The sequence below is a fragment of the Streptomyces kronopolitis genome (genome assembly GCF_014646275.1).
Taxonomy (GTDB): domain Bacteria; phylum Actinomycetota; class Actinomycetes; order Streptomycetales; family Streptomycetaceae; genus Streptomyces; species Streptomyces kronopolitis.
This window is the reverse complement of sequence record NZ_BMND01000025.1, coordinates 57672-106848: the sequence shown is the minus strand read 5'-3', so window position 1 is coordinate 106848 and position 49177 is coordinate 57672. Positions and strand designations below refer to the sequence as shown.

Below are 49177 nucleotides of genomic sequence, written 5' to 3'. Positions count from 1 at the left end.
CCCCGGCCCGGGCGCCGGGCCGCACCGGCGGGGTCCGCCGCCACGCCGCCCCGCGGGGCCGTCACGACCGGCAGGACCGGACCGGCCGGCGCCCGCGGGCGCCGGCCCGCAGCGTTGCCTCCGCCGTATCCGTCTCGTCCCGGGTTGCCAGTACGGGGCGGATGTGGGGGAGGATGGCAGGGACCATACGAAGGGAATTCCACGGTGAGCATCGACCCGTCCTCGATTCCGAATTTCGGGGGCCAGCCCGAACCGCAGCCGTCGGGGCCTGATGGTCCCGTCGTGCCCGACCAGGACCTGGTCAAGCAGCTCCTCGATCAGATGGAGCTGAAGTACGTCGTCGACGAGGAGGGTGACCTCGCCGCCCCGTGGGAGCAGTTCCGCACGTACTTCATGTTCCGGGGCGAGGAGGAGCAGCAGATCTTCTCCGTCCGTACGTTCTACGACCGTGCCCACGGCATCGACGACAAGTCGAAGCTGCTGGAGGCGATCGACGACTGGAACCGCCGGACGCTGTGGCCCAAGGCCTACACCCACACCCATGACGACGGCACGGTCCGTCTGATCGGTGAGGCATCGATGCTGATCGGCACCGGTGTCTCGCTCGAACACTTCGTGTCGAGCACGGTCAGCTGGGTGCGCGCCTCGATCGAATTCGACAAGTGGATCGTCGAGCAGCTCGGCCTGGAGGCCGAGATCGAAGGCGACTCCGACGACAAGCCGGGCGACGACGAGGCCTGAGCCCCGTCCGCAGTGCGGCTGCGCGGGCCCCGGAGCTTTCCGCTCCGGGGCCCGCGTCGTCATGTGCGGCGCTCGCGCTCAGAGCTTCTGCAGCCGGTCGGCCGCCTCGCGCAGGACGTCCACGCCCTTGCAGAACGCGAAGCGCACATAGGGCGCGCCCTCGTCCTTGTGGTCGTAGAACACGGCGTTGGGGATGGCGACGACACCGGCGCGCTCGGGCAGGGCGCGGCAGAAGGCGAAGCCGTCGTCGTGGCCGAGGGGGCGGATGTCGGTGGTGATGAAGTAGGTGCCGGAGGGGGCGTAGACGCGGAAGCCGGCGTCGGACAGCCCGCGTGCCAGGACGTCGCGCTTGGTGCGCAGGTCCTCGCGCAGTCCGCTGTAGTAGCTGTCCGGCAGGGCGAGCGCCTCGGCGACGGCGTACTGGAAGGGCCCGGCGGAGACGTAGGTGAGGAACTGCTTGGCCGCGCGCACGGCGGTGACCAGCTCGGCGGGCGCGGTGACCCAGCCGACCTTCCAGCCGGTGAAGGAGAACGTCTTGCCGGCCGAGCTGATGGTGACGGTGCGTTCGCGCATGCCGGGGAACGACGCGAGGGGGAGGTGCTCGCCCTCGAACACCAGGTGCTCGTAGACCTCGTCGGTGACGACGAGGAGATCGCGCTCGACGGCGAGGCGGGCGATCTCGGCGAGTTCCCCGGCGGACAGGACCGTGCCGGTGGGGTTGTGCGGGGTGTTCAGGAGGAGCAGGCGGGTGCGGTCGGTGACGGCGTCGCGCAGCTCGTCGAGGTCGAGGCGGTAGCTGCCGGCCTCCGGGTCCGGGCGCAGGGTCACCGGGACGCGCCGGGCGCCCGCCATCGCGATGCACGCGGCGTAGGAGTCGTAGTACGGCTCCAGCGCGATGACCTCGTCGTCCGGCTCCAGCAGCGCCAGCAGGGTGGCCGCGATGGCCTCGGTGGCGCCCGCGGTGACCAGCACCTCGGTGTCGGGGTCGTAGGACAGGCCGCGGTGCCCGTAGAAGCGCTCCTGGTGGGCGGCGACGGCGGTGCGCAGCTCCGGGATGCCGGGGCCGGGCGGGTACTGGTTGCCGCGGCCGTCGCGCAGGGCGCGCACCGCGGCCTCCCTGACCTCCTCCGGTCCGTCGGCGTCGGGAAAGCCCTGGCCGAGGTTGATGGAGCCGGTCCGTACGGCGAGTGCCGACATTTCGGCAAAGATCGTGGTGCCGAATTCGGCGAGGCGGCGGTTGAGCAGCGGTCGGTCCATGCCGGCCATCCTGCGCCGAACCTCTGGAGTTCCTCAACTGTGCTTTGAGACCGCGTGGCTCGGGCATCAGCCCCGGACGAAGGACAGTGACGGCCGTCGACGAGGACGGCCGCCGGCACGGGACGGTGCCGGGGCGGCGCACGGGGCGCCGGACGGAGCGGATGCGCCCCCAGTGCCCGCAGGGCGTGGGGGTGCCCCACGCTTCGGGGGAGCGAAAGGAGTGTGAGGCACATGGGAATCGTGATGTTTCTCGTGATCTGCGCGGTGGTCATCGGGCTGGTGGCCCTGGCCTCGCGGGGCGGCGCCGGGCGCGGGCGGGGTTCCGGCAGGGCCGCCGGCTCCGCCTCGGGCGGCTGGTGGCTCGCCGGCGACGGCTCGGGCAGCGGGCATCACGGGCACCACGGCGGCGGCCACCACGGCGGCGGGCACCACGGGTGCGGCGGCGGCCATTCCTGCGGGGGCGGTGGCTGTGGTGGCGGCGGTGGCTGCGGTGGCGGGGGCGGCAGTTCCTGATTCACGGGTACCGTTTTTTCACGGCATTATGCGGGTGGCTCATTGCTCATCGCATATGCACACGGCGGGTGCGGGGGGAAATCCCAACACCCGCCGTACGTATGCGTGTTGAACAACTGAACTGGAAGGCCCCCGCGCGGATGTAAAGCCGGGTGGAGATGGGTAAAAGCGCTGTGGGCGACCGGGCTTTCATGATTCCCTCTTCATCAGAGAATCCCCCACGTTCTCCGATCCCACGTGGGCACGAGCCGGCAGGCAGTCGTACATTCCTGATCCTTCTCGGGCGGGCCGGCCCACCATTCCACTGCGTGCTTGCGGAGCCGACCCATGCTCACCACTTTGACAGCGGCGTACACCGATACCCGTGCCTCCGACCTGGCCTGGGCGCTGGGCAGGGAACCCCTGCCGGCGCTGGCCGTACTCGATCTTCAACTCCATGGCGCACAGCTCCAGTTGCGGCTGCTCGGCGCTTCCCATCAGGTGCTTCTGGAGCAGGAGCGCGGCAGGTGCTCCGAAACGGTCGCCTGTATGCCGGGCAGCAGCACCCCGCTGCCGCTCGGTGTGGCGAAACGGCTGGGGGACTGGGAGTACGAATTCGCCGCCCATGTGGAGACCCTTTCGCGCGGCTCGTTCGCCGGGCGGGCGCAGGAATTGCTCGCGCTGGTGGCCGAGCATCCGCACGGTCTGGCCGGGACGTTCCCCGGTTCGCCGCACGCCTTCACCGCGATGCTGGCGCAGTGCCAGCAGGGGCAGGTGCGCTGGCGGACCTGGCACGCGTATCCGCAGGAGGGGCGCCTGGTGGCCACCCGTACCCGCGTGGGCGTGCGGACGGCGGGCGCGGCGGTCCCGCGGGAGCCGGCGGAAAGTGACCGGTCCGGTCGGCGGGAGCGGGCGGCGGCGTGGGCGGGGCGAGGGGCGCGCGGGTGAGGGGCCGGGGGTGCGGAGTTTCGGCGGGGCGCGAAGGGCGGGGTGTGCGCGGCCTGCACGGCGAGAACGCCCCCGCGGTGCCCTGTGCGCCACCGCGGTCCCCACTGCCGTGCGGTGTCCGCGGACTGCACCCGTGTGGGTGACGGAGGGGCACCGAATCGTCACGTAACGTTCACGCATGATCGACCCGTCAGAGCCCGCTCCCACCGGAGTCGTCGGGCCGCCGGAGGACCTGGAGCCGGCCCGGTTGCCCGTGCGGGCCGGGCTCGGCCGACTGCTCGTCCTCGGCGTCGTCTTCGTCTGCGCCGCCTGCGGTCTGGTCTACGAACTCGAACTCGTCGCGCTGGCCACGTACTTGGTGGGCGACTCCGTCACCCAGGCCTCGGTCGTGCTGTCGGTCATGGTGTTCGCGATGGGGGTGGGCGCGCTGCTCGCCAAGCGGCTGCGCTGCCGGGCGGCGGTCGGCTTCGGCGCGGTCGAGGCGGGCCTCGCACTGGTCGGCGGCGCTTCCGCGATGGCGCTCTACGCCTGCTTCGCGTGGTTCGGCCAGACCCGCTCCGCGCTCGTCGGCTTCTCCCTGGCCATCGGCATCCTGATCGGTGCCGAGGTGCCGCTGCTGATGACGCTGATCCAGCGGGTGCGGCGGCAGGACGCGGGCGGTGCGGTCGCCGACCTCTTCGCCGCGGACTACGTCGGTGCGCTCGTCGGCGGCCTGGCCTTCCCCTTCCTTCTGCTGCCGAGCTTCGGGCAGTTGACCGGCGCGCTGCTGACCGGTGTCGTCAACGCGGTGGCCGGGGCGGTGCTGGTGCTGTGGCTCTTCCGCCGCGATCTGACCGCCCGTGCCCGCTGGGCGCTGCTCGGCGTCAACGCCCTGGTCCTCGCGCTGCTGGCGGCGGGCATGGTGCTGGCCACGCCGTTCGAACGGGCCGCCCGGCAGGCGGTGTACGGCTCCTCGGCGCGGGTCGCGGTGCAGACCGGCATCCAGGAGGTGGTGATGACCGGCGGCACGGGCGAGGGAGCCGGTGCCGGGCGGGGGAGGAAAGGTTTTGGCGGGCCGCTGGCGCTGTATCTGGACGGCCGGCTGCGGGTCAGCTCGGAGACCGAGTTCCGCTACCACGAAGCGCTGGTGCATCCGGCGATGGCGGGCGGTCCGCACCGCCGGGTGCTGGTCCTCGGCGGCGGCGACGGGCTCGCGGTGCGCGAGATCCTGCGCTACCGCGCGGTCCGTTCGGTGACCGTCGTCGAACTCGACCCGGGCGTGCTGCGGTTGGCGCGGACCGACCCGGGCCTCTCCCGGCTCAACCGGCACTCGCTCGCCGATCCCCGGGTGCGGGTGGTGACCGAGGACGCCTTCGAATGGCTGCGGCAGCAGGGGACGAGCGCCCGGCGGCCGGCCCCGTACGACGTCATCGTCTCCGACCTTCCCGACCCAGGGATCGCCGCCAGCACCAAGCTCTACTCCCAGGAGTTCTACGGTCTCGCCGCGCGGGTGCTGGCCGGTGACGGGCGCCTCGTGGTGCACGCCGGGCCGCCGGTCGAACGGGCGCGGCTGTATTGGACGGTGGACGCGACCCTCCGTTCCGTGGGGCTGGCGACCGTGCCGTACCGCGTGCCCGGCCGGCCCGCGTCCTTCTACGGGGGTCCGGACCGCGCGTCGCGCCCCCTCCCGCTGGTGGACGCGGAGGTGCCCGCCGCCGCGCCCTCGGCCGGGCGGGGCCGGTACTGGGGCTTCCTCCTGGCCGCGCGGCACCGCCCGCGGTTCGGTCTGGCGCCCGACGCGCCCCCGCTGGCGGGCCTTGGCCTTGAGGAACTGGAGGCCGGCCGGCGCGGGGCGGCCCGCGACCGCATCCCGGGGCTGCCGGCGTCGACGCTGATACATCCGCGCTATCGCGGCTGAGCGGGGCGGCGCCGGGTGCCGAACGGGTCGGCGCCGGGTCCGGCGGTCGGCGGTCGGCGTCGGCGGTCGTGCGGGGAGTGTGCGGGTGCGGGCCGGTGCGGTGCGAGGGGCGCCGGTGCGGGCCGGTGCGCGGAAAACCGTGCGTGGGCGGGCACGGGTCCGGGCGTGCTGGGTAGGCTCCCATGTCATGGAGCATGAGGTGTACGTTCCGTTTCCCGTCGGGACCGTGCGGCAGGCGCTCAGCGGCCCCGAGCGGGTGGCGCGCTGTGTCCCAGGAGTCCAGCTCGATGCCGACGCGGCCCCCGGGCGCGCGGAGGGACGGCTGCGGCTGCGGATCGGAAGCTCCACCATCACCTATCGCGGCTCGCTGACGGTCGCCGCCGCGGACGACGCCCCCGGTGACGACGGGGCGGCCGCCGTGGTGACCGTCGAGGCGAAGGGCGCCGAGTCGCGCGGCGACGGGGCGGCGGTGCTGTCGCTGACCCTGCGGCTGTTCCCGGCCACCGAGCCCGGGCCCGGCACGCGGCTGGTCTGCTCCGGCACGGTGCACAGCGACGGCCGGCTGGCCGAGGCCACCGGCCACTCCGCGGAGGCGGCCGGCCGCCGGCTGCTGGACCGCTTCGCGGCGAACCTCACGGAGGACCTGCGGCAGCGGCCGGCGGGGCAGTCCAGGGCGTCCGGCAGCGAGGTGCCGCCGCCGTCCCGGGACCCGCTCGGCGCGGAGGACACCCTCGGGACGGCGGACACCGGCGGCCTGCCCGGTGCCGAGGACGCCGACGACGAGGATCTCGACGCGGACGAGGCGGACGAGGCCTTCCACGCCGTGCACGAGGAGCGGCCCGAGCACGCGTACGGCCATGACGAGGACGGGCTCGCCCCCGCCGAGGCCGCGCACGCCCGCCGGACGATGATCGGGCGCAGCGCGGAGGAGGTCGACCACGCCCCGCCGCGCGGCCGCTACGCACCGGTGCCCGCGCCCGAACCGCATGCCACCTCCATGACCCTGCGCTGGGCGGCGCCCGCCGCCGCGGTCGTGCTGGCCTCCGCCGTGGTCGTCGGCCGGGTGCTGCGCCGGCGTCGCTGACTTGGGGTTCGTCGTTCGGATTCGGATCGCGCCGAGCGGCGGCCGGTCGCCGGGTGGGGGCGGCGTCCCGCCCCAGGTAGCCGGGCAGCGCTAGGGTCGCCTGCGTGAGTACCGAGAACACCACGCAGGGCGCAGCGCGGACCGGGACGCCGGAGGGCGTACGGCTGGCCGCCGGAGACGCCGAAGTGACCGTCCGGCCGGACAACGGATGCCGGATCGCCGGCCTCCGCGTCGGCGGCACGGAGCTGCTGCGGCAGGGCGACCACTACGGCTGCTTCCCGATGGTTCCGTGGTGCGGCAGGCTCGACCACGGGCAGTTCCGCAGCGGCGTCGCCGCGGGCAAGGGGGCGCGGGGCGGCGGCGAACTGCACCAGATGCCGCTCAACGCCGCGCCGCACGCCATCCACGGCACCGGCCGCAACCTCCGCTGGCGGACGGCGCGTTCGAGCGCCACCGAGGCGGTCTTCACCTATGAACTCACCGACCCGGCGGCCCCCTGGCCGTATCCGGGCCGGGTCACCCAGCTCGTCGAACTGGCCGAGGACGGCAGCTCGCTGACCGTCACCCTGGGCATCGAGACGATCGACGACTCCTTCCCCGCCCAGGCCGGCTGGCACCCCTGGTTCCTGCGGAACCTGGGGGAGGGTGAGGACGTCCGCCTCGATTTCGCGCCCGAGTGGCAGGAGGAGCGGGGCGCTGACCACCTGCCCACCGGCCGGCGGATCCCGCCGGTGCCGGGCCCCTGGGACGACTGCTTCGGCATGCCGCAGGGTGTGCGGGCCACGCTCACCTGGCCGGGACGGTTGGAGCTGACGGTCGCCAGCCGTGCGGAGTGGGTGGTGGTCTACGACGAGCAGGAGGCGGCGGTCTGCGTCGAGCCGCAGTCCGGCCCGCCGAACGGCCTCAACACCATGCCGCGCCTGGTCACCCCCATCGATCCGCTGGAGGTCTCCATGACCTGGAGCTGGCGGAGCCTGTCCGGGGACAGCGCCTAAGCTCATGCGTATGAGTGACGACGTGCGCGGCGCGCTGCTGCAGCAGATCAAGGACAAGGCCGTGGTGCACGGCAAGGTGACGCTTTCCTCCGGCAAGGAGGCCGACTACTACATCGACCTGCGCCGGATCACCCTGGACGGCGAGGCCGCGCCGCTGGTCGGGCAGCTGATGCTGGACCTGACCGCCGAGCTGGACTACGACGCGGTGGGCGGGCTCACGCTCGGCGCCGACCCGGTCGCGACGTCGATGCTGCACGCCTCGGCCGCGCGCGGCCGGCGGCTGGACTCCTTCGTCGTCCGCAAGGCGCAGAAGGCGCACGGCATGCAGCGCCGCATCGAGGGCCCGGACATCACCGGCCGCCGGGTCCTGGTCGTCGAGGACACCTCCACCACCGGCGGCTCGCCGCTGACCGCCGTCGAGGCGGCGCGGGAGGCGGGCGCCGAGGTCGTCGCGGTGGCGACGATCGTGGACCGGGGAGCCGCGTCGGCGATCGCCGAGGCCGGCCTGCCCTACCTCACTGGCTACCAGCTCGGTGATCTCGGCCTGGGCTGAGGTCCGGCGGGGCCCGGGCTGAGGTCCGGCCGGGCCCGCTCCGCCGCGGGCACGACTCTGAGCTGCGGCTTTGCCGAGGGGCGGCTGGTTTCACGTGAAACCGGCCGCCCACTGTGCGAGACGGCCGGGCGGGCAATGCGGCCCGATCGGCCTTGTCTGGGAAGATGTGCTTCGGCGAAGTCCTCGCCCCCTGGTCAGGGCCAAGAACGCACACCCCGCACACACAAGGAGCGGACAGATGCCCATCGCAACCCCCGAGGTCTACAACGAGATGCTGGACCGGGCGAAGGCAGGAAAGTTCGCCTACCCGGCCATCAACGTCACGTCGACGCAGACGCTGCACGCCGCGCTGCGTGGCTTCGCCGAGGCCGAGAGCGACGGCATCATCCAGATCTCCACCGGTGGTGCGGAGTTCCTGGGCGGCCAGTACAAGAAGGACATGGTGACCGGCGCGGTCGCACTCGCCGAGTTCGCGCACGTCGTGGCCGAGAAGTACGACGTCACCGTCGCGCTGCACACCGACCACTGCCCCAAGGACAAGCTCGACGGCTACGTCCGCCCGCTGCTGGACATCTCCGCGGAGCGCGTGGCCAAGGGGCAGAACCCGCTCTTCCAGTCCCACATGTGGGACGGCTCGGCCGAGAACCTGGCCGACAACCTGGCCATCGGCCAGGAGCTGCTCGCCAAGGCCGCCGCCGCCAAGATCATCCTTGAGGTCGAGATCACCCCGACCGGCGGCGAGGAGGACGGCGTCACCCACGAGATCAACGACGAGCTCTACACCACGGTCGACGACGCGCTGCGCACCGCCGAGGCGCTGGGCCTGGGCGAGAAGGGCCGCTACCTGCTCGCCGCCTCCTTCGGCAACGTCCACGGCGTGTACAAGCCGGGCAACGTCGTGCTCCGCCCCGAGCTGCTGAAGGACCTCCAGGAGGGCGTGGGCGCCAAGTACGGCACGTCCGCCCCGTTCGACTTCGTCTTCCACGGCGGCTCCGGCTCCACCAAGCAGGAGATCGCCACCGCGCTGGAGAACGGCGTGGTCAAGATGAACCTCGACACCGACACCCAGTACGCCTTTACCCGCCCGGTCGCGGACCACATGTTCCGCAACTACGACGGCGTGCTGAAGGTCGACGGCGAGGTCGGCAACAAGAAGACCTACGACCCGCGCAGCTGGGGCAAGCTGGCCGAGGCCGGCATGGCCAAGCGCGTCACCGAGGCCTGCACCCATCTGCGCTCGGCCGGCACCAAGATCAAGTAGTCCGGGTGGTCCGACCCTTACGGGTTCGAGGGCCCCGCATCTCCTGGTGAGATGCGGGGCCTTCGCCGTGCAGACCGCCGGATCGGCGGGCAAGCTCGCGGTATGAGTGAACGGCAGGAGTCCGCGGCCCCCGGTGGCGTCCGGCTGACCTCGGCTCAGGGCCGGTGGGTGCTGGCGACCGCCGTGCTGGGATCCGGGATGGCGATGCTCGACAGCACCGTCGTCAATGTCGCCCTGCCCAGGATCGGCGAGGACCTCAACGCCGATCTGGCCGTGCTCCAGTGGACGATCACCGCCTACATGCTCACCCTCTCCTCGCTGATCCTGCTGGGCGGCGCGCTCGGCGACCGGTTCGGCCGGCGCCGGGTGTTCGTGATCGGTGTGGTGTGGTTCGCCGCGGCCTCGCTGCTGTGCGGGCTCGCGCCGAACGCCGGGGTGCTGATCACGGCCCGGGCGCTGCAGGGCGTCGGCGGTGCGCTGCTCACCCCCGGTTCGCTGGCGCTGATCCAGGCTGTCTACCACCCGGACGACCGGGCGCGGGCGGTCGGCGCCTGGTCCGGGCTCGGCGGGGTGGCCGCGGCCGTCGGCCCGTTCATCGGCGGCTGGCTGGTGGACGGCGCGGGCTGGCGCTGGGTGTTCTTCCTGAACGTGCCGCTGGCCGCGGTGTGTGTGCCGGTGGCGCTGCGGCACGTGCCCGAGACCCGGGAGCGGGACGCCCGCGAGCGCCGCGGGTTCGACGTGCCGGGGGCGGTGCTCGGGGCGCTGGCGCTGGCCGGGGTGACCTATGCGCTGATCGCCGCGCCGGCCGGGGGCGCGTCGGTGGGCGTGATCCTGCCCGCGGTCCTCGGCGTGCTGCTCGGGGTGGTCTTCGTCCGGGTCGAACGGCGGCGCCCGGACCCGATGCTGCCGCCGGCCATCTTCACCATCCGGCAGTTCTCCGCCGTCAACGTGGTGACCCTGTGCGTCTACGCCGCGTTCGGCGGCTTCTTCTTCCTGTCCGTGCTCCAGCTCCAGGTCGTGGTGGGCTATTCGGCGCTGCAGGCCGGCACCGCGCTGCTGCCCACCACCGTGCTGATGCTGCTGCTGTCCGCCCGCTCGGGGGCGCTGGCGCAGCGCATCGGGCCGCGGATCCCGCTGACCGTCGGGCCGCTGCTGTGCGCCGCGGGGATGCTGCTGATGACGCGGGCGGACCGGGGCTCCTCGTACCTCACGGATGTGCTGCCCGCGCTGGTGGTGCTGGGCGCGGGCATGGTGACGCTGGTCGCGCCGCTCACCTCGACGGTGCTGGCGTCGGTGGACGTGGACCGGGCGGGCCTGGCCAGCGGCATCAACAACGCGGCGGCCCGGGCGGCGAGCCTGGTGGCGGTCGCGGCGCTGCCGCTGCTGGCGGGCATCGGCCCGGAGGCCTACCGCTCGGCGGACCAGTTCGGGGCGGCCTTCCGGCGGGCGATGCCGCTGTGCGCGGGGATCCTGGTGGTGGGTGCGCTGATCGCCTGGCTGACGGTGCGTACCCCGGTGGCGCAGGCCGCCGAGCCGGCCCTGGCGGAGCGGTGCCACCCGGAGTGCACCTTCCACTGCGGGGTGGGCGCCCCGCCGCTCGATCCGGGCGGGATACGGGTGCGGGAGGCGCAGCCGCCGCGGGGCGGCGGGGCGGCGCCGGAGGGCGGATGAGCGGGCCGATGGCCGCCGCGAGGCCCCCGGTCCGGTCCCGGCCGGTCCCACCCGGCCCCCGCGACCAGGCAGACTGGGACGCATGGCCATTCACGAGAACCTCCTCGGGGGACCGCCCCCGACCCATCTGCCCGACGACCCCGAGCCCCGCGAGCTGCTCGCCGCGGGCACGGCGCCGTCCGACGTCGCCGCGAAGTACCCGGCCTCTTCCCTGGCCTGGGCGCAGCTGGCGGACGACGCGTTCGAGGGCGGCCGGGTCGTCGAGTCGTACGCCTACGCCCGCACCGGCTACCACCGCGGCCTGGACGCGCTGCGCCGGGCCGGCTGGAAGGGCCACGGCCCGGTGCCGTTCGAGCACGAGCCCAACCGCGGCTTCCTGCGGGCGCTGCACGCCCTCGCCCGGGCCGCCGGGTCGATCGGCGAGCAGGAGGAGTACGCGCGCTGCTCGACCTTCCTGCGGGAGTCGTCGCCGACCGCGGCCGACACCCTCACCTGACGGCCGGCGCCCCTTTGAGGGGCGGCCCGCCGACGGGAGACAGGGCACGAGCGAGGGCCGGCCGCATGATCGCGGCCGGCCCTTGCGCGGTCGCTGTCCAGCACCGATGATTTCAGTGGGCCGGGCCATCCCGAGCCCGAGGGGACCGGGGCTCCCGAGCCGACGAGGAAGGGGCGGACCGCTACCCGGTAGTTCGCACCTGAGGAGTCCCTCATGTCGCAGCCGTCTCCCACAGATCCCGCGGACCGCGTGGTGACCGTCCCCGGCGGACCCGACGGTCCCGGTGTTCCTGCCGGCGCCGTACCGGCCGACGCCGAGCCCGAGCCGCCGTTCGCCCCCGATCTCAGCATCGGCTCCCGCGGCACCACCCCGTACGAGGACTATGTCCAGGCGGACGTCCTCACCCACCTCCAGCACCCGCTCTCCGACGACCCCGGCGAGATGGTCTTCCTGGTCACCACCCAGGTCATGGAGCTGTGGTTCACGGTCATCGTCCATGAGTGGCGCACCGCGGCCGAGGCGCTGCGCCGCGACGACCTGACGGTGGTACGGGACGCGCTGCGCCGCTCCGCCTATGAGCTGGAGGCGCTGAACGCCGCCTGGAAGCCGCTGGCCCGGCTGACCCCGGCGCAGTTCAACGCCTACCGCAGCGCGCTCGGCGAGGGGTCCGGGTTCCAGTCGGCGATGTACCGGCGGCTGGAGTTCCTGCTCGGCGAGAAGTCCGCCTCCATGCTGGTGCCGCACCGCGGCGCGCCCCGGGAGCGTGCCGAGCTGGAGAAGGCCCTCCAGGAGCCGAGCCTGTGGGACGAGGTGCTGCGGCTGCTGGCCCGCCGCGGCCATGCGATACCGGAGGCCGTGCTGCGGCGGGACCCGGCGCTGCGCTACGAACCGGATCCGGCCGTCGAGGCCGTCTGGGCCGAGATCTACGCCGGTCCACAGGAGTCGGACCTCGTCCTGCTGGGTGAGGCGCTGACCGATGTCGCCGAGCTGGTCTGGCGATGGCGCAACGACCATCTGGTCGCGACCCGGCGGGCCATGGGCGCCAAGATGGGCACCGGCGGCTCCGCGGGGGTGGCCTGGCTGGAGAAGCGAGCCCGCAAGAATGTCTTCCCCGAGCTGTGGACGGCGCGCAGTCATGTCTGAGACCCCAGGATTCCCCGCCGGCGCGGCCGGGCCCGGGCCCCCCGCGGAGGGTGAACTCACCGCCCGCGCACGGGAGTTGGACAAGGCCGACCCGCTGGCCGCGGTCCGCGGCCGCTTCGTCCTGGACGCCCCGCCGGACGAAACGTCCGGCGGCGCCGCCGTCTACCTCGACGGCAACTCCCTCGGCGCGCTGCCCCGCGCGGTGCCCGACCGCCTCGCCGATGTCATCGCCCGCGAGTGGGGTGAGCTGCGCATCCGCTCGTGGAGCGAGTCGGGCTGGTGGACCGCGCCGGAGCGGATCGGCGACAAGATCGCGCCGCTGATCGGGGCCGGACCGGGCCGGGTGGTGGTCGGCGACTCCACCAGCGTCAACATCTTCAAGGCCGTGGTCGGCGGCGTCCGGATGGCCGGGAAGGGCTGCACGGAGATCCTCGTCGACGCCACGACCTTCCCCACCGACGGCTACATCGCCCGGTCCGCGGCCCGGATGACCGGTCTCGCGGTGCGTCCGGTCGAGCCCGCGCGGATCGCCGACGAGGTCACCGAGCGCACCGCGCTGGCGCTGGTCAACCACGTCGACTACCGCACCGGCCGGCTCAACGACCTGCCGGGCATCACCCACGCGCTGCACTCCGCGGGCGCGCTCGCCGTCTGGGACCTGTGCCACAGCGCCGGCGCGCTGCCGGTCGGCCTCGACGCGCACCACGTCGATCTCGCCGTCGGCTGCACGTACAAGTACCTCAACGGCGGGCCGGGTTCGCCCGCCTACCTCTACATCCGCGAGAGCCTCCAGGACCGGTTCGAATCGCCGCTGCCGGGCTGGAACTCCCACGCCGACCCGTTCGCGATGGACCCGGACCACACCCCCGCCGACGGCATCGCGCGCGGCCGGGTCGGCACCCCCGACATCCTCTCGCTGCTCGCGCTGGAGGCGGCGCTGGAGGCCTGGGACGGGGTGTCCATCGAGGCGGTGCGCACCAAGAGCCTGGCGCTGACCGACTTCTTCCTGGAGTGCGTGCAGGCCTGTGTGCCGCCGGGCCGGGTCCGCTCCCTGACGCCGTCGGCGCACGAGCGGCGCGGCAGCCAGGTGTCGCTGGCCTGCGCGCCCGCGCTCGGCTCGTCGTTCGGGCAGGGCGAGATACCCGTCGCCGGCCAGGTGATGGACGAGCTGATCCGGCGCGGGGTGGTCGGCGACTTCCGCCCGCCGGACGTGCTGCGCTTCGGCTTCACCCCGCTCTACACCTCCTTCGCGGACGCCGAGCGGGCGGCCCGGGTGCTGGGCGAGGTGCTGCGGGCGCTGCCCGAGGTGTCGTCGGGGGACGGCGGGTGACGGTCGCGGACGAGGAGGCGGCGCTGCTGGGGCTGGCCCCGGTGGCGCCGGACCGGACGGTGGCCTACGGGCCGCATCCGGACCAGCTCGTCGATCTGTATCTGCCGCGGCCGGGCGAGGGAGCGCCCGCGACGGCCCGCGGTCCGGTGGTCGTCCTGCTGCACGGCGGATTCTGGCGCGCGGCCTACGACCGCCGCCATCTGTCGCCGCTCGCCGCGGAGCTGGCCGGGCGGGGGCTGCCGGTCGCGCTCGCGGAGTACCGCAGGGTCGGGGCGGGCGGCGGGGCGCCGCAGACGTTCGAGGACGTCGCGGCGGGCATCGACGCGGCCTGCGCGGCCCTGGCGCCGGAGTCGCCCGACCCGTCGCCCGTGCTGGTCGGCCACTCCGCGGGCGGCCATCTCGCGCTGCTCGCCGCCGCCCGCCCGGACACCCCCGTGGCCCGGGTGCTGGCCGTCTCCCCGGTCGCCGACCTCGCCCGCGCGCACGCGCTGGGGCTGAGCTGTGGGGCGGTCGCCGAACTCCTCGGCGACGGGCCCGGCTTCCCGGCCCGCCTCGCCGCGGCCGACCCGGCGCACCGGCCGCCCGCCGGCGTCCCGGTCACCCTCCTGCACGGCACCGACGACCCGGACGTCCCGCTGGAGCTCTCCCGCCGCTACGCCGCCCGCGGCCCGGCCACCACCGTGCTGCGCGAGCTGCCCGGCGTCGGTCACTACGCCCCCGTCACCCCCGGCAGCCCCAGCTGTGACGCACTGATCCGGCTCCTGATGTCGGCCGTCTAGTACCTGAGGCGGACGCCCACAGATCCCCACTGGTGAGGACGCCCGGCGGCGCGCGGTTGCTTACCGTTGTCAGCGTGAATGACACCACCCAGACGCAGGGCACCCTGCGCTCGGAAGCCCGGATAGCCCGCGGCGCGCTGCACCGGCTGCGCCAGGACCTGTTCGTCGACGCCTTCGCCTTCCTTCCGATGCCGCCGCTGGAGGGCGCCAAGGTGCCCCGGTTGGTGCCGAAGCGGCTGCGGCACTGGGCGCGCTGGCTGCCGCACCTCGCCGTGGGCTTCTTCTCGGCGTGTGTCTTCCTGGCCACCTTCGCCGACAGCTCCTTGTCGAATCCGCTGCGTGACCTGGTCGTCGGTGGCTTCAGCCTGCTGGTCGCGCTTCCGCCGGTGCTCACCCTCTTCCGCCCGGTGGGTGCCTTCTGGCTGTCGCTGGGCGCGTTCCTGCTGTCCGTGTGCGCGGACGCCTTCGCCCCCGCGTACGGCACCAGCCCCCTCGTGGGCAGCGCCTTCCCCACCCACATCGTGGTGATGGCCCTGGTGGTGCTGCGCACCCGTCCGCGGCTCGCGGGGGAGATGTGGCTGGTCACCTTCGGTGCGGCGGGGGTGCTCTCGGTGCTCCTCGGCAGCGGCTCCGGCGATCTGCCGCCGGTGGCGGTCTTCTCCGGTGTGGTGCTGGTCTCCGCCGCCGCGATCCGCGCCTGGCGCGAGGAGCGCCGGCAGGTCGTCGAGACCCGGACCGTCACCGCCGAGGAGCGCTCCCGGCGCACGCTGCTGGAGGAGCGTGCGCTGATCGCTCGTGAGCTGCACGACGTGGTCGCCCACCACATGTCCGTGATCGCCATCCAGGCCGAGGCCGCCCCGTACCGGGTGGCGGACACCCCGCCCGAGCTGGCCACGTCCTTCGCGACGATCCGGGAGAACGCCGTCGCCGCGCTGACCGAACTGCGCCGCATCCTGGGAGTGGTCCGCTCGGCGGATCCGGACGCCTTCGCGGAGAGCGACCCGGAAGCCCCGCAGCCCACGCTCGCCACCCTCGATTCGCTGCTGGACAGCGTGCGCGGCGCCGGGCTGGAAGTCGAGGCCGTGATCACCGGCTCGGCCCGGCCGCTGCCGCAGGGTGTGGAGCTGTCCGCGTACCGGATCGTGCAGGAGGGGCTGAGCAACGCGCTGCGGCACTCGCCGGGCGCCGATGCCCGGGTGGAGATCTCCTACGTCCTGGGCGGCATCGGTCTGCGGATCGTCAACGGCCGGCCCAGCCGCCTGGCCAAACCGTCCCCGGGGGCGGGGCACGGTGTGCTGGGCATGCGCGAGCGGGTACAAATGCTGGGCGGTGAGATGACCGCCGACCACACCGAGGACGGCGGCTTCGAGGTCGCGGCGTTCATTCCGGTGGGGAGTGCGGCCGGCGAGGCCGCGGCAGGGGGAAAGCAGGCATGATCCGCGTACTGATCGTCGACGATCAGGTGATGGTCCGTGAGGGCTTCTCCGTCCTGCTCAACGCGATGCCGGACATCGAGGTCGTCGGCGAGGCCGTCGACGGCCGCCAGGCGGTGCAGAAGGTCGCGGTGCTGCGGCCCGACGTCGTCCTGATGGACATCCGGATGCCGGAGATGAACGGCCTGGAGGCGACCCGCGAGATCGTGGCCGCCGACGCGGACGCCAAGGTGCTCGTGCTGACCACCTTCGATCTGGACGAGTACGTCTACCAGGCGCTGCGCTCCGGGGCGAGCGGCTTCCTGCTCAAGGACGCCTCGGCCGGACAGCTCGCCGACGGCGTGCGGATCGTCGCCTCCGGCGAGGCGCTGCTCGCCCCCACCGTCACCAAGCGGCTGATCTCGGAGTTCTCCCGGCTGGGCACCCCGCGCGCCCCGGCCCAGGAACGCATCGCCGATCTGACGGAACGGGAGACGGAGGTGCTGGTGCTGGTCGCCCAGGGCCTGTCGAACGGTGAGATCGCCGAGCATCTGGTCGTCGCCGAGTCCACGGTGAAGACGCACGTCAGCCGCATCCTGGTGAAGCTGGGGCTGCGGGACCGTACCCAGGCGGCGGTGTTCGCCTACGAGGCGCGGCTGGTGACTCCGGGAGGATGAGGGCCGCCGCCCCGGCGGGGGCCCGCCCGGGAGCCTCGGGCGGGGCAGGCCGGCGGCCCGGACCGGGGGCCTTACGGCTGGGGGACCTCCCGCACCAGCGTCGAACTCCACGGGCACCAGATCAGCCCGGGCAGGAACGGGCCGCCGGCCTCGTCCAGATGGTCCTCGACATAGGGCGTGGTGGCGTCGCACACCTCGATGGCGAAGTCGAAGAAGTCGATGGTCTCCGGGCGGAGATGGAAGCTCCAGCGCCCGTTGTACGGGGCGGGGCGCTTCTCGATCCGGCCGATGACATGCGGCTCCGACCTGGTCGCCCCGCTCAGCAGCTCCCGGGCGTGCTGGATCTTGCGGGGGTCGGTGAGCTTGATGACGAACTCGGCGCGGGTGACGTCGGTCATCACGAAGTAGGCCGCGGAGTCGGTGCCGGTGCGCGGGGTGGTGTCGCGCGACTGCTCCCCCCGGGCGGGCCCGGCCGCGGTGACGGCCAGCAGCGCCGCCGCCGCGAGCATGCCGATCCTGGTGCTGATGCGTCGCATGTTCCCCTCCGAATGCCGCGGTGCCGTGGTCACGACCTCGCATACGGAAAGTAACAAGACGATCACCCTGCGCTCTAGAGTTACTGTGGGTTATCGCACCGTCAGGTGAAATGGCGCAGGGTGACTGGCCTTCGGGGCCCCGATGTGCTGGCGTGGAGGGACGGGGCGCGGCATCCACACCCTGTGGACGCGCTCGCGCCGCCCCGGATCAGCAGAGGTCGCGCCGGCGCAGTCCCACCAGACCGGCGGCGGTGAAGAGCGCGGAGAGCGCCAGCAGCCAGAGGAACGGGGCGGCGGTGGCGTCCGTGCCGGGCAGCTTGGGGAGATGGCTGTACGGCGAGAGGTCCATCGCCCAGCGGGGGAGGTCGAGGGAGGGGCCGACCCAGCCGAGGGCCAGGCAGCCGCCGACCAGGGCCCAGACGGCCGGGGCGGCCCGGGGGAGCAGGCCGAGGACGAGGACCGCCAGGCCGGTGAGCGTCCAGACGGCCGGGGCCTGGGCGAGGGCGGCGGCCAGGACCGGGCCCGTCCGGCCGAGCGGGTCGCCGGCCGAGGCGCCGTAGGAGACGCTCAGGGCCAGGCCGCCGAAGGCCAGGATCACGGCGCTCCCCCCGAAGGCCAGCGCCAGATGACCGGCCGCCCAGCGCAGCCGGCCGACCGCGCCGGCCAGCACCGGCTCGGCCCGCCCGGCGGTCTCCTCGCCGTGCAGCCGCAGCACCGCGCCCACCGCGAAGAGCGCGGCGACCAAGCCGAGCAGGCCGGCCATCGTCGCCAGGAAGGCGTCGGTCAGGTCCTGCTGACCGCCCATCCGCGCGACGACCTCGCGGGTCCGCGCATTGCCGCCGACCAGGTCCGCGGCGCCCTTGGCGAGTCCGCCGAAGATCCCGCCGGCGCAGACGAAGCCGAGCGTCCAGCCCGCCAGCGTGGTGCGCTGGAGCCGCCAGGCCAGGCCGAGCGGACCGCTCAGCGAGCGCGGCGCCCGGGCCGGGCCGGGGCGGGCGGGCAGGAAGCTCATCCCGAGGTCGCGGCGGGCGGTCAGGGCGTAGGCGGCGCAGGCCACCAGGGCGGTCGCCACCGCGAACAGCGCGAGCGGCCACCAGCGTTCGCCGGCGTAGGCGCGCAGGTGCTGCGACCAGCCGAGCGGGGAGAGCCAGGTGAGGGGGGAGGAGTTGTCGGTGCCGGCGTCGCCCGCGGCGCGCAGCGCGAAGGCCAGGCCGAGCACGGCGCCGGTCAGGCCCTTGGCGAGCCGTGCGCTCTCGGTGAGTTGGGCGGCGACGGCGGCCAGTGCGGCGAACAGCAGGCCGGCGGCGCCGATGCCGAGGCCGAGCGCGAGCGAGCCGGCGGCCGGCCGCCCGGAGCCGGCCAGCGAGCCGGCGATCACCACGGCGAGCGCGGCATCGGCGAGCAGGGCCGTCAGCAGGGCCGCGGTCAGCGGTGCGCGGCGGCCGACCGCGCCCGCGCAGAGCAGCTCCTGACGGCCCGTCTCCTCCTCCTCGCGGGTGTGCCGGACCACGATCAGCAGACTCATCACGGCGGCGAGGACGGCGCCGAAGCCGGCCATCCGCCAGGCGACGAGCCCGCCCACGGAGTCGCCGTACACCGGTCCGTAGAGCGCGCGCATCGAGCCGTTGCCGTTCATCGAGACGGCCAGCGCGGCGCGGCGGGCGGCGGTGTCGTAGAGCGCCTCGAAGGACGAGCCGGTGCCGGCGACGACCGCGCCGAGGCCCAGCACCCACGCCGGGATCAGCACCCGGTCGCGGCGCAGCGCCAGCCGCAGCAGGGCCCCGGTGCCCGCCAGTCGGCGGGCGCGCGCGGCGGGGGCGGGAAGGGGTACGGCCACGGTGGTCATCGCGCGACCGCCGCGCCGCGGGCGTCGTCCTGGTAGTGGCGCAGGAAGAGCTCCTCCAGGGTGGGCGGGGTGCTGGTGAGGCTGCGGACGCCGGAGGCACCGAGCGCGCCGAGCACGGCATCGAGCTTGTCGGTCTCGACCTGGAAGGAGACGCGGTCCCCCCGCAGCTCCAGCCCGTGGACGCCGGGGAGGTCGCCCAATCCGCCCGGTGGACCGGCGAGTTCGGCGACGACCGAGGTGCGGGTCAGGTGCCGCAGCTCTGCCAGCGTGCCGGATTCGACGGTGCGTCCGCCGCGGATGATGCTGACGCGGTCGCAGAGCGCCTCCACCTCCGACAGCACATGGCTGGAGAGCAGGACGGTGCGCCCGCGGTCGCGCTCCTCGGCCACGCAGTTCTGGAAGACCTCCTCCATCAGCGGGTCGAGGCCGGAGGTCGGCTCGTCGAGGATGAGCAGCTCGACCTCGGGGGCGGAGGCGAAGGCGGCGACCAGGGCGACCTTCTGCCGGTTGCCCTTGGAGTACGTTCGGCCCTTCTTGGTGGGGTCGAGCTCGAACCGCTCCAGCAGCTCGGCCCGGCGCCCGGCGTCCAGCCCGCCGCGCAGCCGCCCGTAGAGGTCGATGACCTCGCCGCCGGAGAGGTTGCGCCACAGGGTGAGGTCGCCGGGGACGTAGGCGATGCGGCGGTGCAGCTCGACGGCGTCCTGCCAGGGGTCCTTGCCCAGCAGCCGGGCGGTGCCGCCGTCGGCGCGTAGCAGGCCGAGCAGGACGCGGATCGTCGTGGACTTCCCGGCGCCGTTGGGGCCGAGGAAGCCGTGCACCTCGCCGGCGCCGACCCGCAGGTCGAGGCCGTCCAGCGCGTGGGTGCGGCCGAAGGACTTGTGCAGGCCGTCCACCCGGATCGCGGGAGCGGGAGAGATTGCCGTGGTCATGATTTCGAAGGTACGCTAGATTCACAAAGTTGTGAAGTTAAGAAAGCGTATAAAGTTGAGGGGCGTCGCTGATCAGGGGAGATGATGCGGACATGAGCGAGCAGCACCGGAGCGCGGACCGGACCGCGGAGACCCGTCCGGACCCCGCCGGGCCGGCCCGCGACGACGAGGCGGTCTCGCAGTTCGTCGAGCGGTTCGCCGCGCAGCTGGTCGACGCCGGGATGCAGCGGATGTCCGCCCGGGTCTTCGCCTGCCTGCTCGCCTCCGACTCCGGCGTGCTGACCTCGGCCGAACTCGGCGAGCGCCTCCAGGTCAGCCCGGCCGCCGTCTCCGGCGCGATCCGCTACCTGTCCCAGGTCGACATGGTCAGCCGCGAGCGCGAGCCGGGCTCCCGCCGCGACCGCTACCGCGTGCACAGCGACCAGTGGTACGAGGCGCTGGCCCGCCGCGACAACGTCCTCACCCGCTGGGAGGGCACCCTGCGCGAGGGCGTGGTGAGCCTCGGCGAGGACTCGCCCGCGGGCCGCCGGATCGGCGAGACGCTGGTGTTCTTCGAGTTCCTGCAGACGGAGCTCACCGGGCTGCTCCAGCGTTGGCGCGAGCACCGCGACCGGATGCGGGCCGAGCTGGAGGACGCCGCCCGCTGAGGGACCGTTTCTGCTGCGCCTCGGGAGGCCGCCTCAGTCCCGCGGCAGCTGGAGCCGCCAGGCCGCCGGCTGCACGGTCCACGTACGGGTCCGGACCGGGCCGCCGACCAGGGCGTCCGCCCGGTAGTGGAAGTCCGCGCCGGACACCGTCACGGCCCGCGCCCGGGTGCGCACCGACCGCCCGCCGCCCGGCCAGTGGACCACGACCTCGGCCAGCTCACCGCCGCCGCCCGCCCCGGAACCGCTCCCGGCCCGGCCGCCCGGCACCACCGACACCCCGCGCACCGGCCGGTCCAGATCGGCCAGCAGCACCCCGTCCGCCTCGATCCGCAGCCGCTGCCCCGGCACCCGTGCGCGCCGTCCGCCCGTCCGGCCGTCGCCGGATCCGAGGGCTCGACGCCCGGCCGCCGGTGCGGCCAGCAGCGACAGCGCCGTACGGGCGGTGCGGGCGTACGGCCGCCACCAGGGGGCGTCCCCGTCGGCCGGATCCTCCGGGTCCACCGGGCCGCCCCGGGGCGCCGCCGGATCTGCCGGATCCACCTGGTCCGCCGGGTCCGCCGCATCCGCCGGGGACGACTGCCGGGGCACGGACGCCCCGTGGCCCGGCCGGGCCGGTTCGCCGCACGGGATGCGCAGGCTGCCCAGCACGATGCCGTCGCTGTCGTCCGTGAGCAGGTCCATCGGGCGCTCGCTACCGTCCAGGACGGCCCGGGCGGCGGCCACCGTGTCCGTCGGGATGCCCAGGGCGCGGCTCAGCGCGACGCCGGCCGGGGCCCCGACCGGGACCATCGACAGCGGCACCGCGGCCAGCTCCCGTTCCTTGTGCAGCAGGCCCACCACGCGCAGCAGCGCCCGGTCGTCGCCGATCACCACCGGCCGCCGCTGCCCGCGCCGGGCCAGCATCCGCGCGAATTCCTCCGGGCCCTCCGGGAGGCAGATTTTCGCCCCCGCACCCGCGCACAGGACATCCTTCGCGATCCGCACGGCCTCGCCGTCGGTACTGCGGGCGACCGGGTCGATGACCACGAGCAGGGGGTACCCCCGAACGGAGTCCACGGGAAAGTGCCCAGAAGGCTGCGCCGACACCTCGGTCCTTCCTCAGGTAGCATCTCGGTGCAAGAGCCCCTTGCGCTATTGCGCCAGGGGCTTCGTCTATTCCGGGGCACCGGTCCGACGGCTCCGGCGATGACGTACGCGTGAACACGCACGTTGTCGCCATCCACGCACGTTGGACATGCCCCGCCCGGAAGGGGTGTACGCCTGTGCCCGCACTTGTGCTGCTCGGTGCTCAGTGGGGTGATGAGGGCAAGGGAAAGGCCACCGATCTGCTCGGTGGCTCCGTGGACTATGTGGTGCGCTACCAGGGCGGCAACAACGCCGGCCACACGGTCGTCGTCGGCGACCAGAAGTACGCACTGCACCTGCTCCCTTCCGGAATCCTCTCGCCGGGGTGCACCCCGGTCATCGGCAACGGTGTCGTCGTCGACCCGGCGGTCCTGCTCTCCGAGCTGAGCGGACTCAACGAGCGCGGCGTCGACACGTCCAAGCTGCTGCTCAGCGGTAACGCGCATCTGATCACGCCGTACAACATCACCGTCGACAAGGTGACGGAACGGTTCCTCGGCAAGCGGAAGATCGGCACCACCGGCCGCGGCATCGGCCCGACCTACGCCGACAAGATCAACCGCGTCGGCATCCGGGTGCAGGACCTCTACGACGAGTCGATCCTCATCCAGAAGGTCGAGGCGGCCCTCGAGGTCAAGAACCAGCTGCTGACCAAGCTCTACAACCGCCGCGCCATCGAGGCCGACCAGGTCGTCGAGGAGCTGCTGGGCTACGCCGACAAGATCAAGGGCTATGTCGCCGACACCACCCTGATCCTGAACAAGGCGCTGGACGACGACAAGGTGGTCCTCTTCGAGGGCGGCCAGGGCACGCTGCTGGACATCGATCACGGCACGTACCCCTTCGTCACGTCCTCGAACCCGACCGCGGGCGGTGCCTGCACGGGTGCGGGCGTCGGCCCCACCAAGATCAGCCGCGTCATCGGCATCCTCAAGGCCTATACGACGCGCGTCGGCGCCGGTCCGTTCCCGACCGAGCTGTTCGACGAGGACGGCGAGGCGCTGCGCCGCATCGGCGGCGAGCGCGGGGTGACCACCGGCCGCGACCGCCGCTGCGGCTGGTTCGACGCGGTCATCGCCCGCTACGCGACCCGCGTCAACGGCCTGACGGACTTCTTCCTCACCAAGCTCGACGTGCTGACCGGCTGGGAGCAGATCCCGGTCTGCGTCGCCTACGAGATCGACGGCAAGCGGGTCGAGGAGCTGCCCTACTCGCAGACCGACTTCCACCACGCCAAGCCGGTCTACGAGATGCTCCCGGGCTGGTCCGAGGACATCACCAAGGCCAAGTCCTTCGCCGACCTGCCGAAGAACGCCCAGGCGTACGTCAAGGCGCTGGAGGAGATGTCCGGTGCCCCGATCTCCGCGATCGGCGTCGGCCCCGGCCGCGACGAGACGATCGAGATCAACTCGTTCCTGTCGTAGGACGGCCGGAACGGCAAGGACGCGGACAGCGGACGCGGACAGCCGCGCATCCACTCCCCGGTGGGGTGGGTGCGCGGCTGTTCGCCGTTGTAGGGGGCACGTGTCGCCCCGGGAGGGCGAGCGGGGCCCGGTGCGGTCTCATCCGTGCGCGGCCGGGGGGATCCCGTCGTCCTCCGCGAGGGCGTCCAGGGCGCCCGACAGCCGCTCCAGGGACGCCATGACCTGGCGGAATTCGTCCGGGCCGCCGAGCTGTTCGGACAGCCGGGCGGCGAACTCGGCATGGCCGGGGGCGATCCGGGCGACGGCGGCCCGGCCCGCCGCGGTGGGGGAGAGGAGCTTGGCGCGGCGGTGTGCCGGGTTGGGGCGGTACTCCGCCAGCCCGCGGTCGACCAGGAGGTCGGCGATGCGCTGCACGCTCTGCCGGGTGATGCCCATCGCGCGGGCGATCCCGGCCACGGACAGCGGCTCGGGCAGCACGGCGCCCAGGGCCTGCCACCAGGCGGCGGTCAGCCCGGACGGCCGGGCGAGGTGGTCGGCGACGGACAGCAGCCGGCCGTTGAGGTGGAAGACGGCGAGGGCGGTACGGCTGAGGAGCGCGGGGCCGCGGAGTTCCGGGTCCTCCTGCGCGTCGCCCGTTGACCCGTGCGGCCGGGGCGCGGTCATGCGGCGCCACCGCGGGCCGCGGCCGCCGACTGGAGCACGGGGAAGGCGGCGGCGTCGGAGCGGGCGAACAGGCGGTACCAGGCGTCGAGGGTCGCCGGCTCCATGACGTCGAGAGCGGCGAAGATCTCCCGGGCGAAGGCCACCGGCTCGGTCGGGCCCGCGGTGATCAGCCCGCCGTCGCGCACCGCGTCGGCCTCGCGGTAGTGGCCGGCGCCCCGGTAGCCGGGCTGTGCGGCGAGGTACCCGGCGGCCCCGCTGGTGTGCGCGCGGTCGTCCAGCAGGCCGGCCCGGGCCAGCCCCGCGGTCGCCCCGCAGATGGCGGCGACCGGTACGCCCGCGGCGAGGAACTCCCGGGCCTTGTCGGCGAACGGCGACAGCTCCGGGCCCGTGTCCCAGAGCCGGGCGCCCGGGAGGATCAGCAGCGCGCTGTCGCCGGGGTGCAGGGCGTCGAGCGCGAGATCGGGGGTGATCCGCTGCCCGCCCATGGTCGTCACCGGCCGGCCGGCGGCGGGGGCGACGGTGGCCACGGCGTACGCCGGCCGCGACGGGCGGAAGTAGCCGCCGTCCCGGAGATGGGCGAGGGCGTGGCCGCACTCCCAGTCGGCGAGCGTGTCGTAGGCGGCGACGTGCACGGTGAGGGCGGTGGACGCGTGGGATGCGGTGGGGTCGGTCATGGGAGCTCCTCGGTCGGCGGCGGGATCCCCGGCTTCCGGGCCCGGTGCCGGTGCGGCACAGCGCCCGTATGACAGCATCCTGGCACTACGACAGGGTGCTGTCAATTGCTCGCCGGAGCGGTCCGCGGCGGTCGGCGGGGTGTCACAACCGGCCGACTTTGTCCGAGACCCGGCGATGACGGATGCCGGTTTCCGCGTCCCGGAACTCCCGGGGGCCCGCAGGGCGTAGAACGCGTACGACGACGCCTCCGACAGCAACGCCTCCGACGTCACGCCGAAGGAGACCGAGTGATCCCCGCCGTACGAGCCCTCGCCCGCGCCGCCATGGCCGCACGTCCGGCGCCGCTCGCCGACGTCCAGGCACGGGCCGCCCGCCCCGCCCCGTGCGACCGCAGCTACCTCGTCCCGGTCGAGGTCTTCACCGCCGTGGCGGCCGTACTCACCGAACGGCGCGGCCCCGGCGGCGGGTTCGTGGCGCTGTGCGTCAACGGCCGCCGCTGGTTCCAGTGCCGCGCCGTCTACTACGACACCCCCGGCCTGCGGTCCTTCCACACGCACCGGCCGGACCGCCGGGCGCGCCACACGATCCGGGAGTGGCACTGCGCGGACACCGGGGAGCGGCAGATCGAGATTGCGCTCACCGGACGGTGCGGCACCCCGGTCACGCACCGCCGGCCGCTGCTGCCGGGCGATGCGGTGCTCGGCCCGGCACCGCGCCGCTTCCTCGCCTCCGTATTGGAGCGCTCCGGCGGCCTCGCGGCCCCCGACGGCCTGCGCCGCGTCCTGGAGACCGAGCGCACCCGGGCCGTCCTGGCCGCGGACGGCCAGCGCCTGGTCTGCGACGCGGCGCTGCGCTGCCGGGACGTGGAGACCGGCCACACGGTGCGCGCCGAGGGCGGGCTGGTCCTCGTACGGAGCCGGACCGCGGGCGGGCCGGGGGAGGCGGACCGGCTGCTGGCCGAACGCGGGATATGCGTGGAGGACTTCCCCGTCTACTGCGGGGGCCTGGCGGCGCTGCGCCCGGAGTTGACCGCCCACCCCTGGGGGCGGGTGGTGCGGACGGTGTTCCCTACGGGCGGCTGAACGGCCCGCGCCCGTCTGACCGCCCCGCGCCCCGGCCGTCCCCGGCTGACCAGCCGCCCCTTCCGATCGCCGGATTCGCCCCCGGCCCGTAGACAATGTGTCCGCGCGGGTGGTGAGCGCCATACAGAGTGTCGGTATCGACCGGTGTCCGTGCTCCCTACGCTGAGGACGTTCGCCGCGCCCATCCCCCGGCGGACCCGAGCGACCCGATCCGAGGTACTGACCGTGACCACGACGCCCTCCGCCTCCGCCGACCCCGCTGCCGGTGCCGCAGTCAAGGCCGCCGACCGCGCGCACGTCTTCCACTCCTGGTCCGCGCAGGGCCTGATCGACCCGCTGCCGATCGCCGGCGCCGAGGGCTCGTACTTCTGGGACTACGACGGCAACCGCTACCTCGACTTCTCCTCCCAGCTGGTCAACACCAACATCGGCCACCAGCACCCCAAGGTCGTCGCGGCGATCCAGGAGCAGGCCGCGAAGCTGTGCACCATCGCGCCCGGATTCGCCGTGGACGTACGGTCCGAGGCCGCCCGGCTGGTCGCCGAGCGCACCCCCGGCGACCTCGACAAGATCTTCTTCACCAACGGCGGTGCGGAGGCCGTGGAGAACGCGGTCCGGATGGCCCGGCTGCACACCGGCCGCGCCAAGGTGCTGTCCGCCTACCGCTCGTACCACGGCGCCACCGCCACCGCGATCAACCTGACCGGCGACCCGCGCCGCTGGCCCTCCGACACCGCCTCCGCGGGCGTGATCCACTTCTGGGGCCCGTTCCTCTACCGCTCGGCCTTCCACGCCGAGAACGAGCAGCAGGAGTGCGAGCGCGCCCTCGCGCACCTGGAGCAGACCATCGCCTTCGAGGGCCCGCAGTCGATCGCGGCGATCATCCTGGAGACCGTGCCCGGCACCGCCGGGATCATGGTCCCGCCGGCCGGCTACCTCGCCGGGGTCCGCGAGATCTGCGACCGCTTCGGCATCGTCTTCATCCTCGACGAGGTGATGGCGGGCTTCGGCCGCACGGGCGCCTGGTTCGCCGCCGACCACTTCGGCGTCACCCCCGACCTGCTGACCTTCGCCAAGGGCGTCAACTCCGGCTATGTGCCGCTGGGCGGCGTGGCGATCAGCGCCGAGATCGCGGCCACCTTCGACCAGCGCCCCTACCCGGGCGGTCTGACCTACTCCGGCCACCCCCTGGCCTGCGCCTCCGCCGTCGCCACCATGAACGCGATGGCCGAGGAGCGGATCGTGGAGAACGCCGCCGAGATCGGCGAGACGGTCATCGGCCCCGCGCTGCACGAGATCGCCGCACGCCACCCGTCGGTCGGCGAGGTCCGCGGCATGGGCGTTTTCTGGGCCCTGGACCTGGTGAAGAACAAGGAGACCCGCGAGCCGCTGGTCCCCTACAACGCGTCCGGCGCCGCCAACGCTCCGATGGCCGAATTCGCCGCGGCCTGCAAGAGCGGCGGGCTGTGGCCGTTCGTGAACATGAACCGGACGCATGTCGTCCCGGCCTGCACGGTCACCGAGGCCGAGGCCAAGGAGGGCCTCGCCGCCCTCGACCAGGCCCTCACGGCGGCCGACGCCCACACCGTCTGAGGCCCTCGCCCCGCGGCGCCCGCCCGCACGGAAACCGCAGGTCACGGCCGCCGCGCGGGACACTCGAAGGGTGCCCTCGCCCGGCGGCCCGCCGTGGCCCTCGCCTATCGTGGGCGGGGGCCGCTCCCACCTGCGCGGTCAGGGACGTCGAAGGAGACGCAGACGATGGCCGCCGGCGGAGACAGCTCAGTCATACGACGCAGCACCCTGCGCCAGCAGATCGCCGACGCGCTGCGCGACGAGATCCTGGCCGGCCGGCTGCCGTGCGGTCACCCCTTCACCGTCAAGGAGATCGCCGAGCAGTACGGCGTCTCCGCGACCCCGGTGCGCGAGGCGCTGCTCGATCTGTGTGCCCAGGGCCTGCTCGACGTCGAACAGCACCGCGGCTACAAGGTGCACGCCTTCACCTCCGACGACTTCCGCGCCATGGTCGAGGCCCGCACGCTGATCATCGAGGGCATCTTCCGCAGCGGCGCCGACCACGCGCTTCGCGCCACCCCCGCCGGGGTGCTGGTCTCCATCCGCCGCCGGGCCGACGAGGCCGAACGGGCCGCCCGGGCCGGCGACCTCGACGTGCTCATCGGCTACGACCTGCGGTTCTGGCGCGAGCTGAGCGGCATCGTGCACAACGCCTACATCAGCGATTTCCTGGACCGGATCCGCGTCCAGACCTGGATGTTCGCCGTGCCGCTGCTGCGCCGCCAGGCCGATCTGCGCAGCCATCTGTGGCAGGGGCACGGCGCGCTGGCCGACGCGCTGATCCACCACGATCTGCCCACCGCCCAGCGGCTGATCGCGGAGTACAACGAGCACTCCCTCGCTCTCGTCGGAACGCGCGGCTAGCACTACGCTGTCCCGACCGTCGGCCGTAATGGGCCGTACCCGTAGCGTACGTGCGCCGGAGTCCTAGTCCCCCGACCGGAAGCGAGCCCACACTCGTGGCATGTGACCTGTGGCTGGTACCCCTCGTCGATGTGCTGTGCCACAGCCCCGACAACCCGTTCTCCGAAGAGATCGCCGCCTATGACAAGGCCCTGACGGAAGCGGGCCTGCCGCCGGTCCCGGTCTTCAGCTACATGCCGGGGCTCTCCGGTGACGTCGCGCCCATCGCCGGCTTCGACTACGACGCCCTGCACTTCCTGCGCCGCGCCTACCTGCTGCGGCTGTGCGGCCTGGAGGTGACCCCGGTCGACGAACTGGGCGGCGACTACGAGCAGTTGCTGGAGATGTTCGAGGCCACCGCGCAGGAGTCCCACCTGGTGTGGCACTACGACCACGCGGGCGCCTATGTCCCGGTCGACTTCCCGCATCCGCTGGCCAACGACGAACTGCTGGAGGGCGGCGGCCCGCTGGGCTCCTCGCACGGGCTGCTGCGCGAACTCGAACTCGTCGCGCCGTCCCTGGGCATCGATCCGGCCAATCCGCCGGCCGCGCCCGCACCGCCGGCCGGGCCCACCTCACTGGAGGAGCGGGCCAGCGCGGTGCCCCTGGACGACAGCCCGTTCGCCCGGGAGCGGCACGTCTGGCTCGGGCTGCACGCGGCCGCCACCCGGAGCCTGGGCCAGGGCTCCATGATCGTCTTCAGCTGACCCGGAACGGCGGGGGCGGGAGCGGGCCGGGGGAGCGGCCCCGGGCGCTCCCGCCGCGCCGTACGGACGCGGTCAGCGCGGGGACTCCGGCGGCCGCTGCCGCGGCATGTTCGGGCGGGCGCCCGGCGGCGGCAGCGCATACCGGGCCTGCGGCGCCGCGCCCTCGGGCCGCGGCGCGGCGGCCCACGGCACCATCGCAAGCGTGGCCTGCGGCACCGGCCCGGCCCGGAACTCCGCCATCCAGTCGGCGGTTTCGGCCCGCACCAGCTCGGCGAGGTCCTCGGTGAACCGCCGCAGCAGGCCCAGGCAGCGCTCCGCCGCCTCGCCCGCGGTGCCCTCGGCCGGCCCGAGCACCTCGCGCACGCTCTCCGCCGCCCAGTCGAACTGCAGCGCCTCCAGCCGGCGGTGGATCGCCTGGGCGGTCGCCAGGTCCCGCATCCAGCCGGCCGTCACCCCGAAGTACCGGTCGGCGCCCACGCACACCGCGGCCAGCAGCAGCGACAGGCAGCCCCAGGGCGCCGCGCCCGCCCAGACCCCGGCCAGATCCAGCAGCGGCAGCGCCCCGCCCACCGTCACCCCGGCCGCCGCCCCCAGCCGCAGCACCCGCGCACCGCGCCGCTTGCCCCGCCGGTCGTGCAGGTACCAGTCGGCGGCGCGCAGCGCGCCCTCCTCGGTCCACAGGTAGAGCGCGTCCAGCCGGTCGGCCGGCTCACCCCAGTCGCCGAGCGGGAAGACCCGCCCCGCGAGATCCCGGCGGCCGGAGGCCCGGCGGCCGTTCTCCCGCGTGGGGCTGCCGCCCTCCCGAGGGGGTCCCTCGGGCTGCATCTCCGGCTGACTCACCCGTGCACTCCCTCTCCAAAGCTCTCTTCCGATGCGTGCGAGGCACGCGTGTCATGCGGGACGGTCGGTGCACGCAGCCTCCTTCCTACCGCCGAACGGCTGGCGTCGGCCCCACGATCACGCTCTTTCCGCCCGGAAGGAGTGCCATGTCGGGTATAGGGGCATCGGGCAACTCACCCGAAAGAGTTGCCGCCGCGGCGACGCGCGGTTTCCGGCCGCTTCGTGCCCGCCCGCCGCCCGGACCCGGCCGGGGTCCGGCGGCCCGGCGCTCTCGTCTAGGCTGCCACCGTGAAGGTCCTCGTCATCGGCGGCGGCGCCCGCGAACACGCCCTGTGCCGCTCTCTGTCCCTCGACCCCGACGTCACCGCGCTGCACTGCGCTCCCGGCAACGCCGGCATCGCCGAGGTGGCCGAATTGCACGGGGTCAACGCCCTCGACGGCACGGCCGTCGCCGAACTCGCCGCCGACCTGGCGGCCGATCTGGTCGTGGTCGGCCCCGAGGCCCCCCTCGTGGCGGGCGTCGCGGACGCCGTCCGCGACCGCGGCATCCCGGTGTTCGGCCCCTCGGCCGAGGCCGCGCAGCTAGAGGGCTCCAAGGCCTTCGCCAAGGACGTGATGGCCGCCGCGGCCGTCCCCACCGCCCGCAGCTATGTCTGCACCACCCCGGAAGAGATCGACGAGGCCCTGGACGCCTTCGGGTCGCCGTACGTCGTCAAGGACGACGGCCTGGCGGCCGGCAAGGGCGTCGTGGTCACCGAGGACGTCGAGGCGGCCCGGGCGCACGCACTGGCCTGCGAGCGCGTCGTCATCGAGGAGTTCCTCGACGGCCCCGAGGTCTCGCTCTTCGCGGTCACCGACGGCGAGACCGTCGTCCCGCTCCAGCCCGCCCAGGACTTCAAGCGCGCCCTCGACGGCGACGAGGGCCCCAACACCGGCGGCATGGGCGCCTACAGCCCGCTGCCCTGGGCCGACCCCCAGCTGGTCGACGAGGTCATGGCCACGGTCCTGCAGCCCACCGTCGACGAGCTGCGCCGCCGCGGCACCCCGTTCTCCGGGCTGCTCTACGCGGGCCTGGCGATCACCTCTCGCGGGGTGCGCGTGATCGAGTTCAACGCGCGCTTCGGCGACCCGGAGACCCAGGTCGTCCTCGCCCGCCTGCAGACCCCGCTCGGCGGGCTGCTGACCGCGGCCGCCACCGGCAACCTCGCCGCCCTGCCGCCGCTGCGCTGGCACGACGACGCCGCCGTCACGGTCGTCATCGCCTCGCACAACTACCCGGACACCCCGCGCACCGGCGACCCCGTCGAGGGCCTGGCCGAGGTCGCCGAGAAGGACGCCCCGGACGCGTACGTGCTGCACGCCGGGACCAAGGCGGACGGCTCCGGCGCGGTGCTCAGCGCGGGCGGCCGGGTGCTGTCCGTCACGGCCGTCGGCGCCGACCTCACGACCGCCCGCCGGCGCGCCTACCGCGCCGTGGACCGGATCCGGCTGGACGGCTCGCAGCACCGCACGGACATCGCCGCCAAGGTCGCGGACGAGGCGGCGCAGGCACCGGGCGCGTAGCGGGAGCGGACGCGGGCGCGCCGGGCGCTCCCGCTCCGGCCGGCGAGATCTCTTCTGGGGCATATGTCACATACCGTGGCATATGCCCCTGTCGTTGTGGGTGCAGACAGGGCCGAAGCGCGCACCGCCCACACCCTCCCGGCACCGGTTCCCGGCTTTGCCCAAAGCCATTCCATCGGGTGACCGCACCGCAGATCCCGCTGACGGGGCGCACACCCCCCAACTAGGGTGCCGCGCAAGCGTCCTGCGGTGGCCGTGCCGGAATCCGGCACACCCGCCGCGGCGGCGTCCGGCAACTGGCTCACCGGCATTGCGATGTCAGTGGCCGGTGCCACAGTGGTGGTGTGCCCTCGCGTGCACCACCGACGCGCATCTCTCGTAGTCCGTCCCGTGTTCTCTTTGTCCGGCTCCGTCAGGACAGCAGGGGGTGTACAGGCTCGTGGCAAGTCCCGAAACAGGCGTCCTGGCGGCGCGTGCCCGCGCCCTCGCCGTGCTGCGGATCCGCAGCACGGCGAGGGCCGTGGCGCTGCTGCCCGCGGCTGTGGCAGTGGTGCTGTTCGCCGGCCGGGCGACCGGGCGGCTCGGCGCCGGCTGGGACCTCGCCGGCTGGATCGCCGGCGGTGCCGCCGTGGTCAGCCTGCTGCTGGCCGCGCTGGTCACCGTCGTCGTGGCGCGCGCCAGACCCGCCCTCAGCCCGTCCGTGCCGATCTCCGAGAAGTCGGCCCCCGATCTCTACCGCCTCGTCCGCGATCTCGCCGAGCGCCTGGACGTCCCCGCGCCCTCCGCCATAGCGCTGACCCCGGACTGCGACAGCTGGCTGGAGGACCGCACCCACCGCGCCCACGGCCCGCCGCGCGGCCTGCGCCGGGCGGACGGCGCCGGGCGCCGGGCCCCCGAGGCGCCGGTCCTGGTCATCGGCTCCCCGTTCCTGTGGTGGATGCGGGTCGCCGAGCTGCGCGCCCTGCTGGCCCCCGTCGTCGCCGGCACCGGCCCCTCCGCGCACCCCGACATAGCCGCCGCCCGCCGGTTCATCCGGGGCCTGGACGCCGCCGTCGCGGTCGCCGCCCGGACCGGCGGCCGGCTGCACGGCCTTCCGCTCCGCTTCGTCGGCCGGGTGGCGCGGCTGCTGCTGCGCGCCGGCCGCGAACACGCCACGATCATGGAGCGCGCCGTCGCGGCCGCCGCCTCCGAGCGCGCCCAGAACGTCGACTACGGCCTGCGGATCGTCGCCCAGGAGCAGGTCGGCCTGGCCTACGCGGGCTGGGACCGGCTGCTGACCCGGGTCGCGCTGCCCGCCTGGCGGATGGGCCGCTGGCCCTCCCGGCTGGACGCCGGCGTGGTCTCCGCCCTCACCGAACTCTCCCGCCGCGACCGCCTCGCCGACGGCTTCGCCTCCCGCCTCGGCGAGCGCCCGGCCTGCGACCTCCTGGAGGAGCCGGGCGCCATCGACCGCGCCGCCTCCCTGCTGGCCGCCCGGCTCTTCCACGGCGGCCCCGCCGAACCGGGGCCCGACTGGTCACCGGTCTGCTGGCAGCAGTATCCGGAAGAGGTCGTGGACCGGAAATGGCGTCTGGAGGCCGCCCGCCTCCATCGCGTTCTCGACAATCTTCCGGCGACCGCGCTCGCGGCGCCCCCGCCCGAGGCCCCCGACCCCGCCGCGGCCCCCCTCTCGTACGCCCACACCCCCGCCCACGCGCCCGCCGGCCACCGCCCGGCGGCGCCCGGGACGGACGGCGGCCCGGCCGTGAGCCCGCCCGACGGCGGCCCGCCGCCCGCCGACCGCGTAGCGGCCGCACCGGCCCCGGGACCGACCCTGGCCCGCGTCATCGACCGGCTCGCCCACGACGAGCGGGCCGGCGATCTGGTCGCCGCCCGGCTGGGCGCGGAGGTCGAGCGGGAGGAGCGCGAGGAGGCGGCCCGCCAGGCCGCCCGCGGCAGCCGCGAGCAGGACGCCGCCATCGGCGTGGCCTGGGGCGACGGCCTGGCCGAGGGCGGCCTGCCGCTGTTCCCGCTGCAACCGCCCCGCACCGGCCGCGAACTCCTCGCCGACCACGTCACCGCCATGGTCTGCTGCGCCGCCGTCGACACCGCCGGTGCCACCCCCGGGCTGGACTGGCTCGACGGCCCGGCGCTGCTGGTCGACGGCGCCCGCCGGGCCGACCTCGGCCGCCCGGTGCTCAGCCTGGTCGACGACGGGGACGACGGGCCGCTGCGCGGCTGGCTGACGACCGTCGGCGTGCGCCCCGAGAAGCCGGTCCGGCTGGTATGACTCGACGGCCGCGGCTGCCCGCAACCCCGCCGTGAGGAGGCGAACCGGGCAGCGAGATCCGCGCCGGAGACCCGGGGCCGCTCGCCCCACCGGCTGAATGTTCCCTTCCAGTTCGCATTTCGGGGGCGGTGCCCTCTAAATTCACGACGAAGGGTGACGAAGTGAGTGCGTAATGTGATGTGCTGGGGGATGGCCGGCCGGGTCCGCTCAGCCGGACGCAGCACCGGCCCGTCGGCCCGGACCGACGGGGGATGCGGGAGGGGAGTGGAAGGTGGCGACGGATCAGATCAGGCGCTGGGAGTCGGGCGCGCTGGCGCACGCGGTCACGGACCCGTTCGGACAGGGCCCGCTGCCCTGGCTGCGCGGCAGCGAGACGTACTTCGAATCCGGCCGCATCGTTCCCTGGTACGTCGACCCCGCCGTGGCCCGGGGCGATCTGCGCGAGCTGGTGCCGCACAAGCACAACGGCCCGCGCACCGCCGATGACGTGCACCGCCAGATCAAGGGCTTCGCCGGCACCGGCGCGGTGGCCCCCGGCGAGGCCATCGACTTCCGCGTCTCGGTCGACCCGCCGCAGCCGTTCAGCATCGACATCTACCGCATCGGCCACTACGGCGGCACGGGTGCCCACAAGGTCACCACCAGCCCCCGCCTGGCCGGCATCGTCCAGCCGCCCCCGATGGCCGTCGAGCGCACGGTCACTTGCCACCACTGGTGGCTGTCCTGGCGCCTCCAGGTCCCCACCTACTGGAACCTCGGCGCCTATGTCGCCGTGCTCACCACCGCCGACGGCCGCTACCGCTCCCACATCCCCTTCACGGTCCGCGACAACCAGCCCGCAGACCTCCTCCTGCTGCTGCCCGACATCACCTGGCAGGCCTACAACCTCTACCCGGAGGACGGCCGCACGGGCGCCAGCCTGTACCACGCCTGGGACGAGGAGGGCGCGCTGCTCGGCGAGGGGGACGCCGCCACCACCGTCTCCTTCAACCGCCCCTACGCGGGCGCCGGACTGCCCCTCCATGTCGGCCACGCCTACGACTTCATCCGCTGGGCCGAGCGCTACGGCTACGACCTCGCCTACGCCGACGCCCGCGATCTGCACGCCGGCCGGGTCGACCCGTCCCGCTACCGCGGCCTGGTCTTCCCCGGCCACGACGAATACTGGTCGGTGCCGATGCGCCGCACGGTCGAGAGCGCCCGCGACAACGGCACCTCCCTGGTCTTCCTGTCCGCCAACACCATGTACTGGCAGGTCGAGCTCTCCCCCTCGCCCTCGGGCCCGGATTCGCTGCTGAAGTGCCGCAAGCGGCAGGGGCCCGGCCGTCCCGCGCTCTGGCGCGAGCTGGGCGACCCCGAGCAGCGGCTGATGGGCATTCAGTACGCCGGCCGGGTCCCCGAGCCGGCGCCCCTGGTCGTCCGCAACGGCGACCACTGGCTGTGGGAGGCCACCGGCGCCCACGAGGGCGACGAGCTGCCCGGCCTGGTCGCCGGCGAGGCCGACCGCTACTTCCCCCGCACCAGCCTCCCCGACCACAGCGAACGCATCCTGCTCGCCCATTCCCCCTACCGCGACAGCGAGGGCGCCCGCCGCCATCAGGAGACCTCCCTCTACCGCGCCCCCAGCGGCGCCTGGGTCTTCTCCTCCGGCACCTTCGCCTGGTCCCCGGCCCTCGACCGCCCCGGCCATGTCGACCAGCGGGTCCAGCGCGCCACCGCCAACCTCCTCGACCGCATCTGCAAACGCGACTGAACGCGGCAGCCCAGGACGGCAGAAACGTTGCCTTACGGCCCGTCGCGGCGAGCGGCCGCGCCCCGGTGACCGCGCCTCCGCGGCCACCGGGCGACCGCCGCCGCCGGGCGCACCCGGCCCCCGCCGGTCACCACCGCCCGGCGTGAGGGAGAATCGAGGGGACTCCTGGATCAACCTACGCGGAGGAAGCGTGCCCGGTTTTGTAGAAAAGCCTGAGCCGGTGGAGGTCCCCGGGCTCACCCACCTCCACACCGGGAAGGTGCGCGACCTCTACCGCAACGCCGCCGGCGAGCTGGTCATGGTCGCCAGCGACCGCACCTCCGTCTACGACTGGGTGCTGCCCACCGAGATCCCCGACAAGGGGCGGATCCTCACCCAGCTGTCCCTGTGGTGGTTCGAGCAGCTCACCGACCTGGTCCCGCACCACGTCCTGTCCACCGACGTCCCGGCCGGCGCCCCCGCCGACTGGGCGGGCCGCACCCTGGTCTGCAAGTCGCTGGACATGGTCCCCGTCGAGTGCGTGGCCCGCGGCTACCTCACCGGCTCGGGCCTGGCCGAGTACCGGCAGACCCGTACGGTCTGCGGGCTGGCCCTGCCCGAAGGCCTCGTGGACGGCTCCGAGCTGCCCGCCCCGATCTTCACCCCGGCCACCAAGGCGGATGTCGGCGACCACGACGAGAACGTCTCCTACGAGGAGGTCGCCCGCCAGGTCGGTCCCGAGGTCGCCGCCGAGCTGCGGCAGACCACCCTCGCCGTCTACGGCCGGGCCCGCGACATCGCCCGTGAGCGCGGCGTCATCCTGGCGGACACCAAGTTCGAGTTCGGCTTCGACGGCGAGCGGCTGACCCTGGCCGACGAGGTCCTCACGCCCGACTCCTCGCGCTTCTGGCCGGCCGACCTGTGGCAGCCGGGCCGCGCCCAGCCGTCGTTCGACAAGCAGTTCGTCCGCGACTGGCTGACCTCGCCCGCCGCGGACTGGGACCGCACGGGCACGCTGCCGCCGCCCGCCCTCCCGCACGAGATCGTCGAGAGCACCCGCGCCAAGTACGCCGAGGCCTACGAGCGCCTCACGGGTCTTCCCTGGACGTAGTCCCCGGCCGCGCGTCTGCCCGGACGCACGAAGAGGGCCCCGGTCGGTATTCCTACCGACCGGGGCCCTCTTCCGCTGAGCGGACGACGAGGCTCGAACTCGCGACCTCAACCTTGGCAAGGTTGCGCTCTACCAACTGAGCTACGTCCGCATGCGCCGCACAAGGCTCCTGGAATCAGGCGCCGCCGCGCGGTGCGGGGACCACTATAGCCAACCTCACCCGTGGGCGAGCCCCGCCACCGCGTGGCGGCTCCCCGCACCGAGCGCGGCGACGGCCGAGAGAGCCGGTCGCGCACCGCCCCCGGTGACCGCGACGCCCGCTCCGCGCTCCCCGTGACGGGCGCCTCGGCCACGGCGAATTCCGCACCTCCGCCTCCCGCACGGTCGTCGGAAAACCTGCGGCGGCCGATCACCTCGTCCGCCAACTCCGGTTCGCCGCAACGCCTCCCGGCGCGCACCGTGCGGATGCTCCCGGGCGTCCGCCGCGCCGGAACCGTCGTCGGCACAGAGTCCCGTCCGCCCGCGCCGGCACCCGCTCCGGACGCCCCCGCCGGCCGTGACCGGTCAGGCCCGTCGACCGGCGGCCCGGCACCTCGACCCGCGGAGATGTGGTCACCGCCACACCACCGCGGCGAAGTCGGGGCCGCGCACGGCCTGGTGGTCCTGCTGCCCGTTCGAACGGCTCGGCTCCGGGACGGCCCGCCTTCCGTCGGCGGGCGGCGGCGCCGGGGCACCCACGTCGTCCGGTGACGTCGCTCACAATGCGCCGGGGGTGGCGCTTCGGGCGGGGATCGAGAGGGATTTCTTCCCGGTGTTCACGAGCCCGGCGTTTCGCCGGATCACGGACCGGGCGGTGCGCTCGCCCTCGCGGCCGAGGCAAAAGTCAGGTGCCGGGAGTGCGGGAAGTGAAGGGAGTGTGTGACGTGGCTTCAGAAATGCAGAAGGCCCCGGTCCAGAGAACCGAGGCCTTCTTATTCTGAGCGGACGACGAGGCTCGAACTCGCGACCTCAACCTTGGCAAGGTTGCGCTCTACCAACTGAGCTACGTCCGCAGGCATCCACTCGGCTTTCACCGAGCGGCGCGACAGCTACTCTACCTGATCCGTAGGACCGGTCGAGCAGTCAGAGCGGGTGACAGGGATTGCACACTGCGCCTCCCCCTTGGAAAGGGGGCGCTCTACTACTGAGCTACACCCGCGTGACTCCGTGAGGTCCGGCCTGTCGGCCTCGCCCCTCGGCGTGCTCCAGACTCTAGCTGATCAGTAGGGGTGCTGTGCAAGTCGGCTGCGCCCGGCCCGGGGGACGCCGGCAAGTCGGTTAGTGGTTGGCGGCGTTGAAGGCCTCGTACACCTTCTTGGGGATCCGCCCGCGCGGCGGGACGTCCATCTGGTGGGAGCGGGCCCAGGCGCGGACGGCCGCGGGATCGGGGTTCACCGCGGTCCGGTGGTAGGCCTTGCCGGACTTGGCCCGCTTGCGGCCGGCCTCGACGAACGGAGCGAGGGCGCCGCGCAGTTTCTTCGCATTGGCTGGATTGAGGTCGATCTCGTACGTCTTCCCGTCCAATCCGAAGGCGACCGTCTCTGCGGCTTCTCCTCCGTCGATGTCATCGGAGAGCGTTACTACTACGCGCTGCGCCACGGATATCGGTCCTTTCGTGGAGCGACCCCTTGTTGACATGGGGTGATGCTCCGGATCCGGCTGATTGGGATCAATGCTTTTTCATTTGTACAGCGATGGGCATTGCATTGTGAAGCCCAGTTAATTTTGTCAGCGTGTCTTCCCGCAATCCGGACCCCGGATCTTTTCGAGAATTTTTCCTGAGCTGCACTCTCGTCGATACCGGACCGTGATGGGGCGCAGCGTATATCTATGCGCGTAGATTTTCGAACACGGTACTGTGAGGACACCGCCTTACGCACCACACCACCGGGAGTGCCAGTGGCACGCGTCGTAGTCGACGTCATGCTCAAGCCGGAGATCCTCGACCCGCAGGGGCAGGCGGTGCAGCGCGCACTGCCACGCCTGGGCTTCGAGGGGATCGCCGACGTCCGTCAGGGCAAGCGTTTCGAACTTGAGGTGGAGGGTCCGGTCGACGACGCCGCCCTCGCTCGCATCCATGAGATGGCCGAGACCTTCCTCGCCAACACCGTCATCGAAGACTTCACCGTGCGGGTCGACTCATGACCTCGCGCATCGGAGTCATCACCTTCCCCGGCACGCTCGACGACCGCGACACCCAGCGCGCGGTCCGGGTCGCCGGAGCCGAGGCGGTGCCGCTGTGGCACCGCGACAAGGACCTCAAGCAGGTCGACGCCGTGGTACTGCCCGGCGGTTTCTCCTACGGCGACTATCTGCGGGCCGGAGCGATCTCCCGTTTCTCGCCGGTGATGGAGACCGTCATCGAGCAGGCGAAGGCCGGTATGCCGGTCCTCGGTATCTGCAACGGCTTCCAGGTGCTCACCGAGACCCACCTGCTGCCCGGCGCCATGCTGCGCAACAACCATCTGCACTTCATCTGCCGCGATCAGAAGCTGCGGGTGGAGAACGCGGAGACCTCCTGGACCTCGGACTACACGTCCGGGCAGGAGATCAGCATTCCGCTGAAGAACATCGACGGCCGGTATGTCGCCGACGCGCGCACGCTCGACATGCTGGAGGCCGAGGGCCGGGTCGCCTTCCGCTACCTGGACGGCAACCCCAACGGCTCGCTCCGCGACATCGCCGGCATCACCAATGAGGCGGGCAATGTCGTCGGCCTCATGCCGCACCCCGAGCACGCCGTGGAGCCGCTGATCGGTACGGGTCGTACCGACGGCCTCGGATTCTTCACCTCGATCCTGAAGAAGCTGGTCAACGTATGACTCTCGACACCGTCAAGCACGCCGCCGAGACGCCGGACACCGACCAGCCGTGGGCCGAACTCGGCCTGAAGCAGGACGAGTACCAGCGCATCCGCGAGATCCTCGGCCGCCGTCCCACCGGCGCCGAACTCGCCATGTACTCGGTCATGTGGTCCGAGCACTGCTCCTACAAGAGCAGCAAGGTCCATCTCAAGCAGTTCGGTGAGAAGGCCCCGGAGAACGACGCGCTGCTCGTCGGCATCGGCGAGAACGCCGGTGTCGTCGACGTCGGCCAGGGCTACGCCGTGACGTTCAAGGTGGAGTCCCACAACCACCCCTCGTACATCGAGCCCTACCAGGGCGCGGCCACCGGCGTCGGCGGCATCGTCCGCGACATCCTCGCCATGGGTGCCCGCCCGGTCGCCGTCGTCGACCCGCTGCGGTTCGGCGCGGCCGACCACCCCGACACCAAGCGCGTCCTGCCGGGCGTGGTCGCGGGCATCGGCGGCTACGGCAACTGCCTGGGCCTGCCCAACATCGGCGGCGAGGTCGTCTTCGACCCCTGCTACCAGGGCAATCCGCTGGTCAACGCCGGCTGCATCGGCGTGATGAAGCACGAGGACATCCACCTCGCCAAGGCGTCCGGCGCCGGCAACAAGGTCATCCTCTACGGCGCCCGCACCGGCGGCGACGGCATCGGCGGCGTCTCGGTCCTGGCGTCCGAGACCTTCGACGACACCAAGCCGGCCAAGCGGCCCGCGGTCCAGGTCGGCGACCCCTTCCAGGAGAAGCTGCTCATCGAGTGCACCCTGGAGATCTTCAAGGCGGACCTGGTCGACGGCATCCAGGACCTCGGCGGCGCCGGGCTGTCCTGCGCCACCAGCGAGCTGGCCTCGGCCGGCTCCGGCGGTATGCGCGTCGAGCTGGACACCGTCCCGCTGCGCGACTCCTCCCTCTCGCCCGAGGAAATCCTCATGAGCGAGTCGCAGGAGCGCATGTGCGCGATCGTCGAGCCCGGCAAGGTCGACCGCTTCCTGGAGATCTGCGAGAAGTGGGACGTCATCGCCACCGTCATCGGTGAGGTGACCGAGGGCTCGCAGCTGGAGATCTTCTGGCACGGCGAGCAGATCGTCGACGTCCCGCCGCGCACCGTCGCGCACGAGGGCCCGGTCTACCAGCGCCCCTACGCGCGCCCCGACTGGCAGGACGCCCTCCAGGCCGACGACGCCGCGAAGCTGGCCCGTCCGGCGAACGCCGAGGAGCTGCGCGCGCAGGTCCTGAAGCTGGTGGCCTCGCCCAACCAGGCCTCGAAGGCGTGGATCACCGACCAGTACGACCGGTTCGTGCAGGGCAACACCGTCCTGGCGATGCCGGAGGACTCCGGCATGGTCCGGATCGACGAGGACACCAACCTCGGTGTCGCGCTCGCCACGGACGGCAACGGCCGCTACGCCAAGCTCGACCCGTACGCGGGCGCGCAGCTGGCGCTGGCCGAGGCCTACCGCAACGTCGCCGCGTCCGGCGCCAAGCCGCTGGCGGTCTCCGACTGCCTGAACTTCGGCTCGCCCGAGGACCCGGCCGTGATGTGGCAGTTCGCCGAGGCCACCCGCGGTCTCGCGGACGCCTGCCAGACCCTGGGCACGCCGGTCACCGGCGGCAACGTCTCGCTCTACAACCAGACCGGCGAGGTGGCGATCCACCCGACCCCGGTCGTCGCGGTGCTGGGCGTGATCGACGATGTGAACCGCCGCACGCCGATCGGCTTCGCGGAGGAGGGCCAGCTGCTCTACCTCCTCGGTGACACCCGCGAGGAGCTGGGCGGTTCGGCCTGGTCCCAGGTCGTGCACGAGCACCTCGGCGGGCTGCCGCCGCGGGTCGACCTGGAGCGCGAGCGGCTGCTGGCCGAGGTGCTGATCTCGGCCTCCCGCGACGGCATGATCGACGCCGCGCACGACCTCTCCGACGGCGGTCTGATCCAGGCCCTGGTGGAGTCGTGCCTGCGCGGCGGCAAGGGCGCCCGGGTGGTGGTGCCGGACGGCCAGGACCCGTTCGTGCTGCTGTTCTCGGAGTCGGCGGGCCGTGCGGTCGTCGCCGTCCCGCGCAGCGAGGAACTCCGCTTCACCGACATGTGCGGTGCGCGGGGGCTGCCGGCCACCCGGATCGGTGTGGTCGACGGCGCGGAGATCGACGTCCAGGGCCAGTTCAGCATCCCGCTGGGGGAGCTGAAGGAGGCCCACGAGGCGACGATCCCGGGTCTCATCGCCTGAGACCGCCCGGGGGCGCACCGCCCCCGCTGACGGTCCGACGGCCCGCCCCATCATGGGGACGGGCCGTCGCCGTTTTTCCGCGCCGACCGCGCCGTACCGCCGCCGGGGCGGCCGTCGCCCGGCGGCCCTGCCCGGCCACCATCACTCCAGGGGGAATCGGAATGAAGTCCACCACGGTGCGGAGGCTCTCCGTGCTCGCCGCCCGCGCCTGCCTGTTCGCCGTCTTCGCCGTGTTCGCGGCGAGCTTCCTCGCCGACTTCCCGCGCTGGTGGATCTGGGTGCCGCTCGGCCTGTGGGTGCTGATCGAATGCGGGGTGAACCGGCGCGCGGCCCGCGGGGAGGCGGACGCCCTGCGGGCCGCTGCCCCCGCCCCGGTGGCGGTCGCCGCGCCGGTCAGCGGCCGCTGGCGGGCCCTCAACAGCCCCGCCGACAAGGTCCCCAGCCATGACACCTGGTCCTTCGGGCAGGCCTACGCCATCGACGTGGTGGCGGAACCGGAGCCGGGTGCCAGGCCCGGCTTCGGCTGGTGGCCGCCGGCCCGCCGCAACGAGGCCTTCCCGGCCTTCGGCGCGCCCCTGCTCGCCGTCGCGGACGCCACCGTCGTCCGGGCCGAGGACGGCCGGCGCGACCATCTCAGCCGCACGTCCTGGCCCGCGGCCGCCTATCTGCTCGCCGTCGAGGGACCGGTCCGCACGCTCGGCGGCGCCCGCTGGATGCTCGGCAACCATGTGATCCTCGACCTGGGCGGCGGCATCCACGCGCTCTACGCGCACCTGCGCCGCGGTTCGCTCACCGTCCGCACGGGCGACCGGGTGCGGGTGGGGGAGACCCTCGGCCGGTGCGGCAACTCCGGCAACAGCAGCGAGCCGCATGTCCACTTCCAGCTCATGGACGCCGCCGACCCGCGCACCGCCCACGGCACCCCGTTCACCTGGCACGGCACCGGCGTCCCGCGCACCGGCGAGATATTCGAGGCCGGGGCGCGGCTGACGACGCCGGGGGGCCGCTGACGGCACCGGGGGGCTGAACGCCGGCCGCCGGGCCGCCGCGTCCGCCGATACGGTCCGCCGCACGCGTCGGCGCGGCGGGCTTCTGGCGCTGAACTCCCCTAAGAGCGACCGGAGTTGGCGGCCCGGCAGGAGCGGCGGGCCCCGAGCCCGCCGGGATCCGGGCGCGACTGTCAGTGGTGCCTCGTAGGCTGGCGTCCATGTCACCTGCCGCCCGGAAACCGCGCCCGCGCCGGTACGACCCGCAGAAGACCCGTGCGGCCGTCACGGCCCAGCTCGCCCATGTCCAGGAGGCCGTACGCGCGCTCGCGCCCGGCCATTTGGCGCTGCCGACCCGGCTCGGTGACTGGACGGTGCGCGAGCTGGTGGCGCATCTGTCCCTGACGCTCGGCAGCCTGGCCCGTGCGCTGGAGCACCCGGTCCCGGCGCGGGCCGAGGCCACCCTCCTGGAGTGGCCGTCCGCGGCCGCCGGGCTCGCCTCCGGCATCGACGAGCGCACCCGCGCCCTGGCCGCCGCCCACGACCCCGCGGCGCTGCTGGAGCGCACCGCGGTGGAGTTCGCCGAGGCCGTCCTGCCGCTGCCGGACGACCGGCTGCTGGCCTCCCGCCCCGGCGCGATGACCCTGGCCGACCTCCTGGTCACCCGCTGTGTCGAACTCGTCGTGCACACCGACGACCTGGCCGCGGCCACCGGCCGGGAGATCCCCTTCGACCGCCAGGCCGTGGCCGCCACCACCCGCCTGCTGGCCGACGTCCTGGCGGACCGGGCCCCCGGCGGATCGGTGGAGCTGCGCGTCCCGCCGTTCGCCGTGGTGCAGTGCGTGGCGGGCCCCAAGCACACCCGCGGCACCCCGCCGAACGTCGTCGAGACCGACCCGCTGACCTGGATCCGGCTGGCCACCGGCCGTACGACCTGGGCCGAGGCGCGGGAGGCCGCGGCCGTCAGCGCCAGCGGCGAGCGGTCCGATATCGGCGGGTATCTGCCCCTGCTGAGCTGACGGCCGCGGGGCCGGCGGAGGCGTGCGGGGCCCGGCGCCCCGCACGGACGGGGGGCGGTGGAGGCGTCGCGCATCTCACACGGAGCGGGACGCGCCCCCGTGGCGCAAGATCCACACGGCCGGCGCCGCGCGCCCCGTGTCCGGCGGCGCAGCAGGTGGGCCAAGGGATCCGGGGTGCGCCGGGGCGGCGGGCCGCCCGTGCGCGGGCGTGGGCACGCCAAGCCGAGCGGCCGCTCGTTCATGCACTCATCCAGGTCCGGGACCATCCCCGGTTCGGATGAATCCGCGACCTGCCCTAGACTCGGTGCCGTGCCACGTGGTGACGGACGACTCAGCCACGACCTGCTCCCCGGTGAGAAGGGCCCCCAGGACGCTTGCGGCGTCTTCGGTGTCTGGGCTCCGGGTGAAGAGGTCGCCAAACTCACCTATTTCGGGCTGTATGCGCTGCAGCACCGTGGACAGGAGTCCGCGGGCATCGCGGTGAGCAACGGCTCCCAGATCCTCGTTTTCAAGGACATGGGCCTGGTTTCCCAGGTCTTCGACGAGACTTCGCTCGGCTCCCTCCAGGGCCATATCGCCGTGGGCCATGCCCGCTACTCCACCACCGGTGCCTCGGTGTGGGAGAACGCCCAGCCGACGTTCCGTGCCACCGCGCACGGCTCCATCGCGCTCGGCCACAACGGCAACCTGGTCAACACCGCCGAGCTGGCGGATCTGGTCGCCGCGCTGCCCCGTGAAGGCGGCCGGGCGACCCAGGTCGCGGCCACCAACGACACCGACCTGGTGACGGCCCTGCTGGCCGGCCAGGTCGACGAGGACGGCAAGCCGCTGACCGTCGAGGAGGCCGCCCCGCGCGTCCTGCCGAAGGTCATGGGCGCCTTCTCGCTCTGCTTCATGGACGAGCACACGCTCTACGCCGCCCGCGACCCGCAGGGCATCCGCCCGCTGGTCCTGGGCCGCCTGGAGCGCGGCTGGGTGGTGGCCTCCGAGACCGCCGCCCTGGACATCTGCGGCGCCAGCTTCATCCGAGAGATCGAGCCCGGCGAGATGGTCGCCATCGACGAGAACGGCCTGCGCAGCAGCCGCTTCGCCGAGGCCCGCCCCAAGGGCTGCGTCTTCGAGTACGTCTATCTCGCCCGCCCGGACACCGACATCGCCGGCCGCAACGTGTACCTCTCCCGGGTGGAGATGGGCCGCAAGCTGGCCGCCGAGGCGCCCGCCGACGCCGACCTGGTGATAGCGACTCCGGAGTCCGGCACCCCGGCCGCCGTCGGGTACGCCGAGGCCAGTGGCATCCCCTACGGCTCGGGCCTGGTCAAGAACTCCTACGTCGGCCGGACCTTCATCCAGCCCTCGCAGACCATCCGCCAGCTCGGCATCCGCCTCAAGCTCAACCCGCTCAAGGAAGTCATCCGCGGCAAGCGCCTGGTGGTCGTCGACGACTCGATCGTCCGCGGCAACACCCAGCGCGCCCTGGTCCGGATGCTCCGCGAGGCCGGCGCGGCCGAGGTCCACATCCGGATCTCCTCCCCGCCGATCAAGTGGCCGTGCTTCTTCGGCATCGACTTCGCCACCCGCGCGGAGCTGATCGCCAACGGGCTGAGCGTGGAGGAGATCGGCAAGTCCCTGGGCGCCGACTCGCTCGCGTACATCTCCATCGACGGCATGATCGAGGCGACCACGATCGCCAAGCCGAATCTGTGCCGCGCCTGCTTCGACGGCGAGTACCCGATGGACCTGCCCGACCCGGAGCTGCTGGGCAAGCACCTCCTGGAATCGGAGACCGCGAGCCGGACCAAGTCCGATGTGGACGGCGTCCAGACGCTCACCGCCGGGGTCGGCGGCGCCGACGCGCTGCGTCGCCCGTAGAGCTCGTACACACACGACAGGAAAGTTCTCAGCCATGTCCGCTGAATCCTCCGGTGCCAGCTACGCAGCCGCGGGCGTCGACATCGAAGCCGGCGACCGCGCCGTGGACCTCATGAAGGAGTGGGTCAAGAAGGCCACCCGCCCCGAGGTCGTCGGCGGCCTGGGCGGCTTCGCCGGCCTCTTCGACGCCTCCGCTCTCAAGCGCTACGAGCGCCCGCTGCTCGCCTCGGCGACCGACGGCGTCGGCACCAAGGTCGACATCGCCCGCAAGATGGGCGTCTACGACAGCATCGGCCACGACCTCGTCGGCATGGTCGTCGACGACCTGGTGGTCTGCGGCGCCGAACCGCTGTTCATGACCGACTACATCTGCGTCGGCAAGGTCTACCCCGAGCGGGTCGCGGCCATCGTCAAGGGCATCGCCGAGGGCTGTGTGCTGGCCGGCTGCGCGCTGGTCGGCGGCGAGACCGCGGAGCACCCGGGGCTGCTGGGCGCGGACGAGTTCGATGTCGCCGGCGCCGGCACGGGCGTCGTCGAGGCGGACCGGGTCCTGGGCGCGGACCGTATCCGTACGGGCGACGCGGTGATCGCCATGGCGTCCTCCGGGCTTCACTCGAACGGGTACTCGCTGGTCCGCCACGTCCTGTTCGACCGCGCGGGAATGGCCCTGGACCGGGAGGTCCCGGAGTTCGGCCGGACGCTCGGCGAGGAGCTGCTGGAGCCCACCAAGATCTACTCGCTGGACTGCCTGGCACTGACCCGCACCACCGATGTGCACGCCTTCTCGCACATCACCGGCGGCGGCCTGGCCAACAACCTCGCCCGGGTGATCCCGGACGGTCTGCACGCCACCGTCGACCGCGGCACCTGGACGCCGGGCGCGGTCTTCGACCTGGTCGGCTCGGCCGGCGCGGTCGCGCGCGGGGAGCTGGAGAAGACCCTGAACATGGGCGTCGGCATGATCGCCGTCGTCCCGCAGGAGTCGGTGCAGGCCGCCCTGACCACGCTCGCCGACCGCGGTGTGGACGCCTGGGTCAGCGGTGAGATCGTCGACCGCGGTGACCGCGCAGAGGCAGTGACCCTGACCGGTGACTACGCGAGCTGAGCAGCCCGACCGGGCCGGCGCCCGCACCGGAAGCCACCGGTGCGGCGACCGCAGCCGTCGTCGGACGCTGCGCGGCGGCCGCCGTGGCCAGCGTCATCCGGGCAGCACAGAACCCGGTCCGGGCAAAGCCCAGGACCGGGTCCGCGATGCTGTTGCGGGTGCCGCGAGCGCAGAACGTCAAGCGCGACGACGTTGCTGGGACGAGTCGCCGTCGTCCTCATCGTCGTCGTTGTACAGCTCTGCGTACCGTGCGTACGGGTCGTCGTCCTCGTCCTCCTCGAACGGCTCTGCGTTCGGAGGCTGCTGGTTCGACGGTGTTGCACCCAGCTCGTCGGCCAGTCGTGAGAGATCCGTCCCACCGCTGCTGTACTTCAGCTGGCGGGCGACCTTTGTCTGCTTGGCCTTGGCCCGGCCGCGCCCCATGGGTCGACCCCCTCAATGACGGGGCTCGATGGCCCCAGAGTCTTGACACGCGTTCATGGATCAGAGCGGGCTCTCGACAGAGAGACCGGCCCGTAGGGCTTTAACGGTACCTGCTTCCGCGGCCATACGGTACGTCGCCCGCATCACCCGCCGCTCGGCACGACCTGCGAGGCGCCCCGTCCCCGCTGGTCAACTGCGATTTTAACCTGTCCTGCACAGCGACCCGCCGACGGGTGGTGAGGGAAGTCTCCCCCGACCGCCCGCGACGGGCCGCACAAGGCTGTGTTTCAGGCCGTTCCCGGCCGTTCCCGGCTGTTCCCCACCCGCCCCGGCCGTTCCTCCGCCCGGGGCCGGTCGCCGGGTCTCAGGCGCGCCGCGCCTCCGCCATGCGCTGTTCGGCCAGCCGGTCCGCGGCCGCGGCGGGCGGGATGCCGTCGGCCTTCGCACGCGCGAATATCGCGAGCGTGGTGTCGAAGATCCTCGCTGCCTTGGTCTTGCAGCGCTCGAAGTCGAAGCCGTGCAGCTCGTCGGCCACCTGGATGACGCCGCCGGCGTTCACCACGTAATCGGGGGCGTAGAGGATGCCGCGGTCGGACAGGTCCTTCTCGACGCCGGGGTGTGCGAGCTGGTTGTTGGCCGCGCCGCAGACCACCTTCGCGGTCAGCACCGGCAGCGACTCGTCGCTCAGCGCACCGCCCAGCGCGCACGGCGCGTAGACGTCCAGCCCCTCGGTGCGGATCAGTTCCTCGGTGTCCGCGGCGACGGTGACCTGCGGATGCACGGTGCGCACCCGGTCGACGCAGTCGCCGCGCACGTCCGTGATCACGACCTCGGCGCCGTCCTGGAGGAGGTGCTCCACCAGGAGGTGGCCGACCTTGCCGACGCCCGCGATGCCGACCTTGCGGCCGCGCAGCGTCGGGTCGCCCCAGAGGTGCTGGGCGGAGGCGCGCATGCCCTGGAAGACGCCGTAGGCGGTCAGTACGGAGGAGTCCCCGGCGCCGCCGTTGGCGGGGGAGCGGCCGGTGGTCCACTCGTTCGTGCGGGCGACGACGTCCATGTCGGCGACGTAGGTGCCGACATCGCAGGCCGTGACGTAGCGGCCGCCGAGGGAGGCCACGAACCGGCCGTAGGCGAGCAGGAGTTCCTCGGTCTTGACCAGGTCGGGGTCGCCGATGATGACGGCCTTGCCGCCGCCGTGGTCCAGTCCGGCCAGGGCGTTCTTGTAGGACATGCCGCGCGAGAGGTTCAGGGCGTCCAGCACGGCCTCCTCCTCGGAGGCGTAGGCATGGAAGCGGGTGCCGCCGAGGGCGGGGCCCAGGGCGGTGCTGTGGATGGCGATCACGGCCTTGAGGCCGCTGGCGCGGTCCTGGCAGAGAACGACCTGCTCATGGCCCCCCTGCTCCGATCGGAACAGGGTGTGCAGAACGCCGCCGTCGGTGCCGGCGGGGGCCGGACGTACGTCAGTCACGGTGGTGACTCCCATAGGTCGCGAGGGGACGCCCTCCTGTGGGTGGGGAGGGCCGGTTGACAAGAGCGTAAGACCTGCCGGGCAGGTTGATCCGTCAGGTGCTCAGGATCACCCTCTCCCGGGGGACGGGCATGGGACGATCTGGTCGTATCGCAGGCCGGCGGGGGCCTTCGGGATCTCCTGGCGGCGGACTCCCCCTTTGAAGGAGCGGGCGTGGCCCTGGCGTCGTCGGTGAAGGTCCCGTACATGGCATATCTACGGGTCTATGAGCCGCTGGCCGCGTTCCCCGAGCCGGAACGCTCCCACTGGGCGCGCTATGCCAAACGGGAGGACACCCCCACCGCCCAGGACGAGCAGCGCCGGGCGCTGGCCGACCTGCTGGCGACGCCTCCGGTGCCGGTGCCGGTCCACGAGAGCGCGGACGCCTTCGTCGCCGTCGTGGACGAGGTGACCTGCGTGTGCCCGTGGCGCACCCGGCTGCGCGGCTGGCAGGCGCTGGAGGAGCTGTCCGAGCTGCTGCCGGCGTCGGTGCTGGACGCGGCGCTGCCCCCGGTGGTGCGGCTGCAGGCGGCCACCGACTACGAGCGGTGGCGCGAGGGCAACCCGGACGCCCGGCCCTGGATCCGCGGGGCGACCTGGCACGTCCCGGTCCGCTGGTTCGTGCTCTTCGACGACGGGGAGCGCGAGTACGCGCAGCGTGACCAGGCGCCCGTGCTGCGTTACCGGACGCCGATGGTGCAGGCCAGGCGCCGGGTCGCCCGGGGGCTGCGGACGCTGCGGGACGCCTTGGAAGAGGGGCCGCTGATCGACGGCCTGGTAGATGTGGGGCGCTGGCTCGAG

At 73.3% G+C, this 49177-nt stretch carries 44 protein-coding genes and 3 tRNA genes (1 of these 47 running past the window's edge); 33 read left to right on the top strand and 14 right to left on the bottom strand.

Annotation, left to right across the window (positions count from 1 at the left end; all coding sequences use genetic code 11):
- Positions 1-204 precede the first annotated feature (204 nt).
- Complete coding sequence (locus IEY78_RS24435; protein WP_189101648.1) at positions 205-741, top strand: YbjN domain-containing protein; 537 nt, start codon at positions 205-207, stop codon at positions 739-741.
- Between the two features lie 78 nt (positions 742-819).
- Here IEY78_RS24435 and IEY78_RS24430 read toward each other — a convergent pair whose 3' ends face one another.
- Entirely contained in the window at positions 820-1998 is a 1179-nt protein-coding gene (locus IEY78_RS24430; protein ID WP_189101646.1) for a pyridoxal phosphate-dependent aminotransferase, read from the bottom strand.
- A gap of 231 nt (positions 1999-2229) precedes the next feature.
- On the opposite strand from IEY78_RS24430, the gene IEY78_RS24425 reads away from it, so the two are divergent.
- From IEY78_RS24425 to IEY78_RS24360, 14 genes are all read left to right on the top strand, one after another.
- On the top strand, positions 2230-2511 hold the full coding sequence (locus tag IEY78_RS24425; protein ID WP_189101645.1) for a hypothetical protein: 282 nt from the start codon (positions 2230-2232) through the stop codon (positions 2509-2511).
- Between the two features lie 327 nt (positions 2512-2838).
- Positions 2839-3438 (top strand): DUF2617 family protein, encoded by a 600-nt coding sequence (locus IEY78_RS24420; protein WP_229700145.1) that lies wholly within the window; start codon positions 2839-2841, stop codon positions 3436-3438.
- 178 nt (positions 3439-3616) lie between these two features.
- Positions 3617-5335, top strand: a complete 1719-nt coding sequence (locus IEY78_RS24415; RefSeq protein WP_189101643.1) for a polyamine aminopropyltransferase — start codon at positions 3617-3619, stop codon at positions 5333-5335.
- A gap of 187 nt (positions 5336-5522) precedes the next feature.
- Complete coding sequence (locus IEY78_RS24410; protein ID WP_189101641.1) at positions 5523-6419, top strand: SRPBCC domain-containing protein; 897 nt, start codon at positions 5523-5525, stop codon at positions 6417-6419.
- 104 nt (positions 6420-6523) lie between these two features.
- Complete coding sequence (locus IEY78_RS24405) at positions 6524-7414, top strand: aldose epimerase family protein (protein ID WP_189101639.1); 891 nt, start codon at positions 6524-6526, stop codon at positions 7412-7414.
- 10 nt (positions 7415-7424) lie between these two features.
- Entirely contained in the window at positions 7425-7967 is a 543-nt protein-coding gene (gene pyrE / locus IEY78_RS24400; RefSeq protein ID WP_006604647.1) for an orotate phosphoribosyltransferase, read from the top strand.
- Positions 7968-8205: 238 nt separating this feature from the next.
- Positions 8206-9228, top strand: coding sequence for a class II fructose-bisphosphate aldolase (fbaA, locus tag IEY78_RS24395; protein ID WP_189101637.1), 1023 nt, complete (start codon positions 8206-8208; stop codon positions 9226-9228).
- 102 nt (positions 9229-9330) lie between these two features.
- The gene (locus IEY78_RS24390; protein WP_189101635.1) at positions 9331-10899 is read left to right on the top strand and encodes an MFS transporter; all 1569 of its coding nucleotides are present in this window, start codon (positions 9331-9333) and stop codon (positions 10897-10899) included.
- An 82-nt stretch (positions 10900-10981) separates the two neighbouring features.
- Entirely contained in the window at positions 10982-11395 is a 414-nt protein-coding gene (locus IEY78_RS24385) for a DUF3151 domain-containing protein (RefSeq protein WP_189101633.1), read from the top strand.
- Between the two features lie 213 nt (positions 11396-11608).
- The gene (locus IEY78_RS24380; RefSeq protein ID WP_189101631.1) at positions 11609-12538 is read left to right on the top strand and encodes a tryptophan 2,3-dioxygenase family protein; all 930 of its coding nucleotides are present in this window, start codon (positions 11609-11611) and stop codon (positions 12536-12538) included.
- Positions 12531-13868, top strand: a complete 1338-nt coding sequence (kynU, locus tag IEY78_RS24375; protein WP_189101629.1) for a kynureninase — start codon at positions 12531-12533, stop codon at positions 13866-13868. Before IEY78_RS24380 ends, kynU begins: the two co-directional genes overlap by 8 nt.
- On the top strand, positions 13865-14647 hold the full coding sequence (locus tag IEY78_RS24370) for an alpha/beta hydrolase (RefSeq protein WP_189101627.1): 783 nt from the start codon (positions 13865-13867) through the stop codon (positions 14645-14647). Before kynU ends, IEY78_RS24370 begins: the two co-directional genes overlap by 4 nt.
- A 74-nt stretch (positions 14648-14721) precedes the next feature.
- The gene (locus tag IEY78_RS24365) at positions 14722-16083 is read left to right on the top strand and encodes a sensor histidine kinase (RefSeq protein WP_373294235.1); all 1362 of its coding nucleotides are present in this window, start codon (positions 14722-14724) and stop codon (positions 16081-16083) included.
- Positions 16080-16736 carry a response regulator gene (locus IEY78_RS24360; RefSeq protein ID WP_189101625.1) on the top strand — a complete coding sequence of 219 codons (657 nt, stop codon included), beginning with the start codon at positions 16080-16082 and terminating at the stop codon, positions 16734-16736. The genes IEY78_RS24365 and IEY78_RS24360 overlap by 4 nt, the downstream gene beginning before the upstream one ends.
- Before the next feature lie 71 nt (positions 16737-16807).
- On the opposite strand, the gene IEY78_RS24355 is transcribed toward IEY78_RS24360, so the two are convergent.
- The 3 genes from IEY78_RS24355 to IEY78_RS24345 form a co-directional block, all read right to left on the bottom strand.
- A complete protein-coding gene (locus IEY78_RS24355; protein ID WP_189101623.1) occupies positions 16808-17272 on the bottom strand; it encodes a BP74-related protein in 465 nt (154 codons plus the stop codon).
- A 208-nt stretch (positions 17273-17480) separates the two neighbouring features.
- Entirely contained in the window at positions 17481-19118 is a 1638-nt protein-coding gene (locus tag IEY78_RS24350; RefSeq protein WP_189101621.1) for an ABC transporter permease, read from the bottom strand.
- The gene (locus IEY78_RS24345; protein ID WP_189101620.1) at positions 19115-20047 is read right to left on the bottom strand and encodes an ABC transporter ATP-binding protein; all 933 of its coding nucleotides are present in this window, start codon (positions 20045-20047) and stop codon (positions 19115-19117) included. Before IEY78_RS24345 ends, IEY78_RS24350 begins: the two co-directional genes overlap by 4 nt.
- A 92-nt stretch (positions 20048-20139) precedes the next feature.
- Here IEY78_RS24345 and IEY78_RS24340 point away from each other — a divergent pair, with 92 nt between their 5' ends.
- The gene (locus tag IEY78_RS24340) at positions 20140-20694 is read left to right on the top strand and encodes a GbsR/MarR family transcriptional regulator (RefSeq protein WP_189101618.1); all 555 of its coding nucleotides are present in this window, start codon (positions 20140-20142) and stop codon (positions 20692-20694) included.
- 33 nt (positions 20695-20727) lie between these two features.
- On the opposite strand, the gene IEY78_RS24335 is transcribed toward IEY78_RS24340, so the two are convergent.
- On the bottom strand, positions 20728-21720 hold the full coding sequence (locus IEY78_RS24335; protein ID WP_189101616.1) for a diacylglycerol kinase catalytic domain-containing protein: 993 nt from the start codon (positions 21718-21720) through the stop codon (positions 20728-20730).
- A 236-nt stretch (positions 21721-21956) separates the two neighbouring features.
- Here IEY78_RS24335 and IEY78_RS24330 point away from each other — a divergent pair, with 236 nt between their 5' ends.
- The gene (locus tag IEY78_RS24330) at positions 21957-23243 is read left to right on the top strand and encodes an adenylosuccinate synthase (RefSeq protein WP_189101614.1); all 1287 of its coding nucleotides are present in this window, start codon (positions 21957-21959) and stop codon (positions 23241-23243) included.
- Positions 23244-23381: 138 nt separating this feature from the next.
- On the opposite strand, the gene IEY78_RS24325 is transcribed toward IEY78_RS24330, so the two are convergent.
- A complete protein-coding gene (locus IEY78_RS24325) occupies positions 23382-23906 on the bottom strand; it encodes a MarR family winged helix-turn-helix transcriptional regulator (RefSeq protein WP_189101612.1) in 525 nt (174 codons plus the stop codon).
- Positions 23903-24580 (bottom strand): DJ-1/PfpI family protein, encoded by a 678-nt coding sequence (locus IEY78_RS24320; protein WP_189101610.1) that lies wholly within the window; start codon positions 24578-24580, stop codon positions 23903-23905. Before IEY78_RS24320 ends, IEY78_RS24325 begins: the two co-directional genes overlap by 4 nt.
- 288 nt (positions 24581-24868) lie before the next feature.
- Here IEY78_RS24320 and IEY78_RS24315 point away from each other — a divergent pair, with 288 nt between their 5' ends.
- The 4 genes from IEY78_RS24315 (at position 24869) to IEY78_RS24300 (ending at position 28845) form a co-directional block, all read left to right on the top strand.
- The gene (locus IEY78_RS24315) at positions 24869-25663 is read left to right on the top strand and encodes a CYTH domain-containing protein (RefSeq protein ID WP_189101608.1); all 795 of its coding nucleotides are present in this window, start codon (positions 24869-24871) and stop codon (positions 25661-25663) included.
- 225 nt (positions 25664-25888) lie between these two features.
- Entirely contained in the window at positions 25889-27256 is a 1368-nt protein-coding gene (locus IEY78_RS24310) for an aspartate aminotransferase family protein (protein WP_189101606.1), read from the top strand.
- Between the two features lie 165 nt (positions 27257-27421).
- Positions 27422-28099 (top strand): GntR family transcriptional regulator, encoded by a 678-nt coding sequence (locus tag IEY78_RS24305; protein WP_189101604.1) that lies wholly within the window; start codon positions 27422-27424, stop codon positions 28097-28099.
- Between the two features lie 95 nt (positions 28100-28194).
- A complete protein-coding gene (locus IEY78_RS24300) occupies positions 28195-28845 on the top strand; it encodes a putative DNA-mimic protein (protein ID WP_189101602.1) in 651 nt (216 codons plus the stop codon).
- Between the two features lie 72 nt (positions 28846-28917).
- Here the strand turns inward: IEY78_RS24300 and IEY78_RS24295 are convergent, their stop codons facing one another.
- Positions 28918-29685, bottom strand: a complete 768-nt coding sequence (locus IEY78_RS24295; RefSeq protein WP_189101600.1) for an SLATT domain-containing protein — start codon at positions 29683-29685, stop codon at positions 28918-28920.
- A 288-nt stretch (positions 29686-29973) separates the two neighbouring features.
- Here IEY78_RS24295 and purD point away from each other — a divergent pair, with 288 nt between their 5' ends.
- The 4 genes from purD to IEY78_RS24275 all read left to right on the top strand — a co-directional run bounded on the left by purD (position 29974) and on the right by IEY78_RS24275 (position 36360).
- Positions 29974-31248 carry a phosphoribosylamine--glycine ligase gene (purD, locus tag IEY78_RS24290; protein WP_189101598.1) on the top strand — a complete coding sequence of 425 codons (1275 nt, stop codon included), beginning with the start codon at positions 29974-29976 and terminating at the stop codon, positions 31246-31248.
- A 439-nt stretch (positions 31249-31687) separates the two neighbouring features.
- On the top strand, positions 31688-33517 hold the full coding sequence (locus IEY78_RS24285) for a hypothetical protein (RefSeq protein WP_229700144.1): 1830 nt from the start codon (positions 31688-31690) through the stop codon (positions 33515-33517).
- 271 nt (positions 33518-33788) lie between these two features.
- Positions 33789-35270, top strand: a complete 1482-nt coding sequence (locus IEY78_RS24280) for a N,N-dimethylformamidase beta subunit family domain-containing protein (RefSeq protein ID WP_189101596.1) — start codon at positions 33789-33791, stop codon at positions 35268-35270.
- Between the two features lie 190 nt (positions 35271-35460).
- On the top strand, positions 35461-36360 hold the full coding sequence (locus IEY78_RS24275) for a phosphoribosylaminoimidazolesuccinocarboxamide synthase (RefSeq protein WP_189101594.1): 900 nt from the start codon (positions 35461-35463) through the stop codon (positions 36358-36360).
- A gap of 78 nt (positions 36361-36438) precedes the next feature.
- Here the strand turns inward: IEY78_RS24275 and IEY78_RS24270 are convergent.
- The 4 genes from IEY78_RS24270 to IEY78_RS24255 form a co-directional block, all read right to left on the bottom strand.
- A tRNA-Gly gene (locus tag IEY78_RS24270) sits at positions 36439-36511 on the bottom strand.
- A gap of 828 nt (positions 36512-37339) precedes the next feature.
- Positions 37340-37412, bottom strand: a tRNA-Gly gene (locus tag IEY78_RS24265).
- 74 nt (positions 37413-37486) lie between these two features.
- Positions 37487-37558 (bottom strand) — tRNA-Gly (locus tag IEY78_RS24260).
- Between the two features lie 119 nt (positions 37559-37677).
- A complete protein-coding gene (locus IEY78_RS24255) occupies positions 37678-37998 on the bottom strand; it encodes a histone-like nucleoid-structuring protein Lsr2 (RefSeq protein ID WP_189101592.1) in 321 nt (106 codons plus the stop codon).
- Between the two features lie 300 nt (positions 37999-38298).
- Here IEY78_RS24255 and purS point away from each other — a divergent pair, with 300 nt between their 5' ends.
- The 7 genes from purS to purM all read left to right on the top strand — a co-directional run bounded on the left by purS (position 38299) and on the right by purM (position 46446).
- Positions 38299-38544 (top strand): phosphoribosylformylglycinamidine synthase subunit PurS, encoded by a 246-nt coding sequence (purS, locus tag IEY78_RS24250; RefSeq protein WP_006604673.1) that lies wholly within the window; start codon positions 38299-38301, stop codon positions 38542-38544.
- Complete coding sequence (gene purQ, locus IEY78_RS24245) at positions 38541-39221, top strand: phosphoribosylformylglycinamidine synthase subunit PurQ (RefSeq protein ID WP_189101590.1); 681 nt, start codon at positions 38541-38543, stop codon at positions 39219-39221. The genes purS and purQ overlap by 4 nt, the downstream gene beginning before the upstream one ends.
- Positions 39218-41467, top strand: a complete 2250-nt coding sequence (gene purL / locus IEY78_RS24240; RefSeq protein ID WP_189101589.1) for a phosphoribosylformylglycinamidine synthase subunit PurL — start codon at positions 39218-39220, stop codon at positions 41465-41467. The genes purQ and purL overlap by 4 nt, the downstream gene beginning before the upstream one ends.
- 161 nt (positions 41468-41628) lie before the next feature.
- Complete coding sequence (locus IEY78_RS24235) at positions 41629-42477, top strand: M23 family metallopeptidase (protein WP_189101587.1); 849 nt, start codon at positions 41629-41631, stop codon at positions 42475-42477.
- A 197-nt stretch (positions 42478-42674) separates the two neighbouring features.
- Positions 42675-43472, top strand: a complete 798-nt coding sequence (locus IEY78_RS24230) for a maleylpyruvate isomerase family mycothiol-dependent enzyme (protein WP_189101586.1) — start codon at positions 42675-42677, stop codon at positions 43470-43472.
- Positions 43473-43781: 309 nt separating this feature from the next.
- A complete protein-coding gene (gene purF / locus IEY78_RS24225; protein ID WP_189101585.1) occupies positions 43782-45341 on the top strand; it encodes an amidophosphoribosyltransferase in 1560 nt (519 codons plus the stop codon).
- A gap of 34 nt (positions 45342-45375) precedes the next feature.
- Complete coding sequence (gene purM, locus IEY78_RS24220; RefSeq protein WP_189101584.1) at positions 45376-46446, top strand: phosphoribosylformylglycinamidine cyclo-ligase; 1071 nt, start codon at positions 45376-45378, stop codon at positions 46444-46446.
- Between the two features lie 177 nt (positions 46447-46623).
- Here the strand turns inward: purM and IEY78_RS24215 are convergent, their stop codons facing one another.
- On the bottom strand, positions 46624-46869 hold the full coding sequence (locus tag IEY78_RS24215; protein ID WP_189101583.1) for a DUF3073 domain-containing protein: 246 nt from the start codon (positions 46867-46869) through the stop codon (positions 46624-46626).
- A 364-nt stretch (positions 46870-47233) separates the two neighbouring features.
- Positions 47234-48352 carry a Leu/Phe/Val dehydrogenase gene (locus IEY78_RS24210; RefSeq protein WP_189101582.1) on the bottom strand — a complete coding sequence of 373 codons (1119 nt, stop codon included), beginning with the start codon at positions 48350-48352 and terminating at the stop codon, positions 47234-47236.
- Positions 48353-48550: 198 nt separating this feature from the next.
- On the opposite strand from IEY78_RS24210, the gene IEY78_RS24205 reads away from it, so the two are divergent.
- Positions 48551-49177: the 5' portion of a DUF8083 family protein gene (locus tag IEY78_RS24205; protein ID WP_189101581.1), read on the top strand. The gene runs 210 nt beyond the window's last position; 627 of the gene's 837 nt are visible here — the first part of the coding sequence; its start codon is at positions 48551-48553; its stop codon lies beyond the right edge, outside the window.

Bases quoted from the DNA above. Each gene is read 5' to 3' on its own strand.
- IEY78_RS24350 (WP_189101621.1), bottom strand. From the start codon at position 19,118: ATGACCACCGTGGCCGTACCCCTTCCCGCCCCCGCCGCGCGCGCCCGC.
- IEY78_RS24420 (WP_229700145.1), top strand. From the start codon at position 2,839: ATGCTCACCACTTTGACAGCGGCGTACACCGATACCCGTGCCTCCGAC.
- IEY78_RS24210 (WP_189101582.1), bottom strand. From the start codon at position 48,352: ATGGGAGTCACCACCGTGACTGACGTACGTCCGGCCCCCGCCGGCACC.
- kynU (WP_189101629.1), top strand. From the start codon at position 12,531: ATGTCTGAGACCCCAGGATTCCCCGCCGGCGCGGCCGGGCCCGGGCCC.
- IEY78_RS24430 (WP_189101646.1), bottom strand. From the start codon at position 1,998: ATGGACCGACCGCTGCTCAACCGCCGCCTCGCCGAATTCGGCACCACG.
- purM (WP_189101584.1), top strand. From the start codon at position 45,376: ATGTCCGCTGAATCCTCCGGTGCCAGCTACGCAGCCGCGGGCGTCGAC.
- IEY78_RS24230 (WP_189101586.1), top strand. From the start codon at position 42,675: ATGTCACCTGCCGCCCGGAAACCGCGCCCGCGCCGGTACGACCCGCAG.
- IEY78_RS24235 (WP_189101587.1), top strand. From the start codon at position 41,629: ATGAAGTCCACCACGGTGCGGAGGCTCTCCGTGCTCGCCGCCCGCGCC.
- IEY78_RS24380 (WP_189101631.1), top strand. From the start codon at position 11,609: ATGTCGCAGCCGTCTCCCACAGATCCCGCGGACCGCGTGGTGACCGTC.
- IEY78_RS24355 (WP_189101623.1), bottom strand. From the start codon at position 17,272: ATGCGACGCATCAGCACCAGGATCGGCATGCTCGCGGCGGCGGCGCTG.
- IEY78_RS24215 (WP_189101583.1), bottom strand. From the start codon at position 46,869: ATGGGGCGCGGCCGGGCCAAGGCCAAGCAGACAAAGGTCGCCCGCCAG.
- purQ (WP_189101590.1), top strand. From the start codon at position 38,541: ATGACCTCGCGCATCGGAGTCATCACCTTCCCCGGCACGCTCGACGAC.
- IEY78_RS24325 (WP_189101612.1), bottom strand. From the start codon at position 23,906: ATGACCGCGCCCCGGCCGCACGGGTCAACGGGCGACGCGCAGGAGGAC.
- IEY78_RS24415 (WP_189101643.1), top strand. From the start codon at position 3,617: ATGATCGACCCGTCAGAGCCCGCTCCCACCGGAGTCGTCGGGCCGCCG.
- IEY78_RS24425 (WP_189101645.1), top strand. From the start codon at position 2,230: ATGGGAATCGTGATGTTTCTCGTGATCTGCGCGGTGGTCATCGGGCTG.
- IEY78_RS24385 (WP_189101633.1), top strand. From the start codon at position 10,982: ATGGCCATTCACGAGAACCTCCTCGGGGGACCGCCCCCGACCCATCTG.
- pyrE (WP_006604647.1), top strand. From the start codon at position 7,425: ATGAGTGACGACGTGCGCGGCGCGCTGCTGCAGCAGATCAAGGACAAG.
- purL (WP_189101589.1), top strand. From the start codon at position 39,218: ATGACTCTCGACACCGTCAAGCACGCCGCCGAGACGCCGGACACCGAC.
- IEY78_RS24390 (WP_189101635.1), top strand. From the start codon at position 9,331: ATGAGTGAACGGCAGGAGTCCGCGGCCCCCGGTGGCGTCCGGCTGACC.
- fbaA (WP_189101637.1), top strand. From the start codon at position 8,206: ATGCCCATCGCAACCCCCGAGGTCTACAACGAGATGCTGGACCGGGCG.
- IEY78_RS24340 (WP_189101618.1), top strand. From the start codon at position 20,140: ATGAGCGAGCAGCACCGGAGCGCGGACCGGACCGCGGAGACCCGTCCG.
- IEY78_RS24305 (WP_189101604.1), top strand. From the start codon at position 27,422: ATGGCCGCCGGCGGAGACAGCTCAGTCATACGACGCAGCACCCTGCGC.
- IEY78_RS24410 (WP_189101641.1), top strand. From the start codon at position 5,523: ATGGAGCATGAGGTGTACGTTCCGTTTCCCGTCGGGACCGTGCGGCAG.
- IEY78_RS24345 (WP_189101620.1), bottom strand. From the start codon at position 20,047: ATGACCACGGCAATCTCTCCCGCTCCCGCGATCCGGGTGGACGGCCTG.
- IEY78_RS24320 (WP_189101610.1), bottom strand. From the start codon at position 24,580: ATGACCGACCCCACCGCATCCCACGCGTCCACCGCCCTCACCGTGCAC.
- IEY78_RS24360 (WP_189101625.1), top strand. From the start codon at position 16,080: ATGATCCGCGTACTGATCGTCGACGATCAGGTGATGGTCCGTGAGGGC.